The organism is Comamonas sp., from assembly GCF_036666375.1.
Taxonomy (GTDB): domain Bacteria; phylum Pseudomonadota; class Gammaproteobacteria; order Burkholderiales; family Burkholderiaceae_C; genus Comamonas.
The window spans coordinates 2,010-56,683 of the sequence record NZ_JAVWWA010000017.1 but is presented as its reverse complement, the minus strand read 5'-3'; the positions used below and the strand labels follow the sequence as shown (position 1 = coordinate 56,683).

At 65.4% G+C, this 54,674-nt stretch carries 54 protein-coding genes, 1 tRNA gene and 1 pseudogene (1 of these 56 only partly in view); 30 read left to right on the top strand and 26 right to left on the bottom strand.

The window, feature by feature from the left end:
- Both ileS and RR928_RS06595 read right to left on the bottom strand, forming a co-directional pair.
- Positions 1–27 carry the 5' end (the start) of an isoleucine--tRNA ligase gene (gene ileS, locus RR928_RS06600; protein ID WP_332681871.1) on the bottom strand. The gene continues 2,835 nt to the left of window position 1, outside the view, so 27 of the gene's 2,862 nt are visible here — the first part of the coding sequence; the start codon lies at positions 25–27; its stop codon lies beyond the left edge, outside the window.
- 109 nt (positions 28–136) lie between these two features.
- Complete coding sequence (locus tag RR928_RS06595) at positions 137–1,186, bottom strand: bifunctional riboflavin kinase/FAD synthetase (RefSeq protein ID WP_332534011.1); 1,050 nt, start codon at positions 1,184–1,186, stop codon at positions 137–139.
- A 165-nt stretch (positions 1,187–1,351) separates the two neighbouring features.
- Here RR928_RS06595 and RR928_RS06590 point away from each other — a divergent pair, with 165 nt between their 5' ends.
- Entirely contained in the window at positions 1,352–1,933 is a 582-nt protein-coding gene (locus RR928_RS06590; protein WP_332534012.1) for an HNH endonuclease, read from the top strand.
- Here the strand turns inward: RR928_RS06590 and RR928_RS06585 are convergent.
- Complete coding sequence (locus RR928_RS06585; protein WP_332547605.1) at positions 1,930–2,865, bottom strand: LysR family transcriptional regulator; 936 nt, start codon at positions 2,863–2,865, stop codon at positions 1,930–1,932. The two genes, RR928_RS06590 and RR928_RS06585, sit on opposite strands and share 4 nt — an antisense overlap.
- Positions 2,866–2,966: 101 nt before the next feature.
- Between RR928_RS06585 and RR928_RS06580 the strand changes: the two genes are divergently transcribed.
- The 6 genes from RR928_RS06580 (at position 2,967) to RR928_RS06555 (ending at position 9,800) form a co-directional block, all read left to right on the top strand.
- Positions 2,967–3,638, top strand: coding sequence for an orotate phosphoribosyltransferase (locus RR928_RS06580; protein WP_332547604.1), 672 nt, complete (start codon positions 2,967–2,969; stop codon positions 3,636–3,638).
- A complete protein-coding gene (locus RR928_RS06575) occupies positions 3,635–4,897 on the top strand; it encodes a hydantoinase/carbamoylase family amidase (RefSeq protein WP_332534015.1) in 1,263 nt (420 codons plus the stop codon). Before RR928_RS06580 ends, RR928_RS06575 begins: the two co-directional genes overlap by 4 nt.
- A gap of 106 nt (positions 4,898–5,003) precedes the next feature.
- Positions 5,004–6,440, top strand: a complete 1,437-nt coding sequence (locus tag RR928_RS06570; protein ID WP_332534078.1) for a TolC family protein — start codon at positions 5,004–5,006, stop codon at positions 6,438–6,440.
- Positions 6,437–7,465, top strand: a complete 1,029-nt coding sequence (locus RR928_RS06565; protein ID WP_332681868.1) for an HlyD family secretion protein — start codon at positions 6,437–6,439, stop codon at positions 7,463–7,465. Before RR928_RS06570 ends, RR928_RS06565 begins: the two co-directional genes overlap by 4 nt.
- Before the next feature lie 8 nt (positions 7,466–7,473).
- A complete protein-coding gene (locus tag RR928_RS06560; protein ID WP_332534017.1) occupies positions 7,474–8,664 on the top strand; it encodes an ABC transporter permease in 1,191 nt (396 codons plus the stop codon).
- A gap of 2 nt (positions 8,665–8,666) precedes the next feature.
- A complete protein-coding gene (locus tag RR928_RS06555) occupies positions 8,667–9,800 on the top strand; it encodes an ABC transporter permease (protein ID WP_332534018.1) in 1,134 nt (377 codons plus the stop codon).
- Here the strand turns inward: RR928_RS06555 and RR928_RS06550 are convergent.
- Complete coding sequence (locus RR928_RS06550; protein WP_442881425.1) at positions 9,797–10,411, bottom strand: DUF2238 domain-containing protein; 615 nt, start codon at positions 10,409–10,411, stop codon at positions 9,797–9,799. The two genes, RR928_RS06555 and RR928_RS06550, sit on opposite strands and share 4 nt — an antisense overlap.
- A gap of 206 nt (positions 10,412–10,617) precedes the next feature.
- Here RR928_RS06550 and RR928_RS06545 point away from each other — a divergent pair, with 206 nt between their 5' ends.
- Positions 10,618–11,565, top strand: coding sequence for a bestrophin family protein (locus RR928_RS06545; protein ID WP_332534020.1), 948 nt, complete (start codon positions 10,618–10,620; stop codon positions 11,563–11,565).
- Between the two features lie 25 nt (positions 11,566–11,590).
- On the opposite strand, the gene RR928_RS06540 is transcribed toward RR928_RS06545, so the two are convergent.
- From RR928_RS06540 to RR928_RS06525, 4 genes are all read right to left on the bottom strand, one after another.
- Entirely contained in the window at positions 11,591–12,202 is a 612-nt protein-coding gene (locus RR928_RS06540) for a GNAT family N-acetyltransferase (protein ID WP_332534021.1), read from the bottom strand.
- 132 nt (positions 12,203–12,334) lie between these two features.
- The gene (locus RR928_RS06535) at positions 12,335–13,450 is read right to left on the bottom strand and encodes an acyl-CoA dehydrogenase family protein (protein WP_332534022.1); all 1,116 of its coding nucleotides are present in this window, start codon (positions 13,448–13,450) and stop codon (positions 12,335–12,337) included.
- Between the two features lie 9 nt (positions 13,451–13,459).
- On the bottom strand, positions 13,460–14,641 hold the full coding sequence (locus tag RR928_RS06530) for an acyl-CoA dehydrogenase family protein (protein WP_332534023.1): 1,182 nt from the start codon (positions 14,639–14,641) through the stop codon (positions 13,460–13,462).
- Positions 14,642–14,736: 95 nt separating this feature from the next.
- On the bottom strand, positions 14,737–15,423 hold the full coding sequence (locus RR928_RS06525) for a YceH family protein (protein ID WP_332547600.1): 687 nt from the start codon (positions 15,421–15,423) through the stop codon (positions 14,737–14,739).
- A gap of 20 nt (positions 15,424–15,443) precedes the next feature.
- Between RR928_RS06525 and purN the strand changes: the two genes are divergently transcribed.
- Positions 15,444–16,028, top strand: coding sequence for a phosphoribosylglycinamide formyltransferase (gene purN / locus RR928_RS06520; RefSeq protein ID WP_332681875.1), 585 nt, complete (start codon positions 15,444–15,446; stop codon positions 16,026–16,028).
- 30 nt (positions 16,029–16,058) lie between these two features.
- On the opposite strand, the gene RR928_RS06515 is transcribed toward purN, so the two are convergent.
- The gene (locus RR928_RS06515; protein ID WP_442881583.1) at positions 16,059–16,337 is read right to left on the bottom strand and encodes a DUF1653 domain-containing protein; all 279 of its coding nucleotides are present in this window, start codon (positions 16,335–16,337) and stop codon (positions 16,059–16,061) included.
- Between the two features lie 75 nt (positions 16,338–16,412).
- On the opposite strand from RR928_RS06515, the gene RR928_RS06510 reads away from it, so the two are divergent.
- Both RR928_RS06510 and RR928_RS06505 read left to right on the top strand, forming a co-directional pair.
- On the top strand, positions 16,413–17,684 hold the full coding sequence (locus tag RR928_RS06510) for an RsmB/NOP family class I SAM-dependent RNA methyltransferase (protein WP_332534027.1): 1,272 nt from the start codon (positions 16,413–16,415) through the stop codon (positions 17,682–17,684).
- 116 nt (positions 17,685–17,800) lie between these two features.
- On the top strand, positions 17,801–19,024 hold the full coding sequence (locus tag RR928_RS06505; protein ID WP_332681863.1) for a DesA family fatty acid desaturase: 1,224 nt from the start codon (positions 17,801–17,803) through the stop codon (positions 19,022–19,024).
- Here the strand turns inward: RR928_RS06505 and RR928_RS06500 are convergent, their stop codons facing one another.
- The 4 genes from RR928_RS06500 to trxB all read right to left on the bottom strand — a co-directional run bounded on the left by RR928_RS06500 (position 19,025) and on the right by trxB (position 22,028).
- Entirely contained in the window at positions 19,025–20,200 is a 1,176-nt protein-coding gene (locus RR928_RS06500) for a S8 family peptidase (protein WP_332534029.1), read from the bottom strand.
- Between the two features lie 240 nt (positions 20,201–20,440).
- Complete coding sequence (gene rpmG, locus RR928_RS06495; protein ID WP_008904999.1) at positions 20,441–20,611, bottom strand: 50S ribosomal protein L33; 171 nt, start codon at positions 20,609–20,611, stop codon at positions 20,441–20,443.
- A gap of 20 nt (positions 20,612–20,631) precedes the next feature.
- Positions 20,632–20,865 (bottom strand): 50S ribosomal protein L28, encoded by a 234-nt coding sequence (gene rpmB / locus RR928_RS06490; protein WP_159910637.1) that lies wholly within the window; start codon positions 20,863–20,865, stop codon positions 20,632–20,634.
- 212 nt (positions 20,866–21,077) lie between these two features.
- A complete protein-coding gene (gene trxB / locus RR928_RS06485) occupies positions 21,078–22,028 on the bottom strand; it encodes a thioredoxin-disulfide reductase (protein WP_213294571.1) in 951 nt (316 codons plus the stop codon).
- 223 nt (positions 22,029–22,251) lie between these two features.
- Between trxB and RR928_RS06480 the strand changes: the two genes are divergently transcribed.
- Together RR928_RS06480 and lolA are read left to right on the top strand one after the other, a co-directional pair.
- Positions 22,252–24,576 (top strand): DNA translocase FtsK, encoded by a 2,325-nt coding sequence (locus tag RR928_RS06480; protein ID WP_332534030.1) that lies wholly within the window; start codon positions 22,252–22,254, stop codon positions 24,574–24,576.
- A 27-nt stretch (positions 24,577–24,603) separates the two neighbouring features.
- Entirely contained in the window at positions 24,604–25,236 is a 633-nt protein-coding gene (gene lolA / locus RR928_RS06475) for an outer membrane lipoprotein chaperone LolA (protein ID WP_332534031.1), read from the top strand.
- A 7-nt stretch (positions 25,237–25,243) separates the two neighbouring features.
- Here the strand turns inward: lolA and brnQ are convergent, their stop codons facing one another.
- The gene (gene brnQ / locus RR928_RS06470; protein WP_332681836.1) at positions 25,244–26,554 is read right to left on the bottom strand and encodes a branched-chain amino acid transport system II carrier protein; all 1,311 of its coding nucleotides are present in this window, start codon (positions 26,552–26,554) and stop codon (positions 25,244–25,246) included.
- 261 nt (positions 26,555–26,815) lie between these two features.
- On the opposite strand from brnQ, the gene RR928_RS06465 reads away from it, so the two are divergent.
- Entirely contained in the window at positions 26,816–28,120 is a 1,305-nt protein-coding gene (locus RR928_RS06465; RefSeq protein WP_332534033.1) for a replication-associated recombination protein A, read from the top strand.
- A gap of 3 nt (positions 28,121–28,123) precedes the next feature.
- Here RR928_RS06465 and RR928_RS06460 read toward each other — a convergent pair whose 3' ends face one another.
- On the bottom strand, positions 28,124–28,891 hold the full coding sequence (locus RR928_RS06460) for a sulfite exporter TauE/SafE family protein (RefSeq protein WP_332681834.1): 768 nt from the start codon (positions 28,889–28,891) through the stop codon (positions 28,124–28,126).
- A gap of 91 nt (positions 28,892–28,982) precedes the next feature.
- Here RR928_RS06460 and RR928_RS06455 point away from each other — a divergent pair, with 91 nt between their 5' ends.
- The 3 genes from RR928_RS06455 to RR928_RS06445 all read left to right on the top strand — a co-directional run bounded on the left by RR928_RS06455 (position 28,983) and on the right by RR928_RS06445 (position 32,149).
- Positions 28,983–29,999, top strand: coding sequence for a LysR family transcriptional regulator (locus tag RR928_RS06455; RefSeq protein WP_332534035.1), 1,017 nt, complete (start codon positions 28,983–28,985; stop codon positions 29,997–29,999).
- A 469-nt stretch (positions 30,000–30,468) separates the two neighbouring features.
- Positions 30,469–31,116 carry a DUF47 domain-containing protein gene (locus RR928_RS06450; protein ID WP_332534036.1) on the top strand — a complete coding sequence of 216 codons (648 nt, stop codon included), beginning with the start codon at positions 30,469–30,471 and terminating at the stop codon, positions 31,114–31,116.
- Positions 31,117–31,138: 22 nt separating this feature from the next.
- Positions 31,139–32,149, top strand: a complete 1,011-nt coding sequence (locus tag RR928_RS06445) for an inorganic phosphate transporter (RefSeq protein WP_332547597.1) — start codon at positions 31,139–31,141, stop codon at positions 32,147–32,149.
- Between the two features lie 57 nt (positions 32,150–32,206).
- On the opposite strand, the gene RR928_RS06440 is transcribed toward RR928_RS06445, so the two are convergent.
- The gene (locus tag RR928_RS06440) at positions 32,207–32,662 is read right to left on the bottom strand and encodes a hypothetical protein (protein ID WP_332534038.1); all 456 of its coding nucleotides are present in this window, start codon (positions 32,660–32,662) and stop codon (positions 32,207–32,209) included.
- Positions 32,663–32,705: 43 nt separating this feature from the next.
- Entirely contained in the window at positions 32,706–33,239 is a 534-nt protein-coding gene (locus RR928_RS06435) for a GNAT family N-acetyltransferase (RefSeq protein WP_332534039.1), read from the bottom strand.
- A gap of 124 nt (positions 33,240–33,363) precedes the next feature.
- On the opposite strand from RR928_RS06435, the gene rpsP reads away from it, so the two are divergent.
- From rpsP to RR928_RS06405, 6 genes are all read left to right on the top strand, one after another.
- A complete protein-coding gene (gene rpsP, locus RR928_RS06430) occupies positions 33,364–33,615 on the top strand; it encodes a 30S ribosomal protein S16 (RefSeq protein WP_159910627.1) in 252 nt (83 codons plus the stop codon).
- 79 nt (positions 33,616–33,694) lie between these two features.
- Positions 33,695–34,264, top strand: coding sequence for a ribosome maturation factor RimM (gene rimM / locus RR928_RS06425; RefSeq protein WP_332534040.1), 570 nt, complete (start codon positions 33,695–33,697; stop codon positions 34,262–34,264).
- A 51-nt stretch (positions 34,265–34,315) separates the two neighbouring features.
- Entirely contained in the window at positions 34,316–35,083 is a 768-nt protein-coding gene (gene trmD, locus RR928_RS06420) for a tRNA (guanosine(37)-N1)-methyltransferase TrmD (protein ID WP_332534041.1), read from the top strand.
- Positions 35,084–35,219: 136 nt separating this feature from the next.
- Positions 35,220–35,624 (top strand): 50S ribosomal protein L19, encoded by a 405-nt coding sequence (gene rplS, locus RR928_RS06415; RefSeq protein WP_332534042.1) that lies wholly within the window; start codon positions 35,220–35,222, stop codon positions 35,622–35,624.
- A 91-nt stretch (positions 35,625–35,715) separates the two neighbouring features.
- Positions 35,716–36,423 carry a CoA pyrophosphatase gene (locus RR928_RS06410; RefSeq protein WP_332534043.1) on the top strand — a complete coding sequence of 236 codons (708 nt, stop codon included), beginning with the start codon at positions 35,716–35,718 and terminating at the stop codon, positions 36,421–36,423.
- 60 nt (positions 36,424–36,483) lie between these two features.
- On the top strand, positions 36,484–37,470 hold the full coding sequence (locus RR928_RS06405) for a CobD/CbiB family protein (protein WP_332534044.1): 987 nt from the start codon (positions 36,484–36,486) through the stop codon (positions 37,468–37,470).
- A gap of 27 nt (positions 37,471–37,497) precedes the next feature.
- On the opposite strand, the gene rsgA is transcribed toward RR928_RS06405, so the two are convergent.
- From rsgA to RR928_RS06390, 3 genes are read right to left on the bottom strand one after another with little or no spacing between them, the layout of a single operon-like run.
- A complete protein-coding gene (gene rsgA / locus RR928_RS06400; RefSeq protein ID WP_332534045.1) occupies positions 37,498–38,454 on the bottom strand; it encodes a ribosome small subunit-dependent GTPase A in 957 nt (318 codons plus the stop codon).
- Entirely contained in the window at positions 38,451–38,789 is a 339-nt protein-coding gene (locus RR928_RS06395) for a 4a-hydroxytetrahydrobiopterin dehydratase (RefSeq protein WP_332547596.1), read from the bottom strand. Before RR928_RS06395 ends, rsgA begins: the two co-directional genes overlap by 4 nt.
- Positions 38,786–40,117, bottom strand: coding sequence for a M48 family metallopeptidase (locus tag RR928_RS06390; protein WP_332534047.1), 1,332 nt, complete (start codon positions 40,115–40,117; stop codon positions 38,786–38,788). Before RR928_RS06390 ends, RR928_RS06395 begins: the two co-directional genes overlap by 4 nt.
- Positions 40,118–40,147: 30 nt before the next feature.
- Here RR928_RS06390 and orn point away from each other — a divergent pair, with 30 nt between their 5' ends.
- Together orn and RR928_RS06380 are read left to right on the top strand one after the other, a co-directional pair.
- Positions 40,148–40,741: an oligoribonuclease gene (orn, locus tag RR928_RS06385; protein WP_332534048.1), complete on the top strand. Its 594-nt coding sequence runs from the start codon at positions 40,148–40,150 to the stop codon at positions 40,739–40,741.
- A 292-nt stretch (positions 40,742–41,033) separates the two neighbouring features.
- Entirely contained in the window at positions 41,034–43,121 is a 2,088-nt protein-coding gene (locus tag RR928_RS06380; RefSeq protein WP_332534049.1) for a DEAD/DEAH box helicase, read from the top strand.
- A gap of 80 nt (positions 43,122–43,201) precedes the next feature.
- On the opposite strand, the gene RR928_RS06375 is transcribed toward RR928_RS06380, so the two are convergent.
- Complete coding sequence (locus tag RR928_RS06375) at positions 43,202–44,434, bottom strand: multidrug effflux MFS transporter (RefSeq protein WP_332534050.1); 1,233 nt, start codon at positions 44,432–44,434, stop codon at positions 43,202–43,204.
- Between the two features lie 200 nt (positions 44,435–44,634).
- On the opposite strand from RR928_RS06375, the gene RR928_RS06370 reads away from it, so the two are divergent.
- Positions 44,635–46,452: a methyl-accepting chemotaxis protein gene (locus tag RR928_RS06370; protein WP_332681826.1), complete on the top strand. Its 1,818-nt coding sequence runs from the start codon at positions 44,635–44,637 to the stop codon at positions 46,450–46,452.
- Between the two features lie 26 nt (positions 46,453–46,478).
- On the opposite strand, the gene RR928_RS06365 is transcribed toward RR928_RS06370, so the two are convergent.
- Together RR928_RS06365 and RR928_RS06360 are read right to left on the bottom strand one after the other, a co-directional pair.
- Positions 46,479–47,366, bottom strand: coding sequence for a ubiquitin carboxyl-terminal hydrolase (locus tag RR928_RS06365; RefSeq protein WP_332534052.1), 888 nt, complete (start codon positions 47,364–47,366; stop codon positions 46,479–46,481).
- A 376-nt stretch (positions 47,367–47,742) separates the two neighbouring features.
- Positions 47,743–48,528 carry an IclR family transcriptional regulator gene (locus RR928_RS06360; RefSeq protein ID WP_332534053.1) on the bottom strand — a complete coding sequence of 262 codons (786 nt, stop codon included), beginning with the start codon at positions 48,526–48,528 and terminating at the stop codon, positions 47,743–47,745.
- Positions 48,529–48,675: 147 nt separating this feature from the next.
- Between RR928_RS06360 and RR928_RS06355 the strand changes: the two genes are divergently transcribed.
- From RR928_RS06355 to RR928_RS06340, 4 genes are read left to right on the top strand one after another with little or no spacing between them, the layout of a single operon-like run.
- Positions 48,676–49,632, top strand: coding sequence for an MBL fold metallo-hydrolase (locus tag RR928_RS06355; protein WP_332534054.1), 957 nt, complete (start codon positions 48,676–48,678; stop codon positions 49,630–49,632).
- 22 nt (positions 49,633–49,654) lie between these two features.
- Positions 49,655–51,346, top strand: a complete 1,692-nt coding sequence (locus tag RR928_RS06350) for an FAD-dependent oxidoreductase (protein WP_332681824.1) — start codon at positions 49,655–49,657, stop codon at positions 51,344–51,346.
- A gap of 11 nt (positions 51,347–51,357) precedes the next feature.
- The gene (locus RR928_RS06345) at positions 51,358–51,552 is read left to right on the top strand and encodes a DUF2783 domain-containing protein (RefSeq protein WP_332534056.1); all 195 of its coding nucleotides are present in this window, start codon (positions 51,358–51,360) and stop codon (positions 51,550–51,552) included.
- A 24-nt stretch (positions 51,553–51,576) separates the two neighbouring features.
- Positions 51,577–52,557 (top strand): Bug family tripartite tricarboxylate transporter substrate binding protein, encoded by a 981-nt coding sequence (locus tag RR928_RS06340; protein WP_442881426.1) that lies wholly within the window; start codon positions 51,577–51,579, stop codon positions 52,555–52,557.
- A 52-nt stretch (positions 52,558–52,609) separates the two neighbouring features.
- Here the strand turns inward: RR928_RS06340 and RR928_RS06335 are convergent.
- The 3 genes and pseudogenes from RR928_RS06335 to RR928_RS06325 form a co-directional block, all read right to left on the bottom strand.
- A pseudogene (locus tag RR928_RS06335) lies at positions 52,610–52,744 on the bottom strand (Bcr/CflA family drug resistance efflux transporter); the annotation flags it as partial.
- 185 nt (positions 52,745–52,929) lie between these two features.
- Positions 52,930–54,312, bottom strand: a complete 1,383-nt coding sequence (locus tag RR928_RS06330; RefSeq protein WP_332681821.1) for a hypothetical protein — start codon at positions 54,310–54,312, stop codon at positions 52,930–52,932.
- A gap of 285 nt (positions 54,313–54,597) precedes the next feature.
- Positions 54,598–54,673 (bottom strand) — tRNA-Lys (locus RR928_RS06325).
- Position 54,674 lies beyond the last annotated feature (1 nt).

Sequence of the window (54,674 nt, the reverse complement as noted above, 5' to 3'; positions counted from 1 at the left end):
GGGGGTGTTTTTGGCTTGATCGGACATGGAAACCTTCAAAGCGAAGCGTTGCCCGGGGAAGTGGCCCGGGCATGGAAAGCGGGGCGGGAGTGGAGCACGGGCGACCTGCCCGGGCTCCTGCAGCGCAGGGCGCGCGTCAAATTCGATCGCGAGTCGTCTGGCGACGGGTTTCGGTGTACGTGGGCGCAGGCAAAGCGGCAAACAGCGCGCGCGCGTCGTCACAGTCCTTGGCAATCCCCGCGGTCAGGGCTTGCAGACTGTCGTACTTCAGCTCGTCATGCAGTTTGTGCAGAAGTTCCACGCGGATGATTTTACCGTATGCCCCTTCAGCCCCCAGGTGGGCGGGCCAATCGAGGCAATGGGTCTCGAGCAGCACGCGCCCGCCGTTGACGTCGTTCGGGTCCAGAGAAGGGCGCACGCCCAGATTGGCCACGCCCTGCAGCGGCTGGTCGGACAGGCCGTGCACGTGCACCGCGAAAATGCCGCCGGCCGCGGGCTTCCAGTGCGCAAAGCGCAGGTTCAGCGTGCGGAAGCCGTCGCTTGCGCCCGGGCGGGATTCGGCAAGCTGGCGTCCCAGCTTGCGGCCGTGCAGCACATGGCCGGAGATCGTGTAGGGATGGCCCAGCAGGCGCGCGGCTTCGTCCATCCGGCCCGCGGCCAGGGCCTCGCGCACCGCCGAGCTCGACACGCGCAGGCCGTGCACTTCGTAGCTGTTCATGCGCGCCACGTCGAAGCCGCTGCGCTGGCCCGCGGCGTCGAGCATCGCGTAGTCGCCGGCGCGCTTGGCGCCAAAGCAGAAATCGTCGCCGACCAGCACATAGCGCGCGCCCAGACCGGCGAGCAGCACTTCGTCGATGAAGGCCTGGGGCGACTGGCTGGCCAGCCGCTGGTTGAACGGCAGTACCACCACCTGGTCCACACCGCAGCGCTCGAGTGCTTCGAGCTTGTCGCGCAGCGTGCAGATGCGCGCCGGCGCGAGCCCGGGCTGGTGGAGCACCTTGGCGAAATAGTCGCGCGGATGGGGCTCGAAGGTGAGCACGCAGGTGGCGACGCCGCGCTGCCGGGCTTCGCCCGCAAGCAGGGACAGCATGGCCTGGTGACCCCGGTGGACACCGTCGAAATTGCCAATCGTCAGGGCACAGGCGGGTTCACGCCCCGAGTGCTGGAAGCCGCGGAAGATCTTCATCAATATGCTTTGGTTCTGCGAGCGGTGCGCGCCTGTGCATCCAGCGCGGCCTACGGGTTTTCGCTCAAAGCGAGTATATTGCCTGAGACAGGTGGGCCCAGACCGGCGGGTTGTTCCCTGCGGGCCCACATTCCTTGGCGATGGTGATTGCAAAGGAGGCATGTTGTGAAGGTGCTGAAATTGTCCGCGCAAGGGCTGCCCCAGTCCTGGCTCACGCTTGAACAGGCGGTTCTCTATTACGCCGCCGACGCCGTGCGCTGGGAGTCCGGGGCAGAGATCGCCTGTTTCCGCGGCGGCCACAACGCGCGCACCGGCCTGCAGTCGGTGATACATGTCAACAGCATCATCGGCACGCGCGGCATGCCCGCCATCAATCCGCATGCGCTCAAGCCCGGCCTCACCAACAGCAAGCTCTTTGCGCGCGATCGCTGCGTCTGCGCCTACTGCGGCCAGCTGTTCGACGACAGCGAGCTCACGCGCGAACATATCCTGCCCCAGGCCGCGCGCGGCCAGGACCATTGGATGAACGTGGTCACGGCCTGCCGCCCCTGCAACCACCGCAAGGGCGCGCGCACGCCCGAGCAGGCGCGCATGCCGCTGCTCTATGCCCCCTATGTGCCCAGCCTCTGGGAAGACTTCATCCTGCGCAACCGCCGCATTCTGGCCGACCAGATGGAATTCCTCACCGCGCATCTGCCCAAGACTTCACGCATGCGCTTGGGGCATGAGATGGAAGCCTTGGCTTAGGAATCCTTGCCCTGCGGAACCAATGCCTCGGCAAAGTGCCGCGCGGGCGCGGGCAGGTCGGCAAAGCGCGTTGCATACAGGTTGAGGTCGCGTTCTGCCCAGGCGTCGGTCAGCGGCACGGCGTGCAGTTCGCGCGTCTCGCCCAGGCGCTGGTAGGCGCCTTCAGGCATCACGCCCACGCCCAGTCCGCATTCGATCATGCGGCACATCGCGCTCAGGCTGTCGACTTCGATGCGCTGGCGCAGCATGCGCCGGCCCGAGCGCGCTTCGCGGTCCAGCGTTTCCTGCACGATGGAGCTGTCGCGCAGGCCGACCTGGGCATAGTCGAGCGCTTCTTCATACGCCAGCTGCGCATGGCGCGCGAGCGCATGGCCGCGCGGCATGATCAGCACCATGCGCTCGCGCCGGTAGGGCATGGATTCGAGGCCTTCGGCTTCGTCGCAGGGGCTGCACACGCCCAGGTCGGCAAGATGGTCGCGCACCGCGCGCGCCACGTTGCGGCTCGTGGCCTGGCGCAGGTCGATGCGGATGTCGGGGTGGCGCTGGGCGAACTGCGCGATGTGCTCGGGCAGGAACTGCTCCACGGCCGAGGCGTTGGCGCTCAGCCGCACCAGGCCGCGCACGCCGCGCGCGTATTCGATCAGGTCGTCGCGCAGGTGTTCCACGTCGAGCAGGATGGTGCGCGCGTGTTCGAGCAGCAGCTGGCCTGCGGGCGTGGCGCGCACGCCGCGCGCATGGCGCAGCAGCAGCGGCGTGCGCGCCAGCGATTCGAGCTCGGCAATGCGCTTGCTCACGGCCGAAGCCACCATGCCGCCATGCTCGGCCGCGCGCGCGATGCTGCCGCACTCGCAGATCAGCACGAAAAGATCGAGCGAAGCGAGGTCGATCTGGCGCAGAAAGCTGCGCGAGGAGGTGAAGTCGGATAGGGACATGCGGCATGAGCCATCGCGGATGGGAACGGCTGTAGGAATTTTAGCCACTTCTGGTTGGACCGCTGGCTTCTTACCATGGCGTTTTGCCCACGGATACGTTCATGCTTCTTTCCGACTCCGACGCCCCGCGCGTTGCCCAGGCCCTGGTGGGGCTGGGCGCGGTGCGCATTGCCGCGCACCAGCCGTTCTTCTATACATCGGGCTGGGCCAGTCCGGTCTATGTGGACGCGCAAGTCCTGATGTCGGATGTCGCGCTGCGCGGCTCAATCATGGACCTCGCGGCGCGCAGCGTGCGGCCGGTGATCGCCGCGCGCGGCATCAACGCCATCGTGGGCACGGAAAGCTCGGGCATAGCGTTTGCGGCATGGCTGGCCGAACGCCTGGAACTGCCCATGCTCTACCTGCGCAAGCGCCCCGTGGGCTGGGACATCACGGCCCAGCTCGAAGGCCGGCTGCCCGCCGACGCCAGGGTGCTGCTGGTCGACGACGTGACCACCGACGGCCGCTCCAAGGCCGGCACCGTCGCGGCGCTGCGCCGCGCGGGCCCGGTGGTCGAAGATGTGCTGGTGCTGCTCGACTACGCGCTCTACGCCCAGGAAGCCAGCACGCTGGCCGAGCATGGCCTGTCGCTGCACGCGCTGGCCACCTGGAAGCATCTGCATGAAGCCCTGCTCGCCAGCGGACAGCTCAGCAGCGCCCAGCAGGCGACGCTGGCCGACTTCTCGGCCTCGCCCGTGGCCTGGTCGCTGCGCAACGGAGGCACAGGCGCATGATGGACTGCACCACCGTGACCGACACCCGCGCTCTGGCCGAAGCGCTGCTCGCCGAGATCCGCGCAGCCACGCGCGACGGCCTGGGCGTGACGCGCGAAAGCTATGGCCAGGGCGAGAACACCGCGCTGCGCATTCTCGCGGCCAAGGCCGCTGAACTCGATCTGCGCTGCGAGACCGACCGTGCGGGCAACCTCTGGCTGAGTCTGCCCGAAGACCAGCGCGAGGCCCCTTTCCTGGTGGTCGGCTCGCACGCCGACTCCGTGCCGCAGGGCGGCAATTTCGACGGCCTGGCCGGCATCGTCGCCGGCATGCTGATACTGGTCGGCCTGCGCGGGCGCCATGAGGATGCGCTGCCGGTGCGCGTGCTCGCGCTGCGCGGCGAGGAAAGCGCCTGGTACGGCAAGGCCTATCTGGGCTCGCTGTCGCTGCTGGGCAAGCTGCCTGCGGCCACGCTGGCGCGCCCGCGCCGCGACGGTCTCGACACGCTGAGCGAAGCCATGACGCGCTGCGGCGCCGACGTCGCGGCAATCGGCCGCGGCGAAGCGCTGATTGACATCGCCGACATCGCCGCCTACCTCGAAGTGCATATCGAGCAGGGCCCCATCATGGTCAACCGCGGCTGGCCCGTGGCGCTGGTCACGGGCATACGCGGCAACGTGCGCCACAACCTGATCCGCTGCATAGGCGAGTCCGGCCACTCGGGCGCCGTGCCGCGCTGGCTGCGCAAGGACGCGCTGCTGGCCGTGGCCGAACTGCTGTCGCGCATGGACGAACACTGGCGCGTGCTGCTGCAGATGGGCATGGACATGGTGATGACCACGGGCATCTGCTCGACCTCGCCGCAGTCGCATGCGGTCTCGGTCATTCCCGGCGAAGTCGCCTTCAGCTTCGAGGTGCGCAGCCAGGACACGCAGACGCTGGAGCGCTTCTATACCCTGATGCGCGAGGAATGCGCGGCGATCGAGCGCGCGCGCAACGTGCGTTTCGAATTCGATGATCGCCTGTTCACCGAGCCGGCGATCATGGATGCGGGCTGGCTCGATCGCATGGAGGCGGTCGCCGCCCCGGGCGCGAAGCTCGAACGCATCGCCAGCGGCGCCGGCCATGACGCAGCCGTGTTTGCCAATGCGGGCGTGCCTTCGGGCATGGTGTTCATACGCAACGACAACGGCTCGCACAATCCCCATGAGGCGATGGACATAGACGACTTCCTGCTGGGCGTCGAATTGCTGACGCGGGCGATGACGGCCAAGGCCTGAACGCCAAGCCTTGCACCGCCGGCGCGAGCGTTGCCGGCGGTTGATTCCTATATGATGCCCCTATCCTTTTCAAGGCTTACCGCGAGAGAGGAAGGAGCTACCCGTGATGCCGACTCCCACGTCATCTGTTGCACTGCGCTGGCGTCGGCTGCTGGGTGGCTGCGTGGCGGCCTTGGGCGCATGCTGCGCGCTGGCACAGCCCGCAGCCCCGCTGAGTTTTGTCGAAGCACAGACCGCGCTGCTCGAGCGCTCCGACCAGCTGGCCGCAGCGCACAGCGCCGTGGACAGCGCGCGCCTGCGCCGCCAGGGCGTCGATGGTCTGGGCGGGCCTTCAGTGTCGGTCACGGGCATGGCCTACCGCTATTCGGTCAATGCCGATATCAATCTCGATCCCGCGCGCCGCATGCTCGACGGCGCGCTGGGCATGCTGCCTCCTGAGTTGGGGCAGCTGCTGCCCGGTACGCCGCAGCTGCCCTCCAATGTCGGGCTGCAGCGCGAGAAGAACAATGCGTCGGCCAATCTGTCGCTGATCTGGCCGCTGTACATGGGCGGCGTGTCGGACGCCGTGCGCTCGGGGCTAGACGGCGCCACCGACGAGGCGCTGGCCGACGCCGCCAGCAGCCGCGAATCGCTGCAGTCGCTGCTAGTCCAGCGCTACTTCGGCGCGCAGCTCGCCGAGCGCGCCGCACAGTTGCGCCTGCGCGCGCTGGACGCGGTGCGCCAGCACGACGGCGCCGCGCAAAGCATGCTCCAGGTCGGCGTGATCGCCAAGGTCGAACGCCTGCAGGCCCAGGCCGCATTGGCCGATGCCGAGCAGCAGGCGCGCAAGGCGCGCGACGACGCCCAGCTCGCGGCCACGGCGCTGGCGCGCACCGTCAAGGTCCAGGCCCTGGTGCAGCCCACTTCGCCGCTGTTCGTCAGCAGCCGGCCGCTGGCGCCGCTCGCGGAGTTCGTGGCCGCCGCCCAGCAGTTGCATCCCGGTCTCGACAAGGTGCAGGCCAAGCGGCGCCAGGCGGAGTCGCTGCACGACGCCCAGGAAGCCTTGCGCAAGCCCCAGGTGCTGGCCTTTGGCCTGCACGAGCTGGCGACCAGCGGCAAGCCCAACTGGGTCGCGGGCGTGGCCGTGCGCTGGACGCTGTGGGACAGCCTGGACCGCGATGCGCTCGCGGCGTCGTCGCTGCGCAAGATCGACCAGGCCGAATCGATGCAGGCCCAGGTGCGCAGCGACCTCGCGCTGCTGGTCGAGAAGAACTGGCTGGGCGTGGAGCAGGCGCGGCGCCAGTACCTGGCGCAGCAGGCGCAGGAAGACCTGGCGCGCGAGCTGCTGCGCCTGCGCGAAGCCGGACTCAAGGAGGGCACGAGCACCGTGCTCGACCTGATCGACGCCCAGACCAATCTCGCCAAGGTGCAGACCCAGCGCGCGGAAAGCGCCAATCTGTATGTGCAGGCACTGGCTGCGCTGCTCGAAAGCTCGGGCCAGAGCGATGCCTTCGCGCGCTACATGGCCCAGGCCGACATCCAAATTCCCGCCGACGCACCATGACCTCTACTCCATCCGAACCCCAATCTCCGGCGCCTGCGGCGTCGCGCGCCAAGCGTCCCGTGCTGGCCGTCGTGCTGGTGCTGCTGGTGGTGCTGCTGATTGCCTGGGGGTTCTGGCGCGCGGCCCAGCCCGCGCCGCTGTATTTCCAGGGGCAGATGGAAGCGCGCGAGTCGGACATCGCCTCCAAGGTCACGGCGCGCATCTCCAAGGTGCTGGTCAAGGACGGCCAGAAGATCCAGCCCGGCGACCTGCTGATCGAACTCGACAGCCCCGAAGTGCGTGCCAAGCTGGCCCAGGCCGAAGCCGCGCGCGACGCGGCCCAGGCCGTGGCCGACAAGGCCCAGGCCGGTGCCCGGCCGCAGGAAGTGCAGATGGCGCGCCTGAGCTGGCAGCGCGCCCAGGCCGCGGCCGAGCTGGCCGAGACGTCCTACAGGCGCGTGCAAAGCCTCTACGACCAGGGCCTGGTCGCGGCGCAAAAGCGCGACGAGGCCTTTGCCAACCACCGCGCCTCGCGTGACCAGGCGCTGGCCGCCAAGGCGCAGTTCGACATGTCCGCGTCCGGCGCGCGCACCGAGGACAAGAGCGCCGCCCAGGCCCAGGCGCGCCAGGTGCAGGGAGTGGTCGCGGAAGTCGAGGCGGCCAGCGCCGAGACGCAGCTGCGCAGCCCCGTGGGCGGCGAAGTCGGCCAGATACTGGCCAAGGAAGGCGAGCTGTCGCCGCAGGGCGTGGCCCTGGTCACCGTGGTCGATCTGAGCGACCAGTGGGTGGTTCTGAACGTGCGCGAAGACCATCTGGCGCGCTTCGCCCAGGGCAGCCGCTTCTCGGCGCGCCTGCCGGCGCTGGACAACCGTCAGGCCGAGTTCGAGGTGTTCTACCTGGGCGTGCTGCCCGACTTCGCGACCTGGCGCGCGACGCGCGCCGGCCAGGGTTTCGACGCGCGCACGTTCGAGGTGCGCGCCCGGCCTGCCGCGCCCATTGAAGGCGCGCGCCCGGGCATGAGTGTCGTGGTCGAGGAAAGCCGCTGAGGCGGATGATGGGCCCGCTGCTTGCCAGCCTGCGGCGCGAAGCAAGGCTGCTGCGCGCGCGTCCCTGGGACCTGGCCATGATCAGCTGGGTGCCGCTGCTGTCGGTGCTGCTGCTGGCCTGGATCTTCTCGGCGGGTCTGCCGCAGCGGCTGCCGATCACCGTTTGGGACCAGGACCACAGCAGCGTCTCGCGCCAGCTGGTGCGCTTTCTGGAGGCGACGCCGGGGCTGGCGGTGCGCTCGCAGGCGCTCAATGCGTCCGAGGCGCAATGGGAGCTGCAGTCCATGGCATCCTATGCCGTGGTGCAGATTCCGCCGGGCTTCGCGCGCGCTGTGAAGCGCGGCCACGCGGCCAATGTGGTGCTGCTGCACAACGCCCAGCTCGCCACGCATTCGAGCCTGATACAGCGCGACCTGCGCCAGGTGGTCGGCGTGCTGTCGGCGGGCATAGAGATGCAGGCGCGCGCCAAGCGCGGCGACCCGCAGCAGGTGCTGCGCGTGCGCATGGAGCCGGTGCAGACCAATCTGGTGTCCTTGTTCAACATCTCGACCAATTACGAGCAGTTCCTCGCTGCGGCGCTGATTCCGGCGCTGCTGCATATCCTCGCGATGACCGCGGGCGCCTGGTCGGTGGGGCGCGAGCTGCGCGACCGCACGCTGGGCGACTGGCTGCAGGCGGCCGCGGGCCCGCGGACCGCGGGCTGGTCGGTGCTGCTGGGCGCGCTGACGGGCAAGCTGGTTCTTCCCTGGCTGAGCCTGAGCGCCTGCGGCTGGACAGGCTTGCTGTGGCTTACGCTGGGGCGCGGCTGGGCCGTGGCCGGCAGCCTGGCGTGGGTCGGCCTGGGCCTGGCGGCGCTGGTCGCCGTGAGCCTGGCCGCGGGCGCGCTGCTGGCCGCGCTGACGCTGTCGCTGCGCACCGCGCTGTCGGGCGCGGGCCTGCTGTCGGCGCCCGCGTTCGCGTTCAGCGGCGTGGGCTTTCCGCTGCTGGCCATGCCGGCCTCGGCGCGCGGCTGGGCGGTCTCCATGCCCTACACCCACTATGCGCGGCTGCAGATCGAGCAGTTCCAGATGGGCGCGCCCGTGGTGCAGAGCCTGCCCATCGTGTGTTCGCTGGCGCTGGCCACGCTGGTGCTGTTGCTGCTGGCGACGGCTGGCCTGGCCAGGGGCCTGCGCAGTCCCGACAAGTGGGGCGGGCGCTGAACATGGCGCGCCAATCCTCCTTTGTCCGCAGCCTGACCGGCACGCTGCGCGCGGCGTTCGGCGATGTCGGCGTGCTGCTGCTGCTGGTCGGCGCGCCCGTGCTTTACGGTTTCTTCTATCCCTGGTTCTACGCCGATGAAGTGGTGCAGCGCGTTCCGGTCGCCGTGGTGCAGCTGGACGGCAGCGGCCTGGCGCGCCAGACGCTGCGCTTTGCCCAGGCCAGTCCGCGCATCGCCGTGACGCTGGTGACCGGCGATGAAGCCGCGGCCCAGCAGGCGCTGCTGCGCGGCGAGGTCATGGGCTATGCGGTGCTGCCCCCCGACTTCAAGCGCAAGGTGGTGCGCAGCGAGAAGGTCGTGGTGCCGGTCTATGCGAACGGTGCCTATCCGCTGGTCGCCAAGCAGGTGCAGTACGGCTTTGCCGAAGCCGTGGGCACGGTTTCGGCGGGCATAGAGCTCAAGCGCCTCGGCGCCAGCGGGCAGAGCAGCCTGCAGGCCGCAAGCAGCCGGTCGCCGGTCAACCTGCAGCTGCAGGCGCTGTTCAATCCCACCGAAGGCTACGGCAGCTTCGTGGTCGCGGCGGTCGCGGTGCTGATACTGCAGCAGACCCTGCTGATGGGCGGCGCGCTGCTGGTCGGCACCTGGCGCGAGCGCGGCGAGGCCGCGGCGCCGGCATCGGTCTGGCTGGGCCGGCTGCTCGCGCTGTGCCTGATAGGCTGGCTGTCGGGCCTGTACTACTTCGGCTGGATCTTCGTCTGGCACGACTTCCCGCGCGGCGGCAATCCGCTGGGCGCCCTGGCGCTGCTCGCGGTCTTCGTCCCCGCGGTCGTGGGGCTGTCGGCGCTGCTGGGCTGGTGGTTCGCGAGCCGCGAGCGCGCGATGCAGGTGATTCTGTTCACCTCGATTCCGCTGGCCTTCGTGGGCGGCTTCAGCTGGCCGGCCGAAGCCCTGCCCACCGCACTGCAATGGCTGCGCTGGCTGTCGCCCAGCACGGCGGGCATACAGGCTTCGCTGCGGCTGAACCAGGCCGGCGCTCCGCTGCAGGCCGCGCTCTGGTATTTGAGCGTGCTGCTGGCGTTGGCGCTGTGCAGCTGGCTGGCCGTGCTGTGGCTGGGGCGCAGGAAGGCCGGGCGCTAGCCGCGGCGCGGCGCGGCCAGCCGCGCGATCTGCCGGTCCTGCCAGCGCGCCAGCGTCAGCAGCGCGGCCAGCGCGCCCAGCAGGGCAAACGCCATGTCCGATTGCGTGTCCCAGGGATCGCCCTGCGTGCCCAGGAATTCGTCCGCGCCCTGGCCCAGCGCCAGCGCCGCGGCCCATTCGATCAGCTCGTAGCTGGCGCTGATGGCCAGCACGATGCAGACGACCACAAAGGCCAGCATCTTCCTGCCCTGGACATAGCCGCCGCGCAGCAGGATCTCGCGCGCCACCAGCGCCGGTATGAAGCCCTGGGCAAAGTGGCCTATCTTGTCGTAGGGGTTGCGCGACAGATCGAGCCACGACTGCAGCTCGAAGCCGAACGGCACGCGCGCATAGGAATAGGTGCCGCCGACGATCAGCACCAGCGCATGCAGGCCTATGCAGGCATAGAGCAGGGGGGTGAGCGGGAAACGCCTGCGCGTGGCCCAGAGCATCGGCAGCGCAATCAGCACGGGCGCGACTTCCAGCCACCAGGTGGTGCGGTCGAACGGATTGAGCGACGAGATCGCCAGGGCAATCAGGCAGAACAAGGTCAGCGCGGATAAATGCTTCAAGGCCGAATTTTCCATTCCCATTGCGCGTCCTGTCCGTGAAGTGACCTGTGCCGCAGAGCATGCGCAGGCCGCGCCATCTCTATCCAGAGAAGCGCGCATGGCCTTGTGCTCTGCTCAATAATGCCCGGCTATGCAAAAAATGCCGAAGGCGTGCCCGTCGGAAATTGCATTCTAGTATCCGTTTTTTCCAGACTGCACCCCCCGCAATGATCGTTCGCGAGCGCCCGGCCGGCTTCCGGCTTTTCCTCATCTTGCGGGGCTCTGTGTTGCAGCGCATTCGCCTGTCCCTGGCCATCAACACGCTGCTGGCCATTCTCGTGACGCTGGCCCACGGCAGTCTGTTTTCCGTGAAGATCACGCTGACGCCGATTCCCTTCACGCTGATCGGCCTGCCGCTGGCGATCTTCCTGGGTTTTCGCAACAACACCGCCTACGACCGCTACTGGGAAGGGCGCAAGCTCTGGGGCGAGATGGTGATACAGACGCGCACGCTCGCGCGCCAGTGCCTGGGCCTGATACGCCTGCCGCAAGCCGTTGATGCCGGCCGGCGCGACAGCGACGTGCGCGTGCGCATGATCCACCGCGCTATCGCCTACGCGCATGCGCTGCGCCTGCAACTGCGCGACCAGCCGCAAACCGACGACCTGCAGCGCTGGCTCACGGCCGAGGAGTGGCAGGCGCTGCGGCGCAAGCCCGTGGGCCGGCGCGCCGATGCGCTGATGATGACCATGGGCCAGGAGCTGGGCGACTGCGTGCGCCGCGGCGAGATCGACCCCTGCCTGGCGACGCGCTTCGACACCACGCTGACCGAGATGCTGGGCGCCGCGGCCTCGTGCGAACGCATACGCCACACGCCCATGCCGTTTTCCTATGCGCTGCTGCTGCATCGCACGGCCTATATGTATTGCTTCCTGCTGCCGTTCGGCCTGGTCGACATCACGGGCTTCATGACGCCGTTCGTCGTCGCCATCGTCGCCTACACGTTCTTCGGCCTCGACGCGCTGGGCGATGAACTCGAAGAGCCGTTCGGCATGGAAAGCAACGACCTGCCGCTGGACACGATCTGCCGCGGCATAGAGATCACGCTGCTCGACGCCTTGAACGCCCCCGACATTCCCGAGCCGCTGCGCCCGGTCAACTATCTGCTGACCTGAGGCCGCGGCCTGCGCGCTTCAAGCGCTACCCGGCGAGCGCGCCGATGATCGGCACCTGCGGCGCGGCCCCGGCCGGCAGATGGCCTGTGAGACGGGGGTCGGCCTGCACTTCGATGCGCACCGCATAGGGGGTGAAGCCGGCGTTGATATAGAAGCGCAGCGCCGAAGGGTGGTCGTAGGTGCAGGTATGGACCCACATGCGCTCGATGGGGCGCGACCAGGCCAGCGCAATCGCCTGCTGCATCAGCGCGCGGCCCAGGCCTTGGCCGGTGCACTCGGGCGTGAGGCCCAGAAAGCTCAGCTCGCAGGCGAGCGGCGTGCGGAAATCGAGTTCCAGCAGACCCACGTCTTCATCGTCGCGGCGAACGATGCGCACCACGACATCGGGGTCGTTCAGAATGCCGGCCAGTTCGTCGTCGGCCATGAACAGCCGCGAGTACCAGAGCCAGTCGGCGCCGACCTTGCGAAACAGCGCGCGGTAGGCATCGAGGCTGCCATGCGCCAGCGGCGCGAGCGCGAACCCTGGGGGCAGAGCGTGATCGGCGGGCGCGGGGCGGGCGCGCATTTCGAGATCGGTGACAACGCTGGCCACATGGCCGGCAGCGACGTCGGTATAGCCAAGGGGAACGGTGCTCATGGGTGGCAAGCGCTGCGTCCCGGCTTGAACGACAGGGAAAGAAGTGGTTTGGTCATGCCGAAACATTAGCACGGCATGGTGTGCACGCTGGCGCCCGCCCACGCAGGCGGCGCGCCAGCGTGCAGACACAGGCTAGGCAAACACGCCGGCCGTCTCCTGCATTCCCGCCGAGACTTCGCCCAGATGGTGCAGGCTGTCGCCGAACGTCATTTCCAGCTGGGTCAGGCGCTTGAAGTAGTGGCTCACGATGTATTCGTCGGTCACGCCTATGCCGCCGTGCAGCTGCACCGCCTGCTGACCCACGAAGCGCATCGCCTGGCCCAGCTGCACGCGCGCGCGCGCCATCGCCAGGTGGCGCTCGGCGGCCGGAGCGGTCATCTTCAGGCTCGCGTAATAGCTCATCGAACGTGCGAGCTCGAGCTGCATCTTCATGTCGGCAACGCGATGGCGCAGCGCCTGGAAGCTCGCGATCACCACGCCGAACTGCTTGCGCTGGTTCATGTAGTCGACGGTGATGTGCAGCGTCTGCTCCATCGCGCCCACGGCTTCGGCACACAGAGCGGCATTGGCCACATCGGAGGCCAGCGTCAGCGCCGTGAGGCCATGCTGGGTCAGCAGCGTGGCCGGTGTGTTTGTGCACTGCAGCTCGGCTGCGCGGCTGCCGTCCTGTGTGCCATAGCCGCGCAGCGCCACGCCGCTGGCGCCGCGCTCCACCAGGAACAGCGCGATCTGGCCGTTGAGCTGTGCGGGCACGAGGAAAGCGTCGGCATGGTCGCCCACGGGCACCAGGCTCTTGTGCGCGTTGACCACATGGCCGCTGCCGCTGGCGGTTGCCGTGGCGCTGCAGACGTCGAGACGATGGCGCGCCTTGCGCTCCTGGTGGGCCAGCACCACCAGCGCTTCGCCGCCGGCGATCTTCGGCAGCCACTGCGCCTGGGCGTCGGCCGGCGCGTACTGGCTCAGCACGGCGCTGGCGACCACGGCCTGGGCCAGCGGCTCCAGCACGATGCCGCGGCCCAGTTCTTCCATTGCCACCATCACGTCGATCGGGCCCTGGCCCAGGCCGCCATGGGCTTCGGGCACGGCCAGCGCCGTCAGGCCCAGCTCGGCAAGCTCGTTGTAGGCGGCGCGTGAAAAGCCGCCTTCGGCCACGATTTCACGCCGGCGCTCGAAGGTATAGGCCTTGCTCACCCAGCGGCGCACGGCGTCGCGCAGTTGCTGCTGGTCTTCGGAAAAATTGAAATCCATGATGTCTCCTCAGCCGAACACTGTTTGAGCGACGATATTGCGCTGGACTTCATTGCTGCCGCCATAGATGGTGGTCTTGCGCATGTTGAAGTAGGTCGAGGCCAGCGGCGCGTTGGCCGCTTCGCCGCCGGGGAAGTCGCCCTGCCAGCCGGCTTCCATCGCTTCCTCGATGAACGGCAGGCTGAACGGGCCCGCGGCCAGCATCATCAGCTCGCTGTAGCGCTGCTGGATCTCGCTGCCCTTGATCTTCAGCAGGCCCGCGATATCGAGCGGGTTCTTGCCCGAGGTCTCGGCCGAGAGCACGCGCAGCACCATCATTTCCAGCGCGATCACATCGATTTCGAGCAGCGCGATCTGGTCGCGAAAGCGCTGGTCTTCCCAGACGCCTTCGGCCTTGGCAATGCGCTTGAGGCGCTCGAGCTCGCGCTTGGAGCGGTTCACGTCGGCAATGTTGGTGCGCTCGTGCGACAGCAGGTGCTTGGCATAGGTCCAGCCCTGGTTCTCCTCGCCAATCAGGTTCTCGACCGGCACCTTGACGTCGTCGAAGAAGACTTCGTTGACTTCGCATTCGCCGTCCAGCAGCTTGATCGGGCGCACGCTCACGCCCGGCGATTTCATGTCGATCAGCAGGAAGGAAATGCCGGTCTGCGGCTTGCCCTCGGTGCTGGTGCGCACCAGGCAGAAGATCCATTCGCCGTACTGGCCCAGCGTCGTCCAGGTCTTCTGGCCGTTGACCAGATAGTGGTCGCCCTGGCGTTCGGCGCGGGTCTTGACCGACGCCAGGTCCGAGCCCGAGCCCGGCTCGCTGTAGCCCTGGCTCCACCAGACTTCGCCGCTGGCGATGCCCGGCAGAAAGCGCTGCTGCTGCTCGGCATTGCCGAAAGCCATGATCACCGGCGCAACCATCACCGGGCCGAAGGGAATCACGCGCGGCGCACAGGCCAGCGCGCATTCTTCCTCGAACAGATGCTTTTGCACCGCGGTCCAGCCCGGACCGCCGAAGGCCGTGGGCCAGCCATGGCCCAGCCAGCCGCGGCTGCCCAGTATCTTGGCCCAGCGCTGCAGGTCGTCGCGCGACAGCCTCAAAGCGTTGCGCACCTTGTGCGCGATGTCCTCGGGAAGATTGCTGCGGACCCAGGCGCGAATCTCTTCGCGGAAGGCCTGCTCTTCAGGGGTGAATGCGAGATCCATGCGTCAGTCTCCTGTGATGGGAGATTTGTAGCACGCCCGTGCTTTTTTGTGCTGTCCGCAGCGGGACACCCGGCGCCGGGCTTGTCGCGCGCTGCTCAATCCTGCGTCGGTGCGGACGTCGGCTCCACGCCCAGCTGCTGGCACAGCGCATGGAGTTGCGCTTCGAGCTGCTCCACGCGCGCTTCTAGCGCCGCAATGCGCTGCTCGGCTGCGCTGCTGGTCGCAGCGCGCGCGGCCGGCGCCGCGGGCAGGGCCGACAGATCGATGGGGCCGCTGAGCAGCGTTGCCCAGCGCGGCTCGCGCGCGCCCGGCGCACGCGGCAGCAGCACCACCAGCGGGCCGCCTTTTTCCTCGCTGCGCTCCTGCAGTTCATCGAGAAAGGCCTCGACCGAGGAAATATCGGCAAAGCGGTGCCAGCGCTCGGCGTTCAGCCGCAGCTCGGCCGCGGTCTGCGGGCCGCGCAGCAGCAGCAGCGACAGCAGCACCGCCGACTGCTCGGGCACGCCCACGCCGCGCGGGAAGTTGTGCTCCCAGCGCTGGGTGCGGTTGCCGCTCACGGGCGTCACCAGGCTCTGGCGCAGCAGATCGTCGAGCGCCTGCTGCACATCGCCTTCATCGAGTTCCATGACGGGATCGCGGCTGCTTTTCTGGTTGCAGCCGTTGACCAGGGCATTGATGGACAGCGGATAGCTGTCGGGAACCGTGCGGGCCTTTTCCATCAGCGTGGCAAGCACGCGCGCCTGGACGGGATTCAACGGGGTGGAGCGTGGGTCAAAGGGCATGGATGAGACAATCGGTGGCAATGAAAAACATCGTGATTTTGATCTCTGGCGGCGGCTCCAACATGGCAGCCATCGTGCAGACCGCCCGGCAACAGGACTGGGCCCGGACCTTGAACGCGCGCGTCGCCGCGGTCATCAGCAACAAGGCCGACGCCAAGGGCCTGGAATTTGCGCGTCAGCATGGCATTGCCACCGACGTGCTCGACCACAAGACCTTTGCGAGCCGCGAAGCGTTCGACGCGCGCCTGAGCGAAGTCATAGACCAGTACCAGCCCGCGCTGGTGGTGCTGGCCGGCTTCATGCGCATTCTGACACCAGGCTTCGTGAACCATTATGCGGGCCGGCTGGTCAACATCCATCCTTCGCTGCTGCCGGCCTTCACCGGCCTGCACACGCACCAGCGCGCGATCGACGCGGGCTGCAAGTTTGCCGGCGCCACGGTGCATGAAGTCACGGCCGAGCTGGACGTAGGCCCCATCCTGGAGCAGGCCGTGGTGCCGGTGCTGCCGGATGACACGGCGCAGACGCTGGCCGCGCGCGTGCTGGTGCAGGAGCACGCGATCTACCCGCTGGCAGTCGCGAACTGGCTCAGAAAGCAGGGCTGAAGCGTTCGCTCTGGCCTCAAGCTCAGAGCGTCATGCGCGCGCCGCGCTTTCGGCTTCGGGCGAGTAATCGCCCAGCCGCGTGAACCGCAACTGGCGCCGGCCGTCGATTTCCACGCTTTCGGCAAACATCGCCGCGGGCCGCACCCACAGGCCGCGCGCGCCGTACAGCGCGCGGTACAGCGTCATGGCTTCGAGCGTTTCGCTGTGGCGCACCATGTCTATCACCTGGTAGAGCCCGCCCTTGTAGTGGCGGTAGAGGCCGGGCGGCGTGGCGTTGAGCGGGGGCAGGTCGGAGTCGGTGGCGGTCATTGTCGGCATTCGTACTGAAACGCGCACAGTACCAGCGAATGCCGGGGACACTCCGCAAATGGGACAATCGCTCCCATGCATCCCAACGCCCTCCTTGATGCTTGCTCCGAACTGGTCAAGCGCACCCTGACATTTGAACACCCGGCCGACGCCGTGGTGTCCCGCTTTTTCCGTGAAAACCGTGGACTGGGCCAGCGCGAACGCGCCGCCCTGGCCGAAACGGCCTACACCGTGCTGCGCAAGAAACTGCTGTTCGAAAGCCTTGCGCGTTCGGGCAGCGGCCCGCGCGAGCGCCGCCTCGCGATCCTGGGCTACCACGGCCCGCGCGACTTCCTCAAGGCCGCGCTCAACGACCAGGAAATCGCCTGGCTGGCCCAGTGCGACGCGGTCAAGCCTGAAGAACTGATGGAGCCGCACCGCCACAACCTGCCGGCCTGGCTGGTCGAGCCGCTCAAGGCCCAACTGGGCGACGGCTTCTGGCCGCTGGCGCAAAGCATGGAAGAGGGCGCTCCGCTCGACCTGCGCGTCAACGCGTTGAAGGACAAGCGCGCCGATGTGCAAAAAGAGCTGCTCAAGGCCGGCATACGCTCCGTGCCCACGCCGTTCTCCCCCTGGGGTCTGCGCGTCGAAGGCAAGCCTGCGCTGACGCGCTACGACGTGTTCACGCGCGGCGCCATCGAAGTCCAGGACGAAGGCTCGCAGCTGCTGGCGCTGTTGCTGGACGCCAAGCGCGGCGAGATGGTGGTCGATTTCTGCGCGGGCGCGGGCGGCAAGACGCTGGCCATAGGCGCGAGCATGCGCAGCACGGGCCGTCTGTATGCGTTTGACGTGTCGGGCCACCGCCTCGAAGCGCTCAAGCCGCGCCTGGCGCGCAGCGGGCTGTCGAACGTGCATCCCGCGGCGATCGCGCATGAGCGCGACGAGCGCGTCAAGCGCCTGTCGGGCAAGATCGACCGCGTGCTGGTCGATGCGCCCTGCTCGGGCCTGGGCACGCTGCGCCGCAATCCCGATCTCAAGTGGCGCCAATCCGAAGAGGCGATTGCCGAGCTGACCGTCAAGCAGGCATCCATTCTCGACAGCGCCGCGCGTCTGGTGAAGTCGGGCGGACGCCTGGTCTACGCGACCTGCTCCATCCTGCCCGAGGAAAACGAGGCGATCGCCGAAGCGTTCAGCGCGGCCCACCCCGACTTTGTTCCGCTCGAAGCCGCGGAACTGCTGGAGCAGCTCAAGGTGGCCGCGGCGGCCAGCCTGTGCAGCGGCGGCGAGTCGGGTGGCCGCTACCTGCGCATGTGGCCGCATCTGCATCAAACCGACGGCTTCTTCGCCGCGGTCTGGGTGCGCAAGTAGCCTCTTGTTGCCAATGACCTGTAAGTGCGGGTAATTGGCAGGCATCCTCCACGGGCCTGGCCCTAAAATGAAACACCGCTTTTTCAGGCGGTGTTGCTTTTTGGGAAGGTCGTGCCATGTGGAATTTCAATGGAGCGTTCTCGGGCGCGATGCTCGACTGGCTGGGCCATGGGCTGCTGCGCCTTTCCTGGTGGCAGCTGCTGCTGGTCGCACTGGCCACCACCCACCTCACCATCGTCGCCGTCACGGTCTTCCTGCACCGCTGTCAGACCCATCGCGCGCTGGAGCTAGGCCCCATTCCGTCACACATCTTCCGCTTCTGGCTGTGGCTGTCCACGGGCATGGTCACGCGCGAATGGGTCGCGGTACACCGCAAGCACCACGCCAAATGCGAAACGCCCGACGATCCGCACAGCCCGCAGCAGCGCGGCCTGCGCACCGTGCTGTGGCGCGGCGCCGAGCTCTACCGCAGCGAAACCACCAATGCGCAGACCTTGCGCACCTATGGCCAGGGCACGCCGGATGACTGGCTAGAGCGCCGCGTCTACGGCCGCTTTCCGGGCCTGGGCATCGCGCTGCTGCTGGCGATCTACCTGCTGCTGTTCGGCTTCGCTGGGCTGGCGCTGTGGGCCGTGCAGATGGCCTGGATTCCATTCTGGGCCGCGGGCGTGGTCAACGGCATAGGCCACTACTGGGGCTACCGCAACTTCGAGGTCAAGGACGCGAGCCGCAATATTTCGCCCTGGGGCCTGCTGATCGGCGGTGAAGAGCTGCACAACAACCACCATACCTATCCGACCGCAGCCAAGTTCTCGGTCAAGCGCCATGAGTTCGATATCGGCTGGGTCTACATCCGGCTGCTGCAGCGCCTGGGCTGGGCGCGCGTCAAGAAGCTGCCGCCGCGCTGGCAGGAAGGCGAAGTGCGCGCCGAAGCCGATGAAGCCACGCTCGAAGCCCTGATTGCCCACCGCTACGAAGCCATGGCGCGCTATGCGCGCGGCCTGCGCGCGGCCTGTGCCGTCGAAGTCGAGAGTCTCAAGGCGCGGCGCGCCGACCGCGCCCAGGTCTCCTTGCTCAAGTCCGTGCGGCGCTCCCTGGTGCGTGACCAGGAGCGGCTGCCGCAGCGCGCGCGCGCGCAGATCGATCAGGTGCGCGCCGCGCATCCGGTCATAGACCAGATGCTGACCATGCGCGAGGAACTGCGCCAGCTGTGGCTCAACACTTCGCACACGCGCGAGCAGCTCACGGCCGATCTGCGCGCCTGGTGCCGCAAGGCCGAGGCCAGCAATATCCGCGTGCTGCAGGAATTCTCCATCGCGCTGCGCGCGGTGCGCGTCTGACTACGGCGCCGTGACCAGGCCCTGACCCACATCGGATTCATCGGTGTTGGCGACAAACACGTTCTTGCGCGCATTCGATATCAGCCGTGCCGAGACATTGCGTGCCGTGGGCTTGATGTCCGCCTGGCGCAGGAACTGCCACCACAGCGCGGCAACGCCGGCCACATGCGGGCAGGCCATGCTGGTGCCGCTGATGGTGCGCAGTCCGCCTCCGGGCCAGGCCGAGGTGATGTCGACACCGGGCGCCGACAGCCGCGCCTGGATGTTGGAGAAATCCGCGACCATGAACTTGCCGTCGGTGCGCCCGACGGCCGCCACCGAGATCACATCGTCCGCCGAGGCCGGCAGCGAGGTCGCGATGCGGTATTCGCGCTTGAGCGCGCGCCGGCTTTCGTTGCCGGCCGCGGCAATCACCAGCGGGGCGACGCCAAACGCCGCCTGGGCCTTGAGCACGGCCATGATGGCATCGAACATGCGCAGATTGCCGCCATAGGCTTCGAGCGCCGTGGATGTCGCCAGGTCCAGCGGCCAGCCGTCGGCCATGAGGCGCGAGACCATTCCGGGAAAGTCAAAGCCCAGCGACATCGAGATGATGTCGGCCTGCTGCTCCATCGCCCAGGTGAGCGCGTGGAACACCATTTCGGACTGGCCCGCGCCATCGTCGCCCAGCACCTTGCCTATCAGCGCGCGCTCCACACCGCGCGCCACGCCCACGCGCTGCTGGCCGTCGTTGCGCCCGAAGATGGTGCCCGCGCAATGCGTTCCATGGCCGTTGCGGTCGCCATTGCCGTGGTCGCTGAAGTCCTTCTCGACCAGCGTCATGCCGGCAAACGCGGGATGGTCGCGGTCTATGCCGGTATCGAGCACGGCAATGCTCACGCCGGCGCCGTCGTAGCGGCTCTTGTCGGCACGCACCGCCCGTATGCCCCAGTTGCTGGCCAGCGCCGTGCGCGGCAGCACGGGCTTCAACTCGACCGGGCTGATGAGCCGCGTGGGCATGGTGGGCACCACCAATTGCACCTGGGGATCGTTCTTGAGCTCACTGACCGCATGTTCGGGCAGGTGTTCGGTGGACACCGCGGGCAGAGCGCTTTCCAGCGAGAGTATGCCGGTGTCGAGTTCACGTTTGCTGATGCGGCGCTGATAGACGTATTTCAGAATGATGTAGCGTTTCATTTGCGCTCCACGGGGCGGTCTGCAGCAGCCGAATGACCTCCCATTCACAGCTGTGTCTGCCGATCATCGATAGTGTGCGCTCACTTGGATGGGGCTGCAATACGGAGCACAGGAGGGTGTGCCCTAGTTGCCGGGGAGTGCAATGCAGTATGTGCGCCAACGAAAAAAGGACACCGAAGTGTCCTTTTTCAAGAAGCTTGAGAGCGTGCAGCCTGAGCCGCGGCCACTCTCGGGAAGCGCTTACTTGAGCTTCATTTCCTTGTACTCGACATGCTTGCGAGCCTTGGGATCGAACTTCATGATCAACATCTTTTCAGGCATTGTCTTCTTGTTCTTGGTAGTGGTGTAGAAGTGACCGGTACCCGCAGTGGATTCCAGCTTGATCTTGTCGCGTCCGCCTTTAGATGCCATGGTATTTCTCCTTCAGGGAATTAGGCTTGGCCACGGGCACGCAGGTCTGCGAGCACGGCGTCGATACCGTTCTTGTCGATCAGGCGCAGAGCAGCGCTGGAAACGCGCAGGCGCACCCAACGGTTCTCGGTTTCCACCCAGAAACGACGGTACTGCAGGTTAGGCAGGAAACGACGCTTGGTCTTGTTGTTGGCGTGGGAAACATTGTTTCCCACCATGGGCTTCTTGCCCGTTACATCACATACGCGTGCCATGAGGACACTCCGATAGTTTTTTACAGCCGTGGTCACCGAGCCCTGCACAGTTGCGCAGGTCGTGTCCATGGCCTCACCTCGCCAGAATTCGGGTGGCGGTAACCCGTCGCTGAACCTGTGGCAAGCCTTGCACGCCCCCTGTGGGGCATGCTCAAATTCAGCAAAGCCTGCGATTATAGGCGCCGCGCCTTGGCGCGTGCCAGCGAAAGACCTTATTCCTGCTCGAGGAAGCGCTGTGCGTCGAGCGCGGCCATGCAGCCCGTGCCGGCGCTGGTGATGGCCTGGCGGTAGACATGGTCCTGCACGTCGCCCGCGGCAAACACGCCGGGAACGCTGGTCTGCGTGGCAAAGCCCTTGAGGCCGCCTTGCGTGACGATGTAGCCGTTTTCCATTTCCAGCTGGCCCTGGAAGATGTCGGTGTTGGGCGAGTGACCGATGGCGATGAAGCAGCCTTGCAGCGCGATGTCTTCGGTATGGCCGTCCTGCGTGCTCTTGAGGCGTATGCCGGTCACGCCGGATTGGTCGCCCAGCACTTCGTCGAGCGTGAAATGGGTCTTGAGCTCGATCTTGCCGGCCTTGACTTTCTCGTGCAGCTTGTCGACCAGGATGGGCTCGGCCTTGAACTTGTCGCGGCGGTGGACCAGCGTGACCTTGCTGGCGATGTTGGACAGATACAACGCTTCTTCGACGGCCGTGTTGCCGCCGCCGACCACGCAGACCGGCTGCTCGCGGTAGAAGAAACCGTCACAGGTCGCGCAGCCCGAAACGCCGCGGCCCATGAAGGCCTCTTCGGAAGGCAGGCCCAGGTACTTGGCCGAAGCGCCGGTGGCGATGATCAGCGCATCGCAGGTATAGGTGCCCGAGTCGCCGGTCAGCGTGAACGGGCGCTGGCTGAAGTCGACCTTGTTGATATGGTCGAAAACGATTTGCGTCTGGAAGCGCTCGGCATGCTGCTGGAAGCGCTGCATCAGTTCGGGGCCTTGCACGCCCATCACGTCGGCCGGCCAGTTGTCCACGTCGGTGGTCGTCATCAGCTGGCCGCCCTGGGCCATGCCGGTCACGAGCAGCGGCTTGAGGTTCGCACGGGCGGCATAGATGGCGGCGGAATAGCCTGCGGGGCCGGAGCCGAGAATCAGAACTTTGGCGTGTTGCGTAGTGGACATGGTTGCACTCATGGAAAACATGCCGACGGTCGGCATGTGGAGGTAGACAGATGGTGGAGTATCTCCCGCACGCGGAGTTTCCGTGTGCGTGGCGCTTCAATCACCGGCATTGTAAAAAATCATCAAATGCTTGAAATTTGAACGTCTTGTTGCAAGTGTCTGCGTTCTCCCACACGGCAAGTCCTGTGCGCGGGCGGGCGGTGGGGTAAGCTCCCGCTTGCGTATGACTTACACATTGAATGCCCTGAACGGTTCCTCAGGGAAATCATCCACCCGCACCGGCCTGGCCCGCTTCGGCCATGAAGTCAGCCTCATCGTGGGGCTGCTGGCGCTGGTGTTCCTGCTGCTGTCGCTGCTGAGCTATTCGCCGCAGGACCCGGCATGGTCGACCTCGGGCGCGCTCGAAGGGGGCTGGGTGCACAACTGGTTCGGGCGCTCGGGCGCCTGGCTCGCCGACACCTGCTATTTCGGCTTCGGCTTCTCGGTCTGGTGGCTGGTGCTGGCCGCCGTGAGCAATTGGCTGGGCTCGCTGCTGCGCTGGACGCGCGGCGGCGTCGCGCCGGCCGACCCGCTGTGGCTGCGCCGCCTGCGCTTCTGGGGCGGGCTGGCGCTGCTGATGATGGCCAGCACTTCGCTGGAATGGTCGCGCATGTACCGTTTCGAATCGCTGCTGCCCGGGCACGCGGGCGGCGTCGTCGGCTATGTGTTCGGCTTGCACGGCATGCAATGGCTGGGCTTCACCGGCTCGGGCCTGGCCGGCATCGTGCTGCTGGTGCTGGGCACGGCGCTGGTGTTCGGCTTTTCCTGGGGCCAGCTCGCCGAGCGCATGGGCAAGCGCATCTATTCCATGGTGCGCGTGAGCCGCGCCCAGCATGAGAAGGCCAAGGACGTCGCCGTGGGCCGCAAGGCCGCGCGTGCGCGCCAGGTCGATGTGCAGGAAGAGCGCACCGAAAGCGTCGAGAGCCATCCGCTGCCGGTGCAGATCATCGAGCCGGTCATGGAGGCCGCGGCCGCGCCCAGCGAGCGCGTGATCAAGGAAAAGCAAAAGCCGCTGTTCCACGAGCTGCCCGACACCAAGCTGCCCCAGGTCGAACTGCTCGACGCGGCGCAGCAGCGCCAGGAAACGGTCTCGGCAGATACGCTGGAAATGACCAGCCGCATGATAGAGAAGAAGCTCAAGGATTTCGGCGTCGAGGTGCGCGTGGTCGCGGCCATGCCCGGCCCGGTGATCACGCGCTACGAAATCGAGCCGGCGACCGGCGTCAAGGGCTCGCAGGTCGTCGGCCTGGGCAAGGACCTCGCGCGCTCGCTGTCGCTGGTCTCGGTGCGCGTGGTCGAAACCATTCCCGGCAAGAACTACATGGCGCTGGAGCTGCCCAACGCCAAGCGCCAGTCGATACGCCTGTCCGAAGTGCTGGGCTCCAAGGTCTACCACGATGCCAAGAGCATGCTGACCATGGGCCTGGGCAAGGACATCGTCGGCAATCCCGTGGTCGCCGACCTGGCCAAGATGCCGCATGTGCTGGTCGCGGGCACCACCGGTTCGGGCAAGTCGGTGGGGATCAACGCCATGATCCTGTCGCTGCTCTACAAGGCCGAGGCGCGCGACGTGCGCCTGCTGATGATAGACCCCAAGATGCTCGAAATGTCGGTCTACGAAGGCATTCCGCACCTGCTGTGCCCCGTGGTCACCGACATGAAGCAGGCGGCCAACGGCCTGACCTGGTGCGTGGCCGAAATGGAGCGCCGCTACAAGCTGATGAGCAAGCTGGGCGTGCGCAATCTTGCGGGCTACAACGCAAAAATCGACGAAGCCAGAGCCAAGGAAAGCTTCATCTACAACCCGTTCAGCCTCACGCCCGAGTCGCCCGAGCCGCTGGACCGCCTGCCGCACATCGTGATCGTGATCGATGAGCTTGCCGACCTGATGATGGTGGTCGGCAAGAAGATCGAGGAGCTGATCGCGCGCCTGGCGCAGAAGGCGCGCGCCGCGGGCATCCACCTGATTCTCGCCACCCAGCGCCCCAGCGTGGACGTGATCACCGGCCTGATCAAGGCCAACATCCCGACCCGCATTGCCTTCCAGGTCAGCAGCAAGATCGACAGCCGCACCGTGCTCGACCAGATGGGCGCCGAAGCGCTGCTGGGCATGGGCGACATGCTCTACATGGCCAGCGGCACCGGCCTGCCGATACGCGTGCACGGCGCTTTCGTCAGCGATGAGGAAGTGCACCGCGTCGTCAACTACCTCAAGGAACAGGGCGAGCCCGACTATATCGAAGGCGTGCTCGAAGGCGGCGTCGTCGATGGCGATGGCGAAATCGGTGGCGATGGGGATGGAAACGGCGAAAAAGACCCCATGTATGACCAAGCTGTCGAAGTGGTCCTCAAGGACCGCAAGGCCAGCATCTCGTACGTGCAGCGCAAGCTGCGCATAGGCTACAACCGCTCGGCGCGCCTGCTGGAAGACATGGAAAAAGCCGGTCTGGTGAGTTCGCTCACGACCAGCGGACAGCGCGAGGTGCTGGTGCCGGCGCGCAATGAATAGGTGCTTGCGCCATAGGATGGAGAGTGTATGAAGCGATTTGTGACCAGTATCTTGTTGGTGGCCGCAGCCGGCCTGGCCCAGGCCGACGGCCTGCAAAGCCTCGAGGCGTTCATGCAGGGCGCGCAGGCGGGCAAGGCCGACTTCACGCAGACCGTGACGGCACCGGCCAAGGACGGCCAGGCGGCGCGCAGCAAGACTTCGAGCGGCCAGTTCTCGTTCCAGCGGCCAGGCCGTTTCAAGTTCGAATACCGCAAGCCGTTCGAGCAGGTGATCGTCGCCGACGGCAAGACGCTGTGGATGTACGACGCCGACCTGAATCAGGTCACGCAGCGCGCCCAGGCCAAGGTGCTCGACGCCACGCCCGCGGCCATTCTCGCCTCGGCGGCCAGCGTCCAGGCATTGCGTGCCGATTTCGACCTCAAGGCCGCGCCCGACCAGGACGGCCTGCAATGGGTGGAGGCCTTGCCCAAGGCCAAGGACGGCCAGCTCAAGAGCGTGCGCGTGGGCTTTGCGGGCGACAAGCTTGCGGCCGTCGACATGCTCGACAGCTTCGGCCAGCGCTCGCTGATGCGCTTCACGGGCGTGCAGACCAGCGCCAGCCTGCCCGCGGAAACCTTCAAGTTCGTCGCGCCCAAGGGCGCTGACGTGCTCGCGCCTTAAACCGTTCTCAGGCGCGCGCGCGCACCGGCTGCAGCCTGTCCATCAGCGCGCAGGCCATCAGTGTGGCGGCCACGGGCAGCAGCCAGCCCAGGCCCATCGCGGTGCCCGGCAATTGTTCCAGCCATTGCGGCGTCCAGCCGCTCATGCCTATGGCCTGCAAGGCGTTGAGCAGGCCAAACACCAGCGCGACCAGCATCACCGGCACGAACACGCGCGGCGCCGACTTCCACATGCCTGACAGCAGGCTCAGGCAGACCAGTGCGATCGCCATGGGGTAGATCGCCACCAGCACCGGTACCGCGACCGTGATCAACTTCTCCAGTCCCTGGTTGGCAAGCAGCAGGCTCACCAGGCTCAGCGCGACCACCATGCCGCGATAGGACGAGCCCGGGACCAGGTCGCTGAAATAGGTGGCGCAGGCGCTGACCAGGCCCACGCCCGTGGTCAGGCAGGCCAGAATGATCACCGCCGCGAGCAGCACCATGCCGGCCGTGCCGAAAGTGTGCTGCACGTATGCCGTCAGGATCTGCACGCCGCTGCTGGCATCGGGAACCATGGAGCCGCTGTGCGCGCCCAGGTGCATCAGCGAGATGTAGACCAGGCACAGCCCCAGGGCTGCGATCATGCCCGCGATGATTGCGTAGCGCGTCTGCAGGCGCGCATCGGTCACGCCCGTGTCCTTGATGGCGTTGACGATCACGATGCCGAACACCAGCGCACCCAGCGCATCCATGGTCTGGTAGCCCTGGGTGAAGCCTTCGGCCAGCGCGGCCTGCTGGTAGTCGCCTGTACTGGGAAGCATGCTTCCCGCGGGCAGCAGAAACGCCGCACCGCCAAGCACGGCCAGCGCCAGGATCAGCACCGGGGTGATGATCTTGCCGACGTTGTCCATCAGCTTGCCGGGAAACAGCGCCAGCAGCATGACCAGCGCGAAATAGCCGCAGGTGTAGCCGAGCAGCGCGCCGGCGCCATGGCCCACGAATGGCGCCAGGCCCATTTCAAACGAAACGGTGGCGGTGCGCGGCGTGGCGAACAACGGGCCTATGGTCAGATAGACTGCAACCCCGAGCAGCGTGCCGCCGACGCGGCCCAGCGGTGCGGTGATCGCATCCATGCCGCCGCCCACGCGCGCCAGCGCGACCACGGTCAGCAGTGGCAGGCCCACGCCCGTGAGCAGAAACCCCAGCGCCGCGCTCCACAGGTGCTCACCCGCGGCCAGGCCCACCATGGGCGGGAAAATGATGTTGCCAGCCCCCAGGAAGAGCGCAAAGGTCAGGAAGCCAAGCGCGATCAGGTCGCGCGTCTGTAGGGTCTGCATAAGAAGGAATTTGTTCCGGATGCTGTCTGCCGGTGCACGAAAAGGGTTGGATTCTAAGTGGGCGCCCACTGGTTGGTAGGACAAGGGCGGCATGGCCTGTCGGCGGGCCCAGGTTTGACCGGGCCTATTGTCTGCGCTGCGTGCCTGCACGCCGGCAAGCGGCTAAGCTTGGTGGCACAGCTTCGCTGCTGCGTTCCATTACTGCCATGCATATTTATCTTCACTGCTACTTACCTGCGGCCCTGCACCTGGAGGCAAGCCATGCCTGACCTTTTCACGCAGGATCCGGTGGCGCCGCTGGCCGAAGCCCTCAGGCCCAGGACGCTGGACGACGTCGTCGGCCAGTCGCACCTGCTGGGCGAAGGCAAGCCGCTGCGCCTGGCTTTTCAGTCGGGCAAGCCGCATTCGATGATTTTCTGGGGGCCGCCGGGGGTCGGAAAGACCACGCTGGCACGCCTCACGGCGACCGCTTTCAAGTGCGAGTTCATCGCGCTGTCTGCGGTGTTCTCGGGCGTCAAGGACATACGCGCGGCGATGGAGCAGGCCCAGCAGAACCTGGCCATGGGCAAGCACACCATCCTGTTCGTCGACGAAATCCACCGCTTCAACAAGTCCCAGCAGGATGCGCTGCTGCCCTATGCCGAAAGCGGCCTGGTGACGTTCATAGGCGCAACCACCGAGAACCCGTCGTTCGAAGTCAACTCGGCGCTGCTGTCGCGCGCCCAGGTCTATGTGCTCAAGTCGCTGACCGACGACGAACTCAAGCTGCTGCTGCAGCGCACGCAGGAAAAGGCGCTGGGCGAGCTGTCATTCGACGAACCGGCAACGGATACCCTCATCGGCTATGCCGATGGCGACGCGCGCCGCTTTCTGAACCTGCTCGAGCAGACCAGCACCGCGGCCCGCACCTCGGGCATCACGCGCATCACGGCGGAGTTTCTCGAAAACGCCTTGACGCTGAACGCGCGGCGTTTCGACAAGGGCGGCGACAACTTCTACGACCAGATTTCGGCGCTGCACAAGTCGGTGCGCGGTTCGCACCCCGACGCCGCGCTCTACTGGCTCACGCGCATGCTCGACGGTGGCGCCGATGCGCGCTATCTGTCGCGGCGCATCGTGCGCATGGCCTGGGAAGACATAGGCCTGGCCGACCCGCGCGCCATGCAGATCGCCAATGATGCCGCGCTGACCTACGAGCGGCTGGGCAGCCCCGAAGGCGAGCTGGCGCTGGGCCAGGCGGTGATCTATCTGGCGATCGCGGCCAAGAGCAATGCGGGCTACAACGCCTACAACCAGGCCAAGGCCTTCGTGAAGCAGGACAAGAGCCGCGAAGTGCCGGTGCATCTGCGCAACGCGCCCACCAAGCTGATGAAGGAGCTGGGTTACGGCCACGAATACCGCTATGCGCACGACGAGCCCAATGCCTATGCGGCCGGTGAAACCTATCTGCCCGACGGCCTGGCCGAGCCCGGCTGGTACCGGCCCGTGCCGCGCGGCCTGGAAAGCAAGATTGGCGAGAAGCTGGCGCTGCTGAGGAAATGGGACGAGGAAGCCGGAAAAACGTAGGCCTCAACCCGGGCCCAGCGTGCTGGCGCCAAGGAAATGGGGCAGGGCCGAGGCCATCAGCGCGATGCCCGAGCTGGTGAGCAGCAGCAGCACCATCTGGCGAAAATGCGCTTCGCTCAGCCGCACATAGAGTTTCGCGCCCAGTAGCGTGGGCACCAGCATTGCCGGGGCAACGATGGCGAAAAAGGGCAGCATGTCGCGGGTGACGATGCCGGTGGCGAGATAGGTTCCCATGGTGACCAGCAGCATGGACAGGTTGAAGTTCTGGATCACCGCGCGCTGCGCGTCCTTGTCGAAGCCCTTGAGCGTGCACCACAGCGTGGGCACGGCGCCGGTCATGCCGCCGATTCCGCCCATCACGCCGCCCACCATGCCGGCCACGGCATCGCCCAGGCGACCGCCGGCCTTCCATCGGGGCAGCTTGCCGGCAAACAGCATGCAGGGACACCAGATCACCAGCAGCGTGCCCAGCAGCAGCTTGAACCAATGGATGCTCAGGTGCGGAAGAACCGCCACGCCCAATGGAACGCCTGCCAGGCCGCCGAGCACGAACGGCAGCAGCAGCTTCCAGTCAAAGCCGCGCCGCACGCTCAACGCGGCAATGATCTGGCCGGTCAGCGCGCCGAACACCGTCAGTGCTGCGGTCAGTCGCGGCTCCAGCGTCCAGACCCAGAAGGACATCGCCACCATGCCAAAGGCAAAGCCCGACAGCCCCTGCACAAAGCCCGCAGCGATCGCTCCCACGGCCGCCCAGACATAGACCTGTTCCATTGTTCTCTCCCCTTGTCTTGATGGGGGTGATTGTCCGGCTGGCTCATAAGTAGATAATTTGGAATTCATATATATCGATATGAATTTTCTTATGTCGTCACGCATTTCGGATCTACCCGCCACGGGACTGGCCCAGCGCCTGGCCACGCGCCTTCGGATGAAGCACCTGCTGCTGCTGCAGGCGATCCGCGCGCACCGCTCGCTGACCCGGGTGGCCGAGCAGATGGCGACCAGCCAGCCCGCCGTGACCCAGAGCCTGGCGGAGCTCGAGGCGCTGTTTGGCGCGCCGCTGTTCCAGCGCACTTCGCAGGGCATGGTGCCCACGCCGACCGGGGAGCTGGTGCTGTCGCGCTGCGAGACCATGCTGGCCGATCTGCGGCACTGGGCCGATGACATCGAGGCCGTGGGCCAGGGACGCGCGGCGCACCTGCATGTGGGCGTGATTCCTTTCCTGCCGGGCAAGCTGCTCGCGGCGGCCATAGCGCGCACCCGCGCGCAAGGCCGGGAAGTCACGGTCACGCTGTATGAAGACACCAGCGACCAACTGCTGCAGAAGCTGCGCGCGCACGCGCTTGACTGCGTGATCGGCCGCACATCGGCGGTGCTCGACATGTCGCAGCTGCGCCATGAGATCCTGTATGCGCAGGAACCCCGCCTCATTGCCCACCGCCGCCTGGCGGCGCGGCTGGCGCGGCGGCCGCTGCAGTGGAATGAGCTGACCGGGCTGGATTGGGTGCTGGGGCCGCGCAGCACGCCCATGCGCGAGCAGATCACCGATTTTTTCTTGCGCGCCGGCGTCAAGCCGCCGCCGCCGTTTGTCGAAAGCCTGTCGGCCAAGCTGATTGGCGAGCTGGTGGCCGCCAATGAGCGCGCGGTGTCCATCGTGCCTCTCGATGTGGCCGAGGAACTGGTGCGCATTGCGGGCGTGGCCATTGTGGCGCATCGTTTTGACTGGAGCCTGCCGCCGATCACGCTGTTCCGGCGCGAGTCGGGCGCTGAATACGACGAGGTGAATGTGTTTGCGGCAGCGCTGCGTTCGGTCAGCGCCTCCATTGCAACGCAAGCGCCGAGCCGGGTGCAGCCCGCGCAGGTTTCCCATTTGCCTTGAACTTTCACTTCCAGGATTGCGCTGAACCGCTTCGGTTTGCATTAAATGCACTCGCGAATCGATTCGACCCTGCGCGATTCAACGTGTTTTTTTGCGATTTTTTTCGGTTGTGCGCAATCTGGCACAAATCGTGCAACGGCTTATGACATATTTTCGTCTTTTGAGTGAAAATCTACGCTGAAGCCTGTCACATTCGGGGTGTTCCACGCCGACCCTTTCTGGCTTTTTCGGGCTGTTGGTTTTATGACTAACAGCGCCGCAAGCCGCAGCCCGCCTTGATATTCAGCTCCCGGCGCCGAGGGCGGCAAGGTTTGCGCAAGCGCTCATTCATCGCATATGCGTTCGATTACGAGACTATTACATTGCCCGGAGTACACTTCGCCCCGTTGACGCCGGCAAGCCCCTGCCCAGCATTCGTGTGTGTGTATGTTCGCCTGCGTGCCCGTCAGAAACCCTGGTAAGGAATCCCATGCTATTTGGCAAGCTGCTGCCACGCGAAGGTAATTTTTTTGAAATGTTCAACCAGCACGCGGATCGCATTGTCGAAGCCGCGCATGCGTTCTCGCAGCTGGTGGCGAACTACAACGACCTGCATCTGCGTGAAAAGTATGGACAGGACGTCGACAACGCCGAGCGCGCTGCCGACCGTGTGACCCACGACGTGAACAAGGCCTTGCACCGGACCTTCATCACGCCCCTGGACCGTGAGCAGATCCACTCGCTGATCAACACCATGGACGACGTTGCCGACCTGATCCAGGACTCGGCTGAAACCATGGCGCTTTATGACGTGCGTCATATGACAGACGAAATCAAGCGCCTGACCGACCTGAACGTCAGGTGCTGCGAGCGCGTGCGCGATGCCGTCAAGATGCTGGACCGCATCTCCGACGCCAACACCGCCGAAGCCGCGCTCAAGACCTGCGAGGAAATCGACCGCCTCGAATCCGATGCCGACCGCGTGATGCGCTCGGCCATGAGCAAGCTGTTCCGTGAAGAGCCCGATGTGCGTGAAGTGATCAAGCTCAAGGCGATCTACGAACTGCTCGAAACCATCACCGACAAGTGTGAGGACGTGGCCAATCACATCGAGGGCATCGTCCTCGAGAATTCCTGATACGGCGCGGAGTCCTGAAATAATGGAAACCGTACAAGCCGCCCTCTGGGTCGTGGTCTTGCTGGTGGCGCTGGCCTTGCTGTTCGATTTCATGAACGGCTTTCACGACGCGGCCAACTCGATTGCGACCGTCGTCTCCACCGGCGTGCTCAAACCCGCGCAGGCCGTGGTCTTTGCCGCCTTCTTCAATGTCGTCGCGATCTTCGTGTTCCACCTGAGCGTTGCCGCGACGGTGGGCAAGGGCATTGTGCAGCCGGGCATCGTCGACACCCATGTGGTGTTCGGCGCGCTCGTCGGCGCGATCGCCTGGAACCTGATCACCTGGTACTACGGCATTCCCAGCAGCTCCTCGCATGCGCTGATCGGCGGCATCGTCGGTGCAGTGATTGCCAAGGCGGGTGCTGGCTCGCTGATCGCCAGCGGCATCTGGAAGACCGTGGCCTTCATCTTTGTGTCGCCGCTGCTGGGCTATCTGCTCGGTTCGCTGATGATGGTGCTGGTCGCCTGGATCTGCCGCCGCGCCAGACCCAACAAGGTCGACAAGTGGTTCCGGCGGCTGCAGCTGGTTTCGGCCGGTGCCTACAGCCTGGGTCACGGCGGCAATGATGCGCAAAAGACCATTGGCATCATCTGGCTGCTGCTGATCGCCACGGGCTACACCAGCGTCAACGACGCTTCGCCGCCTACCTGGACCATCATTTCCTGCTACATCGCCATTGGCCTGGGCACGATGTTCGGTGGCTGGCGCATCGTCAAGACCATGGGCCAGAAAATCACCAAGCTCAAGCCCGTGGGCGGCTTCTGCGCCGAAAGCGGTGGCGCGCTGACGCTGTTCATCGCCACGGCCATGGGCGTGCCGGTCTCGACCACGCACACCATCACCGGTGCCATCGTGGGCGTGGGCTCGACCCAGCGTGCCAGCGCGGTGCGCTGGGGCGTGGCCGGCAACATCATCTGGGCCTGGGTGCTGACCATTCCGGCCAGCGCGTTTGTCGCCTCGATTGCCTATTGGGTCAGCCTGCAGATCTTCTGATCTTGCGCCGCACCCATATGAAAGCCGTCGTCCTCTGGGGCGGCGGCTTTTTTCATTTCAGTTCTGCGGCTGGGAAATCCTGCGCGCTTCCTCGATCTGATACTCGAAGTAATGCTGAAAGCTGTAGGCCAGGCTGGCCATGAGCACCGTGGCACCCATCATCAGCGACAGACCTATGCCGAACACCGTGAACCAATGGGTGCGGCCTGGGGCGGCGTCGGCGCTCGCGCCAGGGTTGAAGCGTGCGTTCCAGGCGTCGGCCGGCGTCAGGCCGTACAGGATGGCGCGCAGCGCGCAGCCGGCGATGGTGAAGCCCAGCAGCGGAATCAGCAGCCAGCTGAGTTGGTCATCCTGGCCCAGTTGCTGCACGCGCTGAATGCCATAGATGCCCAGCGCCGTGGGCAGCGGCAGCAGCCAGCCGCGCCAGTCGCCCAGGCCGAACAGGTAGAAACGGTGCAGGCCCAGCGGCCCGCCGAGGAAGGCCAACCACGCGGCCAGGGTCTTGCTTTTCATGCGGCCATTATTGGTGCGAAGCCCCGGCCCGGCTAGCCCGGGATTACGCCTTGTCGACCGGCGCCGTGGTGTCGCCTTCGCCCAGCGTCTTTTCCATCAGCACGATGTCGAGCCAGCGGTCGAACTTCCAGCCCATGGAGCGCATCACGCCGATTTCGCTGAAGCCTGCCGCGCGGTGCACGCCGATGGAGCCGGCGTTGGCCGAGTCGCCGATCACCGCCAGCAGCTTGCGCACGCCCGCGGCCTGCGCCTGGTCGCAAAGCGCCTGCAGCAGCAACCGGCCCACGCCCTGGCCGCGTGCGGAATCCGCCACATAGATCGAGTCCTCGGCCGAGAAGCGGTAGGCGGGCCGCGGCTTGAACCAGTTGGCGTAGCTGAATCCCAGGATCCGGCCGTCGTCACCTTCGGCCACGAGGTAGGGCAGGCCGCGCGAAAGCACATCGGCGCGGCGTGCAGTCATGTCCTGCTCGTTGGGCGGGTCAATCTCGAAAGTGCCCGTGCCATGCAGCACGTGGTGGCGGTAGATTGCGGTGATTGCAGGGATGTCTGACTCGTGGCTGGTGCGGATATTAGGCATAAATGAAAGAAGTCGATATAATCGTGAGCTTTGCTGCGTGTCGCTGGCCGGGTGGCCATGTCGCGTGTCTCAACGTGGCAGAAAACATTGCAGCAATTGCTGCAAACCACCCAAAGGATAAATTATGGTCGTCATTCGACTTTCTCGCGGCGGCTCCAAGGCCCGTCCTTTCTATAACATCGTTGTGGCTGACAAGCGCACCCGCCGTGATGGCGCCTTCATCGAGCGTCTGGGTTTCTACAACCCAACCGCACGTGGCGGCGAAGAAGGTCTGCGCATTGCGCAAGACCGTCTGACGTACTGGAAGAGCGTGGGCGCACAATCGTCGCCTACGGTGGACCGCCTGATCAAGCAAGCCTCCAAGGCAGCTGCTTAATCTGACGCTTCCCTGAAGGCGGGTTCCGTGGCTTATGCTTGCGGAACCCGCCTTTTTTTGTTTATCAAGATTTAGCACCATGGCCCTTTTTCCTGTCTTCGAACCCGCTCAACTGCCTGCCGACGCCGTAGAGGTCGGCCGCATTGCGGACGCCTGGGGTGTCAAGGGATGGTTCAAGGTGCTGCCTTTCAGTGCCGACGCCGAAGTGCTGCTGTCTTCCAAGCAATGGTTTCTGCAGCCGTCCGAGCGCGGCGCGCGCACGTTCACCGGCACCGTGCTGATGCCGGTCAAGCAGTCGCGCGAGCATTCGGGCTCCATTGTCGCCACCGCCGAGGCCGTGGCCGACCGCACGGCGGCCGAAGCGCTCAAGGGCGCACGCATTTTTGTCTCGCGCGCCGAGTTTCCCCAGGCCGCCGAAGACGAGTACTACTGGGTCGACCTGCTGGGCCTGGACGTGATCAACCGCGAAGGCCTGGTGCTGGGCCAGGTCAAGGACCTGATGTCGACCGGTCCGCAGACCGTGCTGGTGATTGCCTACGAGGAAGATGGGAAAACGCTGGAGCGCATGATCCCGTTTGTGTCGGCCTATGTGGACAAGGTCGAACTGTCGGAGCGTCGCATCACGGTCGACTGGCAAACGGATTATTGATGGCCTGTGTTTCGTTGACGCTGCCCATGCCGTGCAGGAAGGGTCCAAGCCATGCGTTTTGACATCATCACCTTGTTTCCGGAGCTGTTCGCGCCGTTTCTCGCCAGCGGCGTCACGCGCCGCGCCTATTCCTCGGAGCAGGTCAAGGTACGGCTGTGGAATCCGCGCGATTTCGCTCAGGGCAATTACCGCCGCGTCGACGACCGGCCGTTCGGCGGCGGCCCGGGCATGGTGATGATGGCCGAGCCGCTGCAGGCCTGCCTGGATGCCATCCGTGCCGACCGCGCAGAAGGCCCGGACGCACAGGCGCCGCTGGTGCTGTTCTCGCCCATTGGCAAGAAGCTCGACCACCCCTCGGTGGAGCATTGGGCGCAAGGCCCGGGCGCGATCCTGCTGTGCGGCCGCTATGAAGGCATTGACCAGCGTTTCATCGACACCCATGTGAACGCGCAGATCAGCCTGGGCGACTTCGTGCTGTCCGGCGGCGAAATCGCCGCCATGGCTCTGCTCGACGCGGTCACGCGGCTGCAGCCCGGCGTGCTCAACGACGAAGGCAGTCACCAGCTCGACAGCTTCAACCCCAGCCTCAACGGCCTGCTCGACTGCCCGCATTACACGCGTCCCGAAGTCTGGCAGGGCCAGGAAGTGCCGCCGGTGCTGATGTCGGGCCACCACGCGCTGATCGAGCGCTGGCGCCGCGACCAGAGCCTGGAGATCACGGCGCGCAACCGGCCCGATCTGCTGGCCCAGGCGCGCGAAGCCGGGCATCTGACCCGCAAGGACGAAGCAGTTTTGGCAAAAATAGCAGACGGGCTATAATCGAGGGCTGTCGATCCTCTGCCGGCCGCTGCATTCGAGGAGCCCGAGCTCATAGCTCTGGGCAAGCAATGCAGCCATACAGCACCAATCCCGGTGCTTGCCAATTGTGGCGCGGACAAGATCGTTGGATGTAACCATGAATCTGATCCAGACTCTTGAGCAGGAAGAAATTGCCCGCTTGAACAAGACCATCCCCCCGTTTGCTCCTGGTGACACCGTCATCGTGAGCGTGAACGTGGTTGAAGGCGCGCGCAAGCGTGTGCAGGCCTACGAAGGCGTCGTGATTGCCAAGCGCAACCGCGGCCTCAACAGCGGCTTCACTGTTCGCAAGATCTCCAGCGGTGAAGGCGTGGAGCGTACGTTCCAGACGTACAGCCCGCTGATCGCCGGTATCGAAGTCAAGCGCCGCGGTGACGTGCGCCGTGCCAAGCTGTACTACCTGCGCGAGCGCAGCGGCAAGTCGGCACGTATCAAGGAAAAGCTGCCAGCTCGCAAGACGGCAGCCGCGCCTGCAGCAGCAGCGCCCGCTACCGCCGCCTGAATCGCCTAGGCGCTTCGGGAAAGCCGCTACAGTTCGCTGTAGCGGCTTTTTTATTTTTGCGGGCGCTCCGCATTTTTTCCGGGACAGGTCTGTGCTCCCTTCTACCTCGGTTTCTCCCCGCCCCAGCCTCCTGGCGCCGGGCTTCGATCCGCGTTCGGTGCCGGTGCTGGCGGTGGACAGCCATCTGCCCGCCGTGCCCGCAAGCGCGCAGACGGCGCAGGCGCTGCGCCACCGCTTCGCGGCGCCGCCGCTGTGGTCGCCCGAGATCGAACGCGAACGCCGCTTGTCCGACCGCGCGCCGGCCGAAGCCGCGGTGCTGATCGCCATCGTGCAGCGCGCCGAGCCCATGGTGCTGCTGACCGAGCGCACGCTCCATCTGTCCGCGCATTCGGGCCAGGTGGCGTTTCCGGGCGGCAAGCGCGACCCCGAGGATGCGGATGCGACCGCGACGGCGCTGCGCGAAGCCCAGGAAGAGGTCGGCCTGGACCCGGCGCTGGTTGAAGTGCTGGGCAATCTGCCGCCCTACGTGACCGGCACCGGCTTTGTCGTGACGCCGGTCGTGGGCCTGGTGCCGGCCGATGCGCGCTACCAGCCCAACCCCTATGAGGTGGCGGACCTGTTCGAGGTGCCGCTGGCCTTCGTGCTCGACCCCGCCAACCACCAGCGCCATGCGCTCGATCGCCCCGAAGGACGGCGCGAATGGTTGTCCATGCCCTACCAGGACGGCGCCGTGCAGCGCTATATCTGGGGCGCCACCGCGGGCATGTTGCGCAACTTCTATCGCTTCATGCAGGCTTGAAAAGCTCCGACCCTGGCGAGTTGAGGTCCACCTGTTGCAGAGGCAAAGTATGATGGCCGCATGAGTTTCTTCGCCATCCTGTTTGCCTTGCTGATCGAGCAGGCCCGCCCGCTGGCCCGCAGCAATGCCGTTCACGCGGGATTGCGCGCCTGGACCGTCTCCGTGCGCCGCAATTTCGATGCAGGCCAGTCGTATCACGGCTGGGTCGCCTGGGGCCTTGCCGTGCTGGCTCCGGCGTTGCTCGCCCTGGGCGTGCACCTGTTGCTGACGTGGCTTGTGGGCTGGCCGCTGGCCCTGGTCTGGAATGTTGCCGTGCTCTACGTGACGCTGGGCTTTCGGCAGTTCAGCCACCATTTCACGCGCATCCGCGATGCGCTCGAAGGGGCCGATGAATTCACCGCGCGCGAAGAACTCGCCCAATGGCAGCAGGTCGACACCACCGAGGTGCCGCGCAGCCAGGTGGTGCGCCATGTGATCGAGTACTCGGTGCTCGCGGCCCACCGCCATGTGTTCGGCGTGCTGTTCTGGTATTCGGCGCTCGCGGCGCTGGGCCTGGGGCCCATGGGTGCGGTGCTGTACCGTTCGGCCGAGTTCGTTTCGCGCTACTGGTCGCGCCAGGGCTTCATGGGCGCCCAGCCCGTGAGCGAGCGCCTGCAAAGCGCGGCGCGCCAGGCCTGGATGTGGATCGACTGGCTGCCCGCGCGCCTCACGGCGCTGAGCTTCGCGGTGGTCGGCAGCTTCGAGGAAGCGATCGACGGCTGGCGCTTCCATGCGCAGCGCTTTCCCAACGACAACGACGGCGTGCTGCTGGCCGCCACGGCGGGCGCGATCAACGTGCGCCTGGGCGGCGAAGCGCTGAAGGCGCGCGAGGACGCATCGCTGATGCCGGGCTTCGATGGCGAGGCCGACTTCGACGACAGCGACTCCACACCGGGCCGCCTGCCCGAGCTGAGCCACCTGCGCAGCGTGGTGGGCCTGGTCTGGCGCTCGGTGGTGGTGTGGCTGCTGCTGCTGGCACTGCTGACGCTGGCGCGCCTGCTGGGCTAGTTCCCTGCGCCCCCAATGGGGCGCTTTTCAGTAGCGCCGCTCGGCGCTCAGTTCCTCGAACAGGTCCTGGTAGATCCGGTAGCGGTTGGCGCTGATGTGGTGCGGGCTGTCCTTGGCGTCGACTTCGGCCATCACCGCGCAGCCTGGCTCATGCAGGTGGGTGCAGTTGTAGAACTTGCAGTCGGCCGCGCGTGCGCCTATGTCGGGCATGCAGCGCGCGAGGTCCATGGGGCCGATGTGGTGCAGGCCGAACTCCTGGAATCCCGGCGAGTCGAGCAGCGCGGTCTGGCGCTCCTCGTCGACCCAGTACCAGGTGGTGCTGGTCGTGGTGTGCTTGCCCGAGTTCAAGGCCTGGGAGATTTCGCCGGTCTGCGCGCGCGCGCCGGGTATCAGCAGGTTGATCAGCGTGCTCTTGCCCGAGCCCGAGGGGCCCAGCACCAGCGTGGCCTTGCCCTTGAGGTGCTGCATCAGCGCCGCGCGGTCGGTCTCGCTCGATTCGGTCAGCGACAGCGGCAGCACGCCGTAGTTGAGCTGGTCGCTGCCGTGGCGCATGTGGCGGTAGGGCAGCAGCCGTTCCCAGGCGCGCGCGAACGGCTCGACCAGATCGCTCTTGTTGAGCGCGATCAGCGGCGTGATGTGCGAGGCTTCGGCGGCAATCAGCGCGCGCGCGAGCTGGCTTTCGGAAAACACCGGGTCGGCCGCGATCAGGATCAGCACCTGGTCGATGTTGGCCGCAAACGACTTGGTGCGGATCTCGTCCTGGCGGTAGAACAGGTTGCGCCGCGGCAGCACTTTTTCTATCGTGCCTTCGTCGCCCTGGCCCGCGTTGGGCATGATCCAGCGCACATGGTCGCCGACCACGGCCTGGCTCTTCTTGCCGCGCGGGTGACAGATGCGGCGCGAGCCGTCCGGGGCTTCGACCACGCAGTGGCGGCCGTGGCTCGCAACGACCAGGCCTTCGGGGCGGGTGCTGTCCTGCGTCATGCGAGCAAGGCGTCGATGCGGCGCGCGCAATCGAAGTCCGTGGCCGAGACGCCGCCCACGTCATGGGTGTTGAAGCGCACGTGGCAGCGGTTGTATGACACCTTGAGGTCCGGATGGTGGTCCTGCTGGTGGGCGATCAGCGCCACGGCATTGACGAAGGCCATGGTCTCGTAATAGTTCACGAACGAATAGGTCTTCTCGATCGCCACGTCGGCGCCGTCGCCGCTGAGTTGCCAGCCTTCGGTCTGTGCGAGTTGCGAAACCAGTTGCGTGGCGGAGAGTGCGCGGCGTGGCTGGGTGGACCAGTCCTGTTGCTTGAGTGGGGTGGTTGTCATGATGCGTTGGGTGCCAGGGCAGGAGCGGGCGCCGGCAGGCGCGCCAGGCGCTCTATGGCCGGTGGGTGCGAATAGTAGAAAGCGACGTAGGTCGGGTCGGGCGTGAGCGTCGAGGCGTTGTCTTCGTAGAGGGTCAGCAGTGCCGACGCCAGCGCGCCGCCCTCGGCCTGGGCCGCGGCGTAGGCATCGGCCTGGAACTCGTCGCGGCGCGAGAAATAGGACATCAGGGGCGCGAGAAAGAAGCTCAACACCGGCACCACCAGCATGAACAGCAGCAGCGCGACGGCTTCGTTGCCGGCCAGGGCGCTGGCGCCCGAAAGCAGCATGTCGAGGCTGGGGCGCACGCCCAGGCCGGTGTAGAACCAGGGCTGCTGCGACAGCCAGCCGAGCAGGGCCAGCGCGGCCAGGCTCATGGCGAACAGGCCGACCAGGCGCTTGGTGATATGGCGGTGCTTGAAATGGCCCAGCTCGTGGGCCAGCACGGCTTCGACTTCGTTCGGCGCAAGCTGCTTGAGCAGCGTGTCGTAGAACACCACGCGCTTGGCCGAACCAAAGCCCGTGAAGTAGGCGTTGGCATGGGCCGAGCGGCGGCTGCCGTCCATGACGAACAGGCCCTTGGCCGAAAAGCCGCAGCGCTGCATCAGCGCCGTCACGCGCTGCTGTATGGCCTCGTCCTTGAGCGGCTCGAAGCGGTTGAACAGCGGCGCGATCACGCTGGGGTACAGCCACATCAGCAGCAGATTGAAGCCGGCCCAGACGATCCAGGCCCAGAGCCACCAGAGCGCGCCGCTCGAAGCCATGAGCCAGAGGATCAGTGCGGCCAGCGGCAGGCCGATCACGGCGCCGACCAGCGTCGACTTGACCAGGTCGGCAAGCCAGAGCCTTGGCGTGAGCTTGTTGAAGCCAAAGCGCTGCTCGACGACAAAGGTCTGGTACAGCGACAGCGGCAGGCCGGCCAGGCCCGATATCAGCGTGAACGCGGCCAGCAGCGCGAGCTGCTGGTGCAGGCCCTGGCCCAGCCACTGCAGCAGTTGCTGGTGCAGCGCGTCGAGGCCGCCGAGCAGCGTCCAGGCCAGCAGCAGGGCGGTGGACAGCGCGAGGTCGATCAGACCCACACGCGCCTTGGCCAGCGTGTAATCGGCGGCCTTTTGGTGGGCCGCGAGCGGCACATGCTGGGCAAACGCCGCGGGCACTTGGGCGCGGTGGCGCGCGACATGGCGCACCTGGCGCGACAGCAGCCACAACCGTGTGAGCAGTTGCAGCACGAGCAGCGCGGCAAAGCCCAGAGTCAACAGCAGCGAAGGTGAAAATGGGGTAGGCGAAAGCATCTGCGGGCAGTGTAGGCGACAATTCGCGCCATGTCCGATGCCCCCATCTCCAACCCTCCCGTGCTTGCGAAATCCGATTTGAATCTCGTCTGGCTAGACTGTGAAATGACCGGCTTGCAGCCCGAGACCGACAGGGTGATCGAAATCGCCGTCGTGGTCACCAATTCCGATCTGTCGATACGCGTCGAAGGCCCGGTCTTCGCCATCCATCAGAGCGATGCGCTGCTCAATGGCATGGATGCCTGGAACAAGGGCACGCATGGCCGCAGCGGCCTGATCGAGCGCGTCAAGGCGTCGGAAGTCGACGAAGCCCAGGCCGAGCGCGAGCTGATCGCGTTCCTGTCGCGCTATGTGCCCAAGGGCAAGGTGCCGCTGTGCGGCAACAGCATAGGCCAGGACCGGCGCTTCCTGGTCAATTACATGCCCAAGCTCGAAGCCTTCTTCCACTACCGCAATGTCGATGTGAGCACTTTCAAGGAACTCGCGCGCCGCTGGAAGCCCGCGGTCTGCGCGTCGTTCAAGAAAGCCCAGCGCCACACCGCATTGGCCGATGTGCACGAGTCTATCGACGAACTGATCCACTACCGCGCGCACTTCCTCGCGCTCGAGCCGCTGGCCGCCTGAGCGCTATGCCAAGGGTCTTGGCCTTGGCGATTTGAGGGCAATATCCGGCCAGGGCTTGCGCAAAACAAGACAAACATGTCATAATTCGCAGCTTGCCCCTACCCTTTGGGGTAATTTGCGCATCTCCCATCACTCACCGGGCCCCGCTTTTTGATTCGTGCACCTTGCACGACAAAGCAACTTATGCCCAGCCGCCTCATCTTGAGCCGGCCTCGTTTGACGGTTGATGTTTTTTAACCGTCATTGAAGCACCGCAGACATCTGTTCGGTGGCGCTTCATCGTGAGAAACAAATGAACGACAACATTATTGAGCAGGGCGTCGCCGCCTCTGCAGAATCTTCTTTGGACCATTCCATTCTGAATGCAGCGCCTTTCGCTGCCGACGACGCTGCCATCGTTGCAGACGCCGCCTCCATCATTGCCGATTCCGATTCGCTGGAAACCGAAGCTGAGCCAGCTGAAGTCGTCGAGCAGAAGCCCAACGGCTTCGTCGAACTGGGCCTGGCCCCTGAACTGGTTCAGGCCGTTGCCGACCTGGGCTATACCCAGCCTACCGCCGTGCAAGCCAAGGCCATCCCCCTGGCAATGAACAAGGGCGCGAATGCGACCGCCTTTGTCGACCTGATGGTGTCGAGCCAGACCGGTTCGGGCAAGACCGCTGCGTTCCTGCTGCCCGTGCTGCACACGCTGCTCGAGCAGCAAGCCGAAATCGAAGCCGAAGGCCGTGCCGAATTCGAGCGCGCCTGCGCCGAAGCCGCCGCCAATGGCGAACCGGCTCCCAAGCGCAAGCGCAAGGACCCGACCAACCCGCGCAACTTCAAGGCTGCCGCTCCCGGCGCCCTGATCCTGTGCCCCACGCGCGAGCTGGCCCAACAGGTGGCGCATGACGCCATCGAGCTGGTCAAGCATTGCCGCGGCCTGCGCGTTGCCAACGTGGTCGGTGGCATTCCTTACCAACTGCAGATCGCCAAGCTGCAGAACGCCAATCTGGTGGTGGCCACTCCCGGCCGTCTGCTGGACCTGCAGCGTTCCATGCAGATCAAGCTCGACAAGGTGCAATTCCTGGTCGTCGACGAAGCCGACCGCATGCTCGACCTGGGCTTCTCGGACGACCTCGCCGAAGTCAACCAGATGACGGCACAGCGCCAGCAGACCATGATGTTCAGCGCCACGTTCGCGTCGCGCATTCAGCAGCTGGCCATGCGCGTGATGCATGACAACGGCGCCGGCGTCAAGAAGATCCAGATCGACTCGCCGCAGGAAAAGCATTCGAGCATCAAGCAGGTGCTGTTCTGGGCCGACAACGCCCAGCACAAGCGCAAGCTGCTGGACCACTGGCTGCGTGACACCACGATCAACCAGGCCATCGTGTTTGCTTCCACGCAAGTGGAATGCGACGGTCTGGCCACCGATCTGCAGCAGGAAGGCTTCTCGGCCGTTGCTCTGCACGGTGCGCTGAGCCAAGGTCTGCGCAATCGCCGCCTGCAGGCGCTGCGCGGCGGCCAGGTGCAGATCCTGGTGGCTACCGATGTGGCGGCTCGCGGCATCGACGTGCCCACGATCACCCACGTGTTCAACTACGGTCTTCCCATGAAGGCCGAAGATTACACCCACCGTATCGGCCGTACCGGCCGCGCCGGTCGCACGGGTCTGGCTGTGACGTTCGCTGAGTTGCGCGATCGTCGCCGCATCTTCGACATCGAAGCTTTCACCCGCCAGCAGTTCACCGCGGAAGTGGTGCCTGGCATGGAGCCCACACAGCGCGCTCCCCAGGGCGGTCGCCCTGACGGCCGTGGCCGTGGCGGCGAAGGCCGTGACTACTCGCCACGTGGCCGCAGCGGCGGCTTCGGCGGCGGTGGTGGCGGTCGCAGCTTCGGCGGCGGCGGTGGTGGCGATCGTGGCCGCAGCTTCGGCGGCGGTGACCGCGGCGGCTTCGGCGGCGGTGGCGATCGTGGCGGCTTCGGCGGCGGCGACCGTGGTGGTGATCGCGGCGGCTTCGGCGGCGGCGGTGACCGCGGTGGTTTCGGTGGCGGCGACCGTGGTGGTGATCGTGGCGGCTTCGGCGGCGGCGCTGACCGCGGCGGCTTCGGTGGCAACGACCGCGGCGCGGGCTTTGCTCCCCGCGGCGGCGCACCCCGTGACGACCGTGGCTTCGGCGGCGCTCCACGCCGTGACGGCGAAGGCTTTGCTCCGCGCAAGCCTGCATTTGCCGACAACCGTGGTGGTGATCGCGGCGGCTTCGGCGGCGGCGACCGTGCTCCCGCACGTGAATACGGTGCGCGTCCAGCCTTCGCTGGCAAGCCCGCAGGCGGCCCTGGCGGCAAGCCTTCGTTCACGCCCCATGACGCCCGCAAGCGTCCCGCACGCCCAGCCCGCTGATCTTCAGCGCTGAGCATGCAAAAAAACCGGCCTCAGGGCCGGTTTTTTTATGGGCGATGCGTGGTTGCCGCTGCCCGCGCTCAGTCCTCGGCGCTGCGCCGCCCGATATCGGGCCAGCGCCAGTGCAGGTAGATCCAGGCGCCCAGGCCGATCAGCATCAGCGACATGGAAGACACCGCCAGCCCCAGGGTGGAGTGCATGACCAGGGGCGCGAGCAGGCCGGCAACCAGGCCGTTGGCGGCCGAGCCTATGAAGGCCTGCAGCGATGAAGCCATGCCGCGGCGTTCGGGGTACAGGTCCAGCACCAGCAGCGTGACGACCGGCACCATCAGCGCCCAGCCCAGCGAGAACAGCGCGATCGGCAGCATGGCCCAGCTCGCGTGCACCGGCAGCAGCACGGTGGCGATCACGTTGAGCACCGACATCAGCAGCATGATCACGAAGCCGTGGCGGATCTGGCGCTTGGGCGGAATGCGGCCCGCGAGCCGGCCACTGAGCCAGGCGCCGGTCATGATGCCCGAGATGATCAGCAGGAACAGCCAGAAGAATTCGGTCGGCCCCAGCCCCAGGTGGTCGCCGAGAAACGCGGGCGCGGCCATCACGTAGAGGAACATGCCGTTGAACGGCACGCCGCTGGCCAGTGCGAGCAGCAGAAAGCGCGGGCTGGTGCCGAGCTTCCAGTAGCCGCGCATCAGGTGGCGGGTGTTGAACGGCTGGCGCAATTCAGCATGCAGGGTTTCGGGCAGCAGCCGGAAATTGATGCTCCACAGCAGCACGCCGATCAGCGTCAGGAACCAGAAGATGCTGTGCCAGCCCGCGAGCACCAGCAGCCAGCCGCCGGCAATCGGGGCTATGGCCGGCGCGGCGCCGAAGAACAGCGTCACCTGGCTCATGACCTTCTGCGCTTCCGAAGGCGGGTACATGTCGCGTATCACCGCCCGCGAGACCACGATGCCCGCGCCCGTCGACAGCCCCTGCAGCGCGCGAAAGAACACCAGCTGGCCGATGTTCTGCGACAGCGCGCAGCCCGCCGAAGCCAGCGTGAACACCGCCAGGCCCCAGAGCACGACCGGGCGGCGCCCGAAGCTGTCGGCCAGGGCGCCATGGAACAGGTTCATGAACGCAAAGCCGAACAGATAGGCCGACAGCGTCTGCTGCATCTGTACCGGCGTCGCGCCCAGCGCCTGCGCAATGCCCGAGAAGGCGGGCAGGTAGGTGTCTATGGAGAACGGCCCGAGCATGCCCAGCAGGGCCAGCAATATGGACAGGGTCCAGCGCGGGCCGCGCCAGAGTTGTTGGGCTTGAGGGTGCATGGGTGAGGCTAAGGGGGAGGGCTGGTGCACCGGGCTGGTGCGCAGGACGATTGTGCCGTGCAATGCGCAAGTGCGCTGCGCGCCGAGTCTGGGCCGCGGGTGTTGCACCCGGGTGACAGGAAAAACCCCAGGCGCTGAATGTCACATGCCGCGAGGAAGACAGATGTGACAATCTGCCGCAATTGTTAATAGGATTTTCCATGTCGCTTTCCCTTAGGGCCCGTCTTATCGCGCTGAGCATTGCCGTGGTCACAGTGGCCATGCTGGCGCTTGCCGCGGCCAATTTCCTGACCGTGCAGCGCCATGTCCGGTCCACCGTCGATGCCGAGAGCCGGCAACTGGTGGCCGCGCAGGCGCGTGCGCTCGGCGATTGGGTGGAGACCAAGCGGCTGCTGACCCATACGCTGACGTTGGCCATAGACCAGCCGGACCCGCGTGGCGTGGTCCAGGCGCTGCGCGATGGCGGCGGCTTCTCCGATGCCTATGTCGGCTTTTCCGACAAGCGCATGATTTTTCTCAACCCCATGCCCGACAGCTACGACGTCACATCGCGGCCCTGGTACCAGCAGGCAGTCAAGGAAGGCAAGCCCATCCTGACCACGCCTTATCTGTTCACCTCGCCGCCTGAAGTCGGCGTGACGTTTGCCGAGCCGGTCGGCCCCGCAGGCAATCCCACGGCTGTCGTCGGCACCGATGTGCTGCTGACCACCGTGGTGCGCAACGTCGCGGCCATACGGCCCACGCCCGACAGCTTTGCCTTCCTGGCGAATGGCGCCGGAGCGATCGTGACCCACCCCGACACTGCCTTGACGCTCAAGCCCGTCTCCGAGCTGTCGCCCAACCTCCAGCCTGCGACCCTGGGTGAACTCGCGCAGGCGGGCAGCGGCATGCGCACCGAAATCAAGGGTGTCGACTACCTGCTCTATGGCAGCCCCGTTCCCGGCACCGACTGGCAGCTGGTGATTGCCGTGCACCGCGCCCAGGCCCTCGCTTCCATCGATACCCTGCTCAAGGTGTCGGCGCTCACGGTGGTGGTCTCGCTGGCGCTGGCCATCGTGGTGCTGGGTGCGGTGATCGCGCGTTCGCTGCGTCGCCTGGCGCTGGTGCGCGACGCGCTCGACGACATCGCTTCGGGCGAGGGCGACCTGACGCGCCGCCTGTCCACGCATGGCCATGACGAGCTCACGCAGATTTCGCGCGCGTTCAACCAGTTCGTCGACAAGATCGCAGCCGTGCTGCTGCGCATCCGCGAGTCGTCCGAGGCCGTGCGCCTGGCATCCACCGAGATCGCCAGCGGCAACCAGAACCTGTCGAGCCGCACCGAGCAGCAGGCCAGCTCACTGGAAGAGACCGCGGCCGCGATGGAGCAGCTCACGGCCACGGTGCAGCAGAATGCCGAGAACGCGCGCCAGGCCAATCAGCTGGCCGTGGGCGCGTCGGAAGTCGCTTCGCACGGCGGAACGGTGGTCGCCCAGGTGGTGCAGACCATGGGCGGCATCGAGACCTCCTCGCGCAAGATCGCCGACATCATCGGCGTGATCGACGGCATTGCCTTCCAGACCAATATCCTCGCGCTCAACGCGGCCGTCGAAGCGGCGCGCGCGGGCGAGCAGGGGCGCGGCTTTGCCGTCGTGGCCAGCGAAGTGCGCACGCTGGCGCAGCGCAGCGCCACGGCAGCCAAGGAGATCAAGGACCTGATCGGTGAATCCGTGCAGCAGGTCAACGCCGGCAGTCGCCTGGTGCATGACGCGGGCACGACCATGGAAAAAGTGGTCGACAGCGTGCGCCGCGTCACGGCCATCGTCAACGAGATCAGCCATGCCAGCCAGGAACAGAGCACGGGCATCGTCGAGGTCAACACGGCCGTGAGCCATATGGACCAGTCGACGCAGCAGAACGCGGCCCTGGTCGAGGAGGCGACGGCGGCCGCGCAGTCGCTGCAGCAGCAGGCCGCGCAGCTCGCCGATGCGGTTGCGGGCTTCAAGCTCGACAACGCGGTGCGGCGCCTGCCGCGCTGAAGCCGGAGCTGGGCGGCAAATGCTGCTCAGGAGGAGGCGGCGGCGGGGCTCGAGGAAGCCGTTTCGATGTGGGTGATGGCGAAGTTGATGAAACGCACCTGTTCCAGCGCGGGCATCTGGCTCAAGGCCGTTACCTGATCGTCGTCATACCGGACCCACTGCGCATCCTTGGCATAGACCACGCAGTGGCCAGACTGGTGCGTGCCGCGGAACTCGATGACCTCGCGGGGTTCCAGCGTCAAGATGGTCGTGAGATTGCCTTCGGTGGCATGCAGTCGCACAGGCTGGTTGAAATCGAAGTTCCGGTTGCTGAGCAGGTGCCGGCCCTGCGCATCGTGCATGGCGTTTTCCAGGCGCACGGTCAGGTGCGGCCGGGGCCGCTGCAGCAGCAGCTGCCAGTCCGCGGCCGGGGTACGGTCCAGCACCGCCTGCAGCGTGTCGTCCGGGCTTGCAGGCTGCAAAATGGTCCAGTATTGGCCTTCGCTGCGCAGCGTGTCGAGGCCGCCGCGCAGCGTGATCTCGCTGGCGTAAAGCGCATGCAGTTGGAAGGACTGCGACAGCTTCGTCAGAAACTCGTCCGTATCCTGCTGCCGGCCCACGATGGGGAAGTCCAGCGCATTGTCGGCGTTGATCGCCGAGAAGGCGGGCAGCTGCTGCACGGCGGCAAGGAAGTCCGACAGCTGCTGGCGCGTGGGCCCGGTTTCGGAGCAGGTATCGGCAATCAGTTGCATGAAGCCTTGCGCGGCCTCGCGCTGCTGCGCATCGCCATCGGCCGCAAAGGCTTGCAGGTGCTGCGTCAGGCGCTGCGGGCCTATCGAGTGAATCAGGAACTTCAATGCGGCATTGGCGTAGCAGGTGCTGCCCAGGTTGTCGAAGCCTGCCATGGCACGCAGGCCCTGTTCGGGAGGCTGCATGCTTGAAGCGCTGATGGTGGCAGGGGTGCCCGCCGGCGTATCCGCGGCGGCGGTCAGTGTCGCCGCCCGGGCAGTCAGGAGGGTCTGCGCTCTGGCTGGAAAGTCCTCAAATGACCCGTCTGCTTCGCCGCCGCAGGCGGCAAGCATCAATGCAGCACCGAGCACGCAAAGGTGGCGGATGAATGGCGGGTGGATCATGGCGTCTTCCTTCTTGGCAAACAATGGATGCAAGGTAAGTTCCACAATCAACCGATAGGTTCCAGCTATCGATATTATTTCTCAATAATTGCTTTGTTGCCACAGGCCGCGAGGTTCTGTCGCGCGCAAGGATACGGCCGCCGACGACAGCGCGCTGGCTGAACGCCAGTCTCAACGTCTATTTGTTCCGGACCCTGTGCCCGAGCCGCGCTCCTGCTTCATGTGCCGCCAGCTGCAGCGCCTTGGGCATAGGAGCATCCCAGTCTGGCGTCAATTCCTCCTCGTGTCCGATCAGGGTCAGCACCGCGACCACATCGCCATCGGCATTGAACACGGGAGCGCTGTAGGCATTGATGCCGGGTAGTGGGCGACCTATGGTACGTGTCATGCCTTGTGCCTGTACCTCTGCGGTGGCGGCTTTCAGTTCTTTGGCGATGCGCGCAGCCGAACTGTGCCCAGCCTCATTGAGAGGGCCTTGCAAGGCTTGTTCGACACGGTCTTTGGGCAAGGTTGCCGCAAAGGCGCGTCCGGTAGCGGTGCCGAGAATGGACAGCACGTTGCCAGGCCGCAGTGCGATGTACAGCGGGCGCCGGGCCTCCAGCAAACGTACGGCCGTAGGGCCAAAGTTGCCCCAGACCGCAATCGCCACCGCCTGTCCTGTGTCTGCCGCCAGCGCTTCGGCCGCGGCATTCACCGGTTTCATCGGGTCGAGTTGGTACAGATAGGTCAGACCGAGCTGCAATGCGGCCGGTCCCAGCGCATATGCGCCGCTGCCTTGCAATTGCTCGATCAAACCCAGCTTGCCAAAACTCACCAGATAAGGATGGGCGCGCGAGGGGGGTAAGTCCGCCGCCGCAGCCAGATCCTTGAGGGCCATTGGCGCCGGGCTGTTGGCCAGTGCCATCAGCAGCCGTCCACCCACTTCGACAGATTGCACGGCACGTTGTTCGCGAGGAATGGGCATAGGGAGTCAAGTTTCCATGTTTGTTATTTGGTAAGCAGTTTGCCATGGTCGAATTTGCTATGCATAATGCGGGGGAAATTTGTTATCAGCAAATTTATTTGCTGAGTTGTCAGACCTGCGAGCCGTTGCATATCCGGAGACCCCACCATGAGCCAACCTAAAGCCTTCGCCTCTCAAGCCGATCTGGAGGAGAAGAAAGTCAGCTTCACCAAGCTGTCCGAAAACGCCTACGCCTACACCGCCGAGGGCGACCCGAACACCGGCATCATCATTGGCGACGACGCAGTGATGGTCATCGACACCCAGGCCACGCCGGTGATGGCGCAAGACGTGATCCGCCGCATCCGTGAAGTGACAGACCTGCCCATCAAGTACGTGGTGATGAGCCACTACCACGCGGTGCGCGTGCTGGGCGCGAGTGCCTACCAGCCCGAGCAGATCATCGCCAGCCAGGACACCTATGACCTGATCGTGGAACGCGGTGCGCATGACATGAAAAGCGAGATCGAGCGTTTTCCACGGCTGTTCCGCGCCGTCGAAACCATTCCCGGTCTGACCTGGCCCAGCATCACCTTCGAGGGCCGCATGACGCTGTGGCTGGGCAAGCTGGAAGTGCAGCTGATCCAGTTGGGCCGCGGCCACACCAAGGGCGACACCGTGGTCTGGCTGCCGCAGCAGAAGATACTGTTCAGCGGTGACCTGGTCGAGTTCGATGCCACGCCGTACGCGGGCGACGCCTACTTCAAGGACTGGCCGCAAACGCTGGACAACATCGCGGCCCTGCAGCCCGTCGCCCTGGTGCCCGGCCGCGGCGCCGCGCTGACCACGCCCGAGATGGTGCAAGCCGGCCTGGCCGGAACCAAGTCCTTTGTGCAAGACCTGTATGCCAATGTCCAGGCCGGTGCCGCCGCCGGCAATGACCTCAACCGCATCTACAAGGACACGCACGCCGCCCTCAAGCCCAAATATGGACATTGGGTGATCTACGACCACTGCTTGCCATTTGACGTGACTCGGGCCCTGGACGAGGCGACGCAGCATCCCGATCCGCGTATCTGGACTGCCGAGCGCGACAAGGCCATGTGGGAATCGCTGGAAGCCTGAGTCCGCGCCGGAGGAGACAAAAATGCAGAACAAAAAAAACTTGCAGACGGACTCAGTGGCGGACTACCAGAAGCTGGTGTTTCCGTACCGGCGCACGCCCGACCAGGATGTGACGCCGCCGGCGCGGCACCCGGTGGTGGTGGTCGGCGCCGGCCCGGTGGGCCTGGCCCTGGCGATCGATCTGGCGCAGCAGAATATTCCCGTGGTGCTGTTGGACAACGACGATCGCTTGTCCAGCGGTTCGCGGGCGATCTGCTTTGCCAAACGCACCTTGGAGATTTTTGAACGCCTGGGCTGCGGCCAGCGCATGCTCGACAAGGGCGTGTCATGGAATGTCGGCAAGGTGTTTTTCCGCCAGCAGCAGGTCTACAGCTTCGACCTGCTGCCCGAGGCGGGACATCAGTTTCCGGCCTTTATCAATCTGCAGCAGTATTACGTCGAAGGCTATTTGGCCGAGCGTGCGGCAGAATTGCCGTTGATCGATATCCGCTGGAAGAGCGCCGTCAGCGGTTTGGAGCAGCACGCCGACTTTGCCCGTCTCACCGTCACGACGCCCGATGGCCCGTACCAGCTGGACGCCCAATATGTGGCCGCCTGCGACGGTTCGCGTTCGGCGCTGCGCCAGCTGGTCGGCCAGGAAAGCCATGGCCGCACCTTCAAAGACCGCTTCCTGATTGCCGACATCAAGCTCAAGTCCGGGCATTCGGGCATCGATCTGGCGGCCGAGCGCTGGTTCTGGTTCGATCCGGAATTCCACCCCAACCAGAGCGTGCTGCTGCACATGCAACCTGACGGCGTGTGGCGCATCGACTTCCAATTGGGCTGGGATGCCAACCCGGAAGAAGAAAAAAAGCCGGAAAACATCATCCCCCGCGTCAAGGCCTTGCTGGGCCCGGAGGCACAGTTCGAGCTGGAGTGGGCCAGCGTCTATACCTTCTCCTGCCTGCGCATGGACAGCTTTCGCCATGGCCGGGTGCTGTTCGCGGGTGACTCGGCGCACGGCGTCTCGCCCTTCGGCGCGCGCGGTGCCAACTCGGGAGTGCAGGATGCCGAGAATCTGGCCTGGAAGCTGGCCGCGGTGCTGCAGGGCCGGGCCGGGCAGGCGCTGCTCAACAGTTATGGCGGGGAGCGCGAATACGCTGCGGACGAGAACATCCGCAATTCCAGCCGTGCGACCGACTTCATCACTCCCAAAAGCGCCATCAGCCGTCTGTTCCGCGACGCAGTGCTGGAGCTGGCCAAGGACCATGCGTTTGCCCGCACCATCGTCAACAGCGGCCGGCTTTCGGTGCCCGCGACGTTGCACCAGTCGCCGCTGAATACGCTGCAAGCCGATGATTTCAGTGGAAGCATGGTGCCCGGTGCTGCGGCCGCGGATGCGCCGGTGCTGTGGCGGGGCCAGGCCGATTGGCTGCTGCGCCATCTGTCCACAGGCTGCTTTACCGCGCTGGTGTTTGGCGCGGTCGACAGCGCGCTGGACTGGTTGCCCGATCCCGGTCTGACACCGCTGCGGGTGCTGCACATCGCGCCAGCGCAAGGAGAAGCAGGTGCCGAGACCCTGGTCGATAGGGATGGCCTGGCGGCACTGCGCTACGACGCCCAGCCCGGCACCGTGGTGTTGCTGCGCCCCGACCAGCATGTATGCGCCCGCTGGCGGGCTCCCACGGTCGCCAACGTACACCAGGCGCTGGAACGCGCCCTGGCTCTTGCTTGATGGACGCACTTATGCAACTCAATACCGAACCCAATCTGCAAGCGCCCGACGATTTCTACGAGGCGCTGATTGATGCCCACCATGATCTCAGCAACGAGGCCAGCCAGGCACTGAATGCCCGACTGGTTCTGCTGCTGGCCAACCACATCGGGACAACCAGCGTGTTGAAGCAGGCGCTGGACGCAGCCCGTGCCAGTGCAATTTAAAACAAACTCAACGGAGACAAAATCATGGCTAAAAATAATCTCTTGCGTGCGCTGGGCGCCGCGCTGCTGGCACCGATCATGGCGTTGGGCTCCCTGGGCGCGTCGGCTCAGGACAGCAAGCCCATAGAGTGGGTCGTCGGCTACGCGCCCGGGGGCGGCTCGGACGTAGTGGCGCGATCCCTGGCGGAGGCCATGGGAAAGACCCTGGGCCAAACCATCATCGTCGCCAACAAACCCGGTGCGGCGACCAACATCGCTGCCGACTATGCCGCCAAGGCACGGGATGTGGAGCACACGGTTTTGTCCGCCGACTTTGCTACCTTGGCTGCCAATCCGGCCTTGTTCAGCAAGCTGGCGTACAACGCCGAGCGCGACTTCGCTGCGGTGGGGCTGCTGGCACGCTTCCCCTTGATTCTGGTGGTGGCACCGAGTACTCCCGCCCGTAACTGGAAGGAGTTCCTGGCTTGGGCCAAGGCGAACGCCGACGGCACTAGCTACGCGTCGGCGGGCATAGGCAGTCCCCACCATCTGGCGGCCGAATTGCTGCGCGAACGCACCGGGCTCAAGTTCTCACATGTGGCCTACCGGGGTGCGGCGCCCGCCGTGCAGGACCTGATGGGGGGCCAGGTGCCGTTCATGTTCGTGGATTCCGCCAGTGGCTACCAGTTCATCGCGTCAGGCAAGCTCAAGGCCATCGGTGTGGCCAGCCCGGAACGTATGAAGACCATGGCCGAAATCCCGACCCTGGCTGAACAGGGCCTGACGGGTTTCGAAGCCTGGGCCTGGCAAGGGCTGGTGCTGCCGGCAGCGGCAAAACCGGAAACCGTTGCCCGCTTGAGTGCAGCCTTGCAGACGGCTTTTGCAAGCACCGAGATCAAGGCCCGATTCCAGGCGATAGGGGTGGAGGCCATGCCTGGCACGCCCGCACAGATGGCTGCCTACGTCAAAGCCGAACGTGAACGCTGGGGTCGCCTGATCCGCGACAACGGCATCAAATTGGATTGATGCAGGAGCCTGCACGCGTACTTCCCAGCCCCTTCTTTGCAATACCAAGGCGCAGGGGCGCGAGCAGGCCCGCAACCAGGCGGTGGGCGGCCTGGCCCATGAAGGCCTGCAGCGAAGTGGCCGGGCCGCGGCGTTCGGGGTGGAGACCGAACACCGGCAGCGTGACGAGCGGCACTCTCAGCGCCCAGTTCGCTTGCACCGGCGGCAGCACGCCGATCAGCGTCAGGAATCAGGAGATGCAGTGTGAAAAAAAAGCCCGCTGCGTATGAAGCGGGCTTTGCGATAGGGCATTGGCCGGTGAAGACCCATGCTTTCGCTCATTCTTTCAGCAAGAACTCCTGCGGCAATGCATTTATTTTTCGTTGAAAATCATCAATTCGATTCCATTTTCACCACGGAAAAACTGATCAATTCAGGATAATTATTCTCCTGGATTTCAATGCCATCTGCGACCCTCCAGTCGTTGTGAAGCGAAAAACCTTTTCCATCATATTTCAGATAAGAAACGTAATGCGTCACTCCGGGCTGGCTGCTTTTGGGGAAGACAATGGCTTTCGCCTTGAGCGTGGCAGTGAATTTTTTTCCGCTGATTCTATTGACCACGGGAATCGTCACAGTGTCATTGAAATTCAGCTGATCTGTTTTCGATCCAACGCCAGGCCCCACCATGAAATTCACGGTTTGCACGGCCTTTTCATCTGATGTCTGGAATTGATATCGCTGGGTGGACGAGGCGTCTGTTTTCCTGGAGTACGTGTTGACAAGGGCTTGCAAGTCCATGTCGTCTGCATCTGGCAGGAGAATGTGCAGAATGTCGCTTTGCTGCTCTACTTTCTTGCTTCCATCAGCCCTTATGGACTCTCTGGTCAACGAAAAGTCACCATTATTGATTTTTTCGATCTCAAATAATCTGTGCATTGCGTCGTAGAAGTAGGAGGTGCCCTGTGCTGTCCCGATGATTTTCCCCAGATAGAAATGATTTGTTTTGTCTAGAGTGGTGAAAAATCTTTTCATCACACCCGCAGTTGGTTGTTGGGGTGTGTGCGCTGTTCTTATCAGGTTGACGAATTCCTGCAGGGATTCTATTTTTTCCGGAGGGAAGCTCGCCGAAATATTTTCCAGATGGGAAATCATCGCCGCGGGCCCAATGGAGTGAATGAGTAATTTGAGCGCGGCATTGGCGTAGCAGGTTTGGCCCAGGTTGGCAAAGCCAATCATTTTCTTGCCGGAAAAGTCATCTGCGGGCGCAGGACCGCTGCCGGCCGCTTGATTCGAGCTTGTCGATGTCAGGGCGGAGGCGGGCGAAGATGGAGCGATGGCAGCGACGCTGGGAATTGCCGGTATGGAGATGGCCGGAATGGCGGGAATGGGTGGGGTGAAGGGGCTTGCCGGCGTGGGGATTGCAGCGACGGTCGGGATGGGCGGAGTGCGGATGGCCGTCACGCGGGCGGGTGCAATCTGCGCAGCGGAAAGAGGTGCGGATGCGGCGGGTGCAGCGACGGGCGTCTGCGCAGTCTTGCCTGCCGGTGCGGGAGCTTCGGTGTCCCTGGTGATGACCGGTGCAGCCGAGAAGATCTCCAGGTGCGGCGCCGGAGGTTCTGCAGCCTGCGCAGCAACGGCGGCCGCAGACTCTGGCGCAGCGATGAGGTGGGCCTCGAGTGTGGGATCGTAGAGCTCGGAATCCCCGCCGCAGCCCAGCAACATGACCGCTGCAGCGACGCTTGCGCCCCGCGCATTCCATTTTCCATACAACATGATTCAGTTCCCTTTTGTTCGGGTGGCAGTGCATGTTTCGGTGGAAAACCTTATGCACGCCAACTAATTCAAATCATAAATCAATAGTCTTAGACTATCTTGTAGGTTGATGCCGCGCCGTTCAAAGGGGCGGAGTCTGCTGTCGCGTGGGTGGGGGATGCGTCTGGCGATGCGCTTGGGGTCGGGAGCCATGTCGATGTCGCTGCGTGTGCAGCAGCAGGCTGCGCCGGCCATGGTGTGGTGCCAAAACAAAAAGCCCACTTCTTGCGAAGTGGGCTTTTGAATTGGTGGGTCCTGAGTGATTCGAACACTCGACCTACGGATTAAGAGTCCGCTGCTCTACCAGCTGAGCTAAGAACCCA

Excerpts from the sequence above, each read along its gene's own strand:
- RR928_RS06570 (WP_332534078.1), top strand. The coding sequence starts at position 5,004 with ATGCCGACTCCCACGTCATCTGTTGCACTGCGCTGGCGTCGGCTGCTG.
- rpmB (WP_159910637.1), bottom strand. The coding sequence starts at position 20,865 with ATGGCACGCGTATGTGATGTAACGGGCAAGAAGCCCATGGTGGGAAAC.
- RR928_RS06435 (WP_332534039.1), bottom strand. The coding sequence starts at position 33,239 with ATGCCTAATATCCGCACCAGCCACGAGTCAGACATCCCTGCAATCACC.
- rpmG (WP_008904999.1), bottom strand. The coding sequence starts at position 20,611 with ATGGCATCTAAAGGCGGACGCGACAAGATCAAGCTGGAATCCACTGCG.
- RR928_RS06340 (WP_442881426.1), top strand. The coding sequence starts at position 51,577 with ATGGCTAAAAATAATCTCTTGCGTGCGCTGGGCGCCGCGCTGCTGGCA.
- trmD (WP_332534041.1), top strand. The coding sequence starts at position 34,316 with ATGCGTTTTGACATCATCACCTTGTTTCCGGAGCTGTTCGCGCCGTTT.
- RR928_RS06370 (WP_332681826.1), top strand. The coding sequence starts at position 44,635 with ATGTCGCTTTCCCTTAGGGCCCGTCTTATCGCGCTGAGCATTGCCGTG.
- orn (WP_332534048.1), top strand. The coding sequence starts at position 40,148 with ATGTCCGATGCCCCCATCTCCAACCCTCCCGTGCTTGCGAAATCCGAT.
- trxB (WP_213294571.1), bottom strand. The coding sequence starts at position 22,028 with ATGTCCACTACGCAACACGCCAAAGTTCTGATTCTCGGCTCCGGCCCC.
- brnQ (WP_332681836.1), bottom strand. The coding sequence starts at position 26,554 with ATGCAGACCCTACAGACGCGCGACCTGATCGCGCTTGGCTTCCTGACC.
- RR928_RS06345 (WP_332534056.1), top strand. The coding sequence starts at position 51,358 with ATGCAACTCAATACCGAACCCAATCTGCAAGCGCCCGACGATTTCTAC.
- RR928_RS06360 (WP_332534053.1), bottom strand. The coding sequence starts at position 48,528 with ATGCCCATTCCTCGCGAACAACGTGCCGTGCAATCTGTCGAAGTGGGT.
- RR928_RS06585 (WP_332547605.1), bottom strand. The coding sequence starts at position 2,865 with ATGTCCCTATCCGACTTCACCTCCTCGCGCAGCTTTCTGCGCCAGATC.
- RR928_RS06445 (WP_332547597.1), top strand. The coding sequence starts at position 31,139 with ATGGAAACCGTACAAGCCGCCCTCTGGGTCGTGGTCTTGCTGGTGGCG.
- RR928_RS06500 (WP_332534029.1), bottom strand. The coding sequence starts at position 20,200 with ATGAAACGCTACATCATTCTGAAATACGTCTATCAGCGCCGCATCAGC.
- RR928_RS06450 (WP_332534036.1), top strand. The coding sequence starts at position 30,469 with ATGCTATTTGGCAAGCTGCTGCCACGCGAAGGTAATTTTTTTGAAATG.
- rsgA (WP_332534045.1), bottom strand. The coding sequence starts at position 38,454 with ATGACGCAGGACAGCACCCGCCCCGAAGGCCTGGTCGTTGCGAGCCAC.
- RR928_RS06515 (WP_442881583.1), bottom strand. The coding sequence starts at position 16,337 with ATGACCGCCACCGACTCCGACCTGCCCCCGCTCAACGCCACGCCGCCC.
- RR928_RS06365 (WP_332534052.1), bottom strand. The coding sequence starts at position 47,366 with ATGCAGCCTCCCGAACAGGGCCTGCGTGCCATGGCAGGCTTCGACAAC.
- RR928_RS06580 (WP_332547604.1), top strand. The coding sequence starts at position 2,967 with ATGCTTCTTTCCGACTCCGACGCCCCGCGCGTTGCCCAGGCCCTGGTG.
- RR928_RS06350 (WP_332681824.1), top strand. The coding sequence starts at position 49,655 with ATGCAGAACAAAAAAAACTTGCAGACGGACTCAGTGGCGGACTACCAG.
- RR928_RS06535 (WP_332534022.1), bottom strand. The coding sequence starts at position 13,450 with ATGGATTTCAATTTTTCCGAAGACCAGCAGCAACTGCGCGACGCCGTG.
- purN (WP_332681875.1), top strand. The coding sequence starts at position 15,444 with ATGAAAAACATCGTGATTTTGATCTCTGGCGGCGGCTCCAACATGGCA.
- RR928_RS06560 (WP_332534017.1), top strand. The coding sequence starts at position 7,474 with ATGGGCCCGCTGCTTGCCAGCCTGCGGCGCGAAGCAAGGCTGCTGCGC.
- lolA (WP_332534031.1), top strand. The coding sequence starts at position 24,604 with ATGAAGCGATTTGTGACCAGTATCTTGTTGGTGGCCGCAGCCGGCCTG.
- RR928_RS06390 (WP_332534047.1), bottom strand. The coding sequence starts at position 40,117 with ATGCTTTCGCCTACCCCATTTTCACCTTCGCTGCTGTTGACTCTGGGC.
- RR928_RS06375 (WP_332534050.1), bottom strand. The coding sequence starts at position 44,434 with ATGCACCCTCAAGCCCAACAACTCTGGCGCGGCCCGCGCTGGACCCTG.
- RR928_RS06405 (WP_332534044.1), top strand. The coding sequence starts at position 36,484 with ATGAGTTTCTTCGCCATCCTGTTTGCCTTGCTGATCGAGCAGGCCCGC.
- RR928_RS06525 (WP_332547600.1), bottom strand. The coding sequence starts at position 15,423 with ATGCCCTTTGACCCACGCTCCACCCCGTTGAATCCCGTCCAGGCGCGC.
- RR928_RS06395 (WP_332547596.1), bottom strand. The coding sequence starts at position 38,789 with ATGACAACCACCCCACTCAAGCAACAGGACTGGTCCACCCAGCCACGC.
- RR928_RS06330 (WP_332681821.1), bottom strand. The coding sequence starts at position 54,312 with ATGTTGTATGGAAAATGGAATGCGCGGGGCGCAAGCGTCGCTGCAGCG.
- RR928_RS06565 (WP_332681868.1), top strand. The coding sequence starts at position 6,437 with ATGACCTCTACTCCATCCGAACCCCAATCTCCGGCGCCTGCGGCGTCG.
- RR928_RS06505 (WP_332681863.1), top strand. The coding sequence starts at position 17,801 with ATGTGGAATTTCAATGGAGCGTTCTCGGGCGCGATGCTCGACTGGCTG.
- rplS (WP_332534042.1), top strand. The coding sequence starts at position 35,220 with ATGAATCTGATCCAGACTCTTGAGCAGGAAGAAATTGCCCGCTTGAAC.
- rpsP (WP_159910627.1), top strand. The coding sequence starts at position 33,364 with ATGGTCGTCATTCGACTTTCTCGCGGCGGCTCCAAGGCCCGTCCTTTC.
- RR928_RS06440 (WP_332534038.1), bottom strand. The coding sequence starts at position 32,662 with ATGAAAAGCAAGACCCTGGCCGCGTGGTTGGCCTTCCTCGGCGGGCCG.
- RR928_RS06480 (WP_332534030.1), top strand. The coding sequence starts at position 22,252 with ATGACTTACACATTGAATGCCCTGAACGGTTCCTCAGGGAAATCATCC.
- RR928_RS06555 (WP_332534018.1), top strand. The coding sequence starts at position 8,667 with ATGGCGCGCCAATCCTCCTTTGTCCGCAGCCTGACCGGCACGCTGCGC.
- RR928_RS06540 (WP_332534021.1), bottom strand. The coding sequence starts at position 12,202 with ATGAGCACCGTTCCCCTTGGCTATACCGACGTCGCTGCCGGCCATGTG.
- RR928_RS06465 (WP_332534033.1), top strand. The coding sequence starts at position 26,816 with ATGCCTGACCTTTTCACGCAGGATCCGGTGGCGCCGCTGGCCGAAGCC.
- RR928_RS06460 (WP_332681834.1), bottom strand. The coding sequence starts at position 28,891 with ATGGAACAGGTCTATGTCTGGGCGGCCGTGGGAGCGATCGCTGCGGGC.
- RR928_RS06530 (WP_332534023.1), bottom strand. The coding sequence starts at position 14,641 with ATGGATCTCGCATTCACCCCTGAAGAGCAGGCCTTCCGCGAAGAGATT.
- RR928_RS06380 (WP_332534049.1), top strand. The coding sequence starts at position 41,034 with ATGAACGACAACATTATTGAGCAGGGCGTCGCCGCCTCTGCAGAATCT.
- RR928_RS06510 (WP_332534027.1), top strand. The coding sequence starts at position 16,413 with ATGCATCCCAACGCCCTCCTTGATGCTTGCTCCGAACTGGTCAAGCGC.
- RR928_RS06355 (WP_332534054.1), top strand. The coding sequence starts at position 48,676 with ATGAGCCAACCTAAAGCCTTCGCCTCTCAAGCCGATCTGGAGGAGAAG.
- RR928_RS06545 (WP_332534020.1), top strand. The coding sequence starts at position 10,618 with ATGATCGTTCGCGAGCGCCCGGCCGGCTTCCGGCTTTTCCTCATCTTG.
- RR928_RS06575 (WP_332534015.1), top strand. The coding sequence starts at position 3,635 with ATGATGGACTGCACCACCGTGACCGACACCCGCGCTCTGGCCGAAGCG.
- RR928_RS06455 (WP_332534035.1), top strand. The coding sequence starts at position 28,983 with ATGTCGTCACGCATTTCGGATCTACCCGCCACGGGACTGGCCCAGCGC.
- rimM (WP_332534040.1), top strand. The coding sequence starts at position 33,695 with ATGGCCCTTTTTCCTGTCTTCGAACCCGCTCAACTGCCTGCCGACGCC.
- RR928_RS06595 (WP_332534011.1), bottom strand. The coding sequence starts at position 1,186 with ATGAAGATCTTCCGCGGCTTCCAGCACTCGGGGCGTGAACCCGCCTGT.